Source organism: Spirosoma arboris, from assembly GCF_009754945.1.
Taxonomy (GTDB): Bacteria; Bacteroidota; Bacteroidia; order Cytophagales; family Spirosomataceae; genus Spirosoma; species Spirosoma arboris.
Genome location: NZ_WPIN01000001.1, coordinates 54322 through 111992, shown reverse-complemented (window position 1 = coordinate 111992; position 57671 = coordinate 54322). Strand labels below are relative to the sequence as shown.

42 protein-coding genes (2 of these 42 only partly in view) are annotated in these 57671 nt (G+C 47.5%); 14 read left to right on the top strand and 28 right to left on the bottom strand.

Translation table 11 applies throughout. The features are described 5' to 3' along the window. Window positions 1–348, bottom strand: partial view of a bestrophin-like domain gene (locus tag GO755_RS00535; protein ID WP_157582617.1) — the 5' end (the start) only. It extends 450 nt beyond the left edge of the window; only the first 348 of its 798 coding nucleotides appear in the window; the start codon lies at window positions 346–348; its stop codon lies beyond the left edge, outside the window. Between the two features lie 735 nt (window positions 349–1083). On the opposite strand from GO755_RS00535, the gene GO755_RS00530 reads away from it, so the two are divergent. The 3 genes from GO755_RS00530 (at window position 1084) to GO755_RS00520 (ending at window position 5060) form a co-directional block, all read left to right on the top strand. Continuing rightward, the gene (locus GO755_RS00530; RefSeq protein ID WP_157582616.1) at window positions 1084–3057 is read left to right on the top strand and encodes a sialate O-acetylesterase; all 1974 of its coding nucleotides are present in this window, start codon (window positions 1084–1086) and stop codon (window positions 3055–3057) included. A 215-nt stretch (window positions 3058–3272) separates the two neighbouring features. After that, window positions 3273–4091: an SDR family NAD(P)-dependent oxidoreductase gene (locus tag GO755_RS00525; RefSeq protein ID WP_157582615.1), complete on the top strand. Its 819-nt coding sequence runs from the start codon at window positions 3273–3275 to the stop codon at window positions 4089–4091. A gap of 78 nt (window positions 4092–4169) precedes the next feature. After that, window positions 4170–5060 carry a helix-turn-helix domain-containing protein gene (locus GO755_RS00520; protein ID WP_157582614.1) on the top strand — a complete coding sequence of 297 codons (891 nt, stop codon included), beginning with the start codon at window positions 4170–4172 and terminating at the stop codon, window positions 5058–5060. A 96-nt stretch (window positions 5061–5156) separates the two neighbouring features. Here the strand turns inward: GO755_RS00520 and GO755_RS00515 are convergent, their stop codons facing one another. From GO755_RS00515 to GO755_RS00500, 4 genes are all read right to left on the bottom strand, one after another. Continuing rightward, window positions 5157–5606 (bottom strand): RrF2 family transcriptional regulator, encoded by a 450-nt coding sequence (locus GO755_RS00515; RefSeq protein ID WP_157582613.1) that lies wholly within the window; start codon window positions 5604–5606, stop codon window positions 5157–5159. 160 nt (window positions 5607–5766) lie between these two features. Beyond that, on the bottom strand, window positions 5767–7236 hold the full coding sequence (locus tag GO755_RS00510) for a sulfatase family protein (RefSeq protein WP_157582612.1): 1470 nt from the start codon (window positions 7234–7236) through the stop codon (window positions 5767–5769). Between the two features lie 83 nt (window positions 7237–7319). Next, window positions 7320–8408 carry a pyridoxal phosphate-dependent aminotransferase gene (locus GO755_RS00505; protein ID WP_157582611.1) on the bottom strand — a complete coding sequence of 363 codons (1089 nt, stop codon included), beginning with the start codon at window positions 8406–8408 and terminating at the stop codon, window positions 7320–7322. A 54-nt stretch (window positions 8409–8462) separates the two neighbouring features. After that, the gene (locus GO755_RS00500; RefSeq protein WP_157582610.1) at window positions 8463–9854 is read right to left on the bottom strand and encodes a sulfatase family protein; all 1392 of its coding nucleotides are present in this window, start codon (window positions 9852–9854) and stop codon (window positions 8463–8465) included. 385 nt (window positions 9855–10239) lie between these two features. On the opposite strand from GO755_RS00500, the gene GO755_RS00495 reads away from it, so the two are divergent. After that, window positions 10240–10539: an ArsR/SmtB family transcription factor gene (locus tag GO755_RS00495; RefSeq protein WP_157582609.1), complete on the top strand. Its 300-nt coding sequence runs from the start codon at window positions 10240–10242 to the stop codon at window positions 10537–10539. A 14-nt stretch (window positions 10540–10553) separates the two neighbouring features. After that, the gene (locus GO755_RS00490) at window positions 10554–11660 is read left to right on the top strand and encodes an NADH:flavin oxidoreductase (RefSeq protein ID WP_157582608.1); all 1107 of its coding nucleotides are present in this window, start codon (window positions 10554–10556) and stop codon (window positions 11658–11660) included. Between the two features lie 240 nt (window positions 11661–11900). On the opposite strand, the gene GO755_RS00485 is transcribed toward GO755_RS00490, so the two are convergent. Continuing rightward, window positions 11901–14006: an outer membrane protein assembly factor BamB family protein gene (locus GO755_RS00485; protein ID WP_157583270.1), complete on the bottom strand. Its 2106-nt coding sequence runs from the start codon at window positions 14004–14006 to the stop codon at window positions 11901–11903. Between the two features lie 338 nt (window positions 14007–14344). Then, on the bottom strand, window positions 14345–15286 hold the full coding sequence (locus GO755_RS00480; protein ID WP_157582607.1) for an NAD(P)-dependent alcohol dehydrogenase: 942 nt from the start codon (window positions 15284–15286) through the stop codon (window positions 14345–14347). 300 nt (window positions 15287–15586) lie between these two features. On the opposite strand from GO755_RS00480, the gene GO755_RS00475 reads away from it, so the two are divergent. Further along, window positions 15587–16084: a cupin domain-containing protein gene (locus GO755_RS00475; RefSeq protein WP_157582606.1), complete on the top strand. Its 498-nt coding sequence runs from the start codon at window positions 15587–15589 to the stop codon at window positions 16082–16084. A gap of 8 nt (window positions 16085–16092) precedes the next feature. On the opposite strand, the gene GO755_RS00470 is transcribed toward GO755_RS00475, so the two are convergent. From GO755_RS00470 to GO755_RS00410, 13 genes are all read right to left on the bottom strand, one after another. Then, entirely contained in the window at window positions 16093–17073 is a 981-nt protein-coding gene (locus GO755_RS00470) for a helix-turn-helix transcriptional regulator (protein WP_157582605.1), read from the bottom strand. A gap of 142 nt (window positions 17074–17215) precedes the next feature. After that, complete coding sequence (locus GO755_RS00465) at window positions 17216–20695, bottom strand: VCBS repeat-containing protein (protein ID WP_157582604.1); 3480 nt, start codon at window positions 20693–20695, stop codon at window positions 17216–17218. Window positions 20696–20784: 89 nt separating this feature from the next. Then, window positions 20785–22323 (bottom strand): RagB/SusD family nutrient uptake outer membrane protein, encoded by a 1539-nt coding sequence (locus GO755_RS00460; RefSeq protein ID WP_157582603.1) that lies wholly within the window; start codon window positions 22321–22323, stop codon window positions 20785–20787. A gap of 33 nt (window positions 22324–22356) precedes the next feature. Continuing rightward, entirely contained in the window at window positions 22357–25491 is a 3135-nt protein-coding gene (locus tag GO755_RS00455; protein WP_157582602.1) for a SusC/RagA family TonB-linked outer membrane protein, read from the bottom strand. 901 nt (window positions 25492–26392) lie between these two features. Then, complete coding sequence (locus GO755_RS00450) at window positions 26393–27454, bottom strand: endo-1,4-beta-xylanase (protein WP_157582601.1); 1062 nt, start codon at window positions 27452–27454, stop codon at window positions 26393–26395. Window positions 27455–27634: 180 nt separating this feature from the next. Next, a complete protein-coding gene (locus GO755_RS00445; RefSeq protein ID WP_157582600.1) occupies window positions 27635–28672 on the bottom strand; it encodes a glycoside hydrolase family 43 protein in 1038 nt (345 codons plus the stop codon). Window positions 28673–28720: 48 nt separating this feature from the next. Next, window positions 28721–30658, bottom strand: coding sequence for an alpha/beta hydrolase-fold protein (locus GO755_RS00440; RefSeq protein WP_157582599.1), 1938 nt, complete (start codon window positions 30656–30658; stop codon window positions 28721–28723). Between the two features lie 96 nt (window positions 30659–30754). Beyond that, on the bottom strand, window positions 30755–31873 hold the full coding sequence (locus GO755_RS00435) for an alpha/beta hydrolase-fold protein (RefSeq protein WP_157582598.1): 1119 nt from the start codon (window positions 31871–31873) through the stop codon (window positions 30755–30757). Between the two features lie 155 nt (window positions 31874–32028). Beyond that, complete coding sequence (locus GO755_RS00430; RefSeq protein WP_157583268.1) at window positions 32029–33552, bottom strand: glycoside hydrolase family 43 protein; 1524 nt, start codon at window positions 33550–33552, stop codon at window positions 32029–32031. A gap of 108 nt (window positions 33553–33660) precedes the next feature. Further along, window positions 33661–35943, bottom strand: coding sequence for a glycoside hydrolase family 127 protein (locus GO755_RS00425; protein ID WP_157582597.1), 2283 nt, complete (start codon window positions 35941–35943; stop codon window positions 33661–33663). A gap of 159 nt (window positions 35944–36102) precedes the next feature. Continuing rightward, on the bottom strand, window positions 36103–37785 hold the full coding sequence (locus GO755_RS00420) for a glycoside hydrolase family 43 protein (RefSeq protein ID WP_227686818.1): 1683 nt from the start codon (window positions 37783–37785) through the stop codon (window positions 36103–36105). Window positions 37786–37818: 33 nt separating this feature from the next. Beyond that, window positions 37819–38118 carry a glycoside hydrolase N-terminal domain-containing protein gene (locus GO755_RS00415; RefSeq protein WP_394350992.1) on the bottom strand — a complete coding sequence of 100 codons (300 nt, stop codon included), beginning with the start codon at window positions 38116–38118 and terminating at the stop codon, window positions 37819–37821. A 60-nt stretch (window positions 38119–38178) separates the two neighbouring features. Next, a complete protein-coding gene (locus GO755_RS00410; RefSeq protein ID WP_157582596.1) occupies window positions 38179–42249 on the bottom strand; it encodes a hybrid sensor histidine kinase/response regulator transcription factor in 4071 nt (1356 codons plus the stop codon). Between the two features lie 485 nt (window positions 42250–42734). On the opposite strand from GO755_RS00410, the gene GO755_RS00405 reads away from it, so the two are divergent. From GO755_RS00405 to GO755_RS00385, 5 genes are all read left to right on the top strand, one after another. Further along, on the top strand, window positions 42735–43994 hold the full coding sequence (locus GO755_RS00405; protein ID WP_157582595.1) for an arsenic transporter: 1260 nt from the start codon (window positions 42735–42737) through the stop codon (window positions 43992–43994). Window positions 43995–44373: 379 nt separating this feature from the next. Next, entirely contained in the window at window positions 44374–45615 is a 1242-nt protein-coding gene (locus GO755_RS00400; protein ID WP_157582594.1) for an MFS transporter, read from the top strand. Window positions 45616–45664: 49 nt separating this feature from the next. Then, window positions 45665–46660, top strand: coding sequence for a hypothetical protein (locus GO755_RS00395; RefSeq protein WP_157582593.1), 996 nt, complete (start codon window positions 45665–45667; stop codon window positions 46658–46660). A 314-nt stretch (window positions 46661–46974) separates the two neighbouring features. After that, window positions 46975–47340 (top strand): hypothetical protein, encoded by a 366-nt coding sequence (locus tag GO755_RS00390; protein WP_157582592.1) that lies wholly within the window; start codon window positions 46975–46977, stop codon window positions 47338–47340. A gap of 131 nt (window positions 47341–47471) precedes the next feature. Continuing rightward, window positions 47472–47804 (top strand): hypothetical protein, encoded by a 333-nt coding sequence (locus tag GO755_RS00385; protein WP_157582591.1) that lies wholly within the window; start codon window positions 47472–47474, stop codon window positions 47802–47804. A gap of 76 nt (window positions 47805–47880) precedes the next feature. Here GO755_RS00385 and GO755_RS00380 read toward each other — a convergent pair whose 3' ends face one another. Further along, a complete protein-coding gene (locus tag GO755_RS00380) occupies window positions 47881–49401 on the bottom strand; it encodes a hypothetical protein (protein WP_227686817.1) in 1521 nt (506 codons plus the stop codon). Between the two features lie 277 nt (window positions 49402–49678). Between GO755_RS00380 and GO755_RS00375 the strand changes: the two genes are divergently transcribed. Together GO755_RS00375 and GO755_RS00370 are read left to right on the top strand one after the other, a co-directional pair. Next, the gene (locus GO755_RS00375; RefSeq protein WP_157582589.1) at window positions 49679–49858 is read left to right on the top strand and encodes a hypothetical protein; all 180 of its coding nucleotides are present in this window, start codon (window positions 49679–49681) and stop codon (window positions 49856–49858) included. Window positions 49859–49943: 85 nt separating this feature from the next. Further along, window positions 49944–51065, top strand: coding sequence for a hypothetical protein (locus GO755_RS00370; RefSeq protein ID WP_157582588.1), 1122 nt, complete (start codon window positions 49944–49946; stop codon window positions 51063–51065). A gap of 134 nt (window positions 51066–51199) precedes the next feature. On the opposite strand, the gene GO755_RS00365 is transcribed toward GO755_RS00370, so the two are convergent. Genes GO755_RS00365 through GO755_RS00345 form a run of 5 tightly spaced genes read right to left on the bottom strand, consistent with a single transcriptional unit; the run spans window position 51200 to window position 56279 of the window. After that, window positions 51200–52216 (bottom strand): hypothetical protein, encoded by a 1017-nt coding sequence (locus tag GO755_RS00365; RefSeq protein ID WP_157582587.1) that lies wholly within the window; start codon window positions 52214–52216, stop codon window positions 51200–51202. A gap of 56 nt (window positions 52217–52272) precedes the next feature. Beyond that, complete coding sequence (locus GO755_RS00360; protein ID WP_157582586.1) at window positions 52273–53760, bottom strand: MBOAT family O-acyltransferase; 1488 nt, start codon at window positions 53758–53760, stop codon at window positions 52273–52275. 12 nt (window positions 53761–53772) lie between these two features. Beyond that, window positions 53773–54849, bottom strand: coding sequence for a hypothetical protein (locus tag GO755_RS00355; protein WP_157582585.1), 1077 nt, complete (start codon window positions 54847–54849; stop codon window positions 53773–53775). 52 nt (window positions 54850–54901) lie between these two features. Next, complete coding sequence (locus tag GO755_RS00350) at window positions 54902–55414, bottom strand: YybH family protein (protein WP_157582584.1); 513 nt, start codon at window positions 55412–55414, stop codon at window positions 54902–54904. A gap of 28 nt (window positions 55415–55442) precedes the next feature. Beyond that, entirely contained in the window at window positions 55443–56279 is an 837-nt protein-coding gene (locus GO755_RS00345; protein WP_157582583.1) for a hypothetical protein, read from the bottom strand. 74 nt (window positions 56280–56353) lie between these two features. Here GO755_RS00345 and GO755_RS00340 point away from each other — a divergent pair, with 74 nt between their 5' ends. After that, a complete protein-coding gene (locus GO755_RS00340) occupies window positions 56354–56638 on the top strand; it encodes a hypothetical protein (protein ID WP_157582582.1) in 285 nt (94 codons plus the stop codon). Between the two features lie 387 nt (window positions 56639–57025). Here the strand turns inward: GO755_RS00340 and GO755_RS00335 are convergent, their stop codons facing one another. Both GO755_RS00335 and GO755_RS00330 read right to left on the bottom strand, forming a co-directional pair. Continuing rightward, on the bottom strand, window positions 57026–57520 hold the full coding sequence (locus GO755_RS00335) for a nuclear transport factor 2 family protein (RefSeq protein WP_157582581.1): 495 nt from the start codon (window positions 57518–57520) through the stop codon (window positions 57026–57028). Window positions 57521–57596: 76 nt separating this feature from the next. Beyond that, a protein-coding gene (locus GO755_RS00330) for an AraC family transcriptional regulator (protein WP_157582580.1) crosses the window boundary here: on the bottom strand, window positions 57597–57671 show its end. Its footprint extends 756 nt past the window's final position; 75 of the gene's 831 nt are visible here — the last part of the coding sequence; its start codon lies beyond the right edge, outside the window; its stop codon occupies window positions 57597–57599.

Below are 57671 nucleotides of genomic sequence, written 5' to 3'. Positions count from 1 at the left end.
CTGGACATAGTCCCGTAGATGCTGCTGCAAAAGCTGACGCTGGGGCATAGGGTACGCACTTACATCCTGATAGATGGCTGCGGTGATGCCTGCTTCATCATCAACTTCCCCGGATAACGTTTGAAAATTACTCCAGACGCCAGCAGCCACCAACCCCAGAGCAATACCGTAGATAACGCCCGAGGCTCCCAAAAAATAGCTTACCAAATCATTTTGCTGTTCGTGTTCATCGGCATGGCGTCGTACCCATTTTCGGCTCATCAGCAAACCCAGTGCAGCAAAGGCCATGGAGGTTCCGGTACAGAATAGAAAAAGCAGCCAATTGGGCAAGTTATAGATCCAGTCCATAGCATCGACGAAGAAGAGTAAAATTGGCCAAAGCTATTCAAGCGAATCTTATTTCGAGGTCTTACTCAGCGGATTGTAGGTTAAATAAGGATTAAACTGATTTCCTGAGTCAACGATCTACAGCCAGAAAACTGCTCCATCAGGGTAATAACTGATCAGTGCCCCATCATTGGTTTGCTCCAAATCTACCAAATCTACTTTTGCGTTTAAGTTGATCATACTCCATGTCAGGGTATAAGGTATCGGCTCATTTGCTACTGCGTGGTAATCAATTAGTTAATGTTCAATTTTTAGATTTAGTAGTAACATTTTATATTTAAATAGTATCATATTCAACAAATTTACCTTTCTTTGTTGTTAAAAAAGGCAAAACGTATCATGACAGTTGTCATTTTCCATCAAATAACCACCTATATCTTACCTAATCAAACTGATATAGTACCTGCCTTTCACAGCCCTATCCAATCATACTAATTACCTACCTCATCTGTCGCCAGATCCTTTGCCTATTTACTCTAAGTGCCTTACAACCCCTCGTTTTCGTTGGAATGCTTGCCCTCATTACTCTCAATGCACGTAATGAAGTGCCTCCTGCGATTTCATCTCTATGACAATCCATCCCGCCAAATCTTCTATTAACTAAGTCCCGATCAATGGGTCAAGAAACGCCCCCAGTATATATACGACTTACTGAGCGGAGTATTTCCCCATTAAACAGATTTCACTTAATACGTAATGATTAAAACAATTTATCAAGCATTCTTTTTGTGCATAGTACCCTATTTTCTCCAGGCTCAGTTTATCATTAACTCTCCCATGACCCGGTCGGTCATTCAACGAAATGCCGCCAATCGGGCTCAACTTACTATCGCCGGTAAAGCACCAGGAACAGCCGCAACGATCGAAGCCCGACTCATACCTATGGTGGTAGGACAAGGTACGCCTAGTGACTGGACGCTCGTGGCTACCGTCAACAATGATCAAACATTTAGAGGAACGCTACCAGCTTTGGGCGGTTGGTATCGGCTCGAGATACGAGCCAAATCTGCCACCACTGTGGTCGCCGATACCGCTGTTAACCGAGTCGGCGTTGGCGAGGTCTTCGTCATTGCAGGACAGTCCAATGCCCAGGGGGGAATCGCCACCGATGTCCCACCAGCCATCGACGACCGAGTCTCCTGCATCGACTTCTTCCAGCGTGACCAGATCGACACTCAGACATTCCCCTTCCTGTTCAGTCATGTCAGTGCAGGAGCCAGCATTGGACCATCCAATGCGCCCTATCTCTGGGGAATTTTGGGTGATAGTTTGACCAAACGACTCAATGTACCGATTCTGTTTCTGGGGGCCGCCCAGGGAGGCAGTAACAGTACCGAGTGGGCTAACAGCGCTGCGGCAGCACCCATCACCCTCCCCTATCAGCGAGTCAGTGCTACGCTCTTATACTACATTAGTCGGCTGGGTATGCGGGCGATCTTATGGCATCAGGGTGAAAGCGACAGCGGTATATCTGAACAGACGTACTTCAACAATGTCAACTCGCTCATCACAAAAAGTCGTCAGCAACTGAGCCATAGCCGTCTGGCCTGGCTGGTCTCGCGGGCCAGTTATATCTCAGGGGCAACCAATAGCCAGGTGATTTCGGCCCAGAACCGGTTAAGTCACGAGGTCGCCGATGTGTATGCGGGTCCGGCCACCGATGGGTTGATTGGTCCCGACAACCGCGTGGATGACATCCATTTTGGCGGTCAGGGTCTGGTGCGTGTGGCTAATTTATGGAATCAGAGTCTGACAGACTTGTTTTTCAGTCAGTCAATTCCGTTCACTCCTTCAGCCGACACGATTTGGACCGACGCAGGCTGGCAAGCAGTTACGAGCGGCACCGCGTTTAGCAGTCTGCAGCGGGTCGGGTATCGGTATGAATCGTCGTCGCACAATTTTTTCTTGTTAGTTGGATCAAGTTCACCCGTCGAAGGGCGGTTGGAGCGGTTGGATAGTGGTGATTTTACTGACACCTCCTGGTCTGTCCTTAGCCCGACCGCGAGTTCAGGTTATGCCAATCCTGGCTTCAGTGATTATGGGTATTTACGTTTTTATGCACCGGGGGGGGTATCACCAGGAAGGTATCGGTTATCTGTGCGCCCGGTTGGTGATAAAGGTACAGGCTATCAACTCGAAACGGTCTTACATGATTTCCGCAATACGCTCTTCATTGGCAATGAGCCGACCCCGCCCGTTCAGCAGGGCGACTTAGTCATCGGTTCTAACCTGGACTTACCTCAGGCTAACTTCGCAGCCCCAGGCAGTGTGGGTAATTTCGTGGTGAATGTGTTTGAGGTAGCTGGCCTGCCCACCTCCACGGGCAATGTGCAGCTCACCATTACCGTTCCCGTTGGCTATACCCTCGCCTTTGCCCCTACTCTCACTAGCATCAATGTGTCGGGCGGAGATCACAATCCCATAGTAGTGACAAATGGACAGTGGAAAGTGAGTCAGTCAGTGGGGGCACGTCAGTTGACGCTGACGATGAACCTGGGAGCCTTTATCCGTGGGGGGGGCAAATCGAGTTTAGGCTTCAACATCACCCGGACTAGTGCAAACTCGGGCAGTACATCCTTTATCTCTGTAAATGCGAAGGATGACTTGACGACGAGTTATGATGACAATCAGAGCAGTAATGTCTATGTACGCATCATCAGTGGGTTGTAATCGAATGGAACCAGGGCATAGTGGGTCGTTTTAATGAACCAGCCCGCTACCCTGAATTTCGAAGTAAAATCGGAAAAATAGAACATACACTGCCAGTTCATCTGTTGGCATTTTCAAATCTTCGAAATGTGTTAAGGAACCCGGATTTTGTGTCAAATACGCGCCAAAGGTCATCAATACCTTTGTAACGTATTAAAACACAGACTAAGACTACCATGTCAAAAATAATTTTAATAACCGGTGCCTCTCGTGGCTTTGGTAAACTCTGGGCAAAAGCACTATTAGAACGTGGCGATAAAGTTGCTGCAACCGCCAGAAATGTAGAGAACTTACATGATCTGATTGAAGAATATGGCGACGCGATCTTGCCAATCCAGCTAGATGTGAATGATCGGGACGCTTGTTTTGCAGCAGTAAACAAAACCAATGAACATTTTGGCCGCATAGATGTGCTGATCAATAATGCAGGCTTTGGTTTATTTGGCGCTATTGAAGAGACAACAGAACGGCAGGCACGGGCTCAAATGGAAACTAACTTTTTCGGTCTTCTTTGGGTTACACAGGCTGTGATTCCGGTCATGAGAGCGCAGAAAAGTGGGCACATTATTCAGGTGTCAAGTTTTCTGGGGTTGGTAACCCTTCCGGTTCTGGGAATTTATAATGCGTCGAAGTATGCAGTTAATGGGTTGAGTGAAACCCTTGCAAGTGAGGTTAAAAGCTTCGGCATCAAAGTAAGTTTGATCGAACCAAACGGATTTTCAACGGATTGGTCTGGTGCTTCGGCTGTCCAGACAGAAGCCAACGAAGTGTATACTCCAATTAAACAAGCATTTTTCGAAAGCGCAACGCCGGATACCTGGGGGAAACCTGAATCAACTACGAAAGCTGTATTAGCATTAATTGATTCTGAAAATCCTCCACTTCACTTCTTGTTAGGCAAAATAGCTTATCCTGGGGTGAAGCAGGTGTACAGTGAACGCATGGCCGAGTTTGAAGCATGGAAAGAAGTTTCTGCAGAAGCGCATGGTCATTAATCAACCTAAATAATGTAAACCCTGCAACACAATCTACAGCTTTATTGATGTAGATTGTGTTGCAGTTCTATGATGAAAATGAAACATTATAAAAATCTAAGCGAGCTTCACAGAGAAAACGGATTTCCGCCTAATGAAAATCCGTTATTCAGCATCTATCAGTGCACCGGAACCTGCTCAATGGGTGACCGGGAGTTTACAAGCGATTTTTATATGATCGGCTTCAAAAAGTTAAAATCAGGCGTAATCCTGTATGGTCGCACCAAATATGATCATGATTGTGGGTCGATGATGTTTATCAAACCCCGGCAGATCATTGAGATGAAAAATCTTAGTCTGGAAGAAGAAGGGTTTCTGATCTTTATTCATGAAGATTTTCTAAATGGGCATGCTCTGCATAATGACATAAAAAAATATCATTACTTCGATTATGAAACGAATGAAGCCCTGCATGTATCGCCAAAAGAAGAACTGATAATCTGGGAGTTATATCGAAAAATCGAAAACGAGTATAACAATAATCAGGATGAATACAGCCGGGAAATTATTTTGGCAAACGTTGACACGATGTTGAAATATTCACAGCGTTTTTACAGGAGACAGTTTATCAACCGCTCAGAAACCTCAGGAAAAACCGTTAGCAGATTTATTGAGGAAATGGATAGGTATGTCAGTAGCGGATTCCTGACAAGTAAAGGCCTTCCGTCAGTTCATTACATGGCCGAAAAGTTAAATATTTCATCAGGCTATTTAACCGATGTTTTAAAGCAAGAAAGTGGAAAAACAGCCCTTGAACATATCCATATTTATCTCATATCGGAAGCTAAAAATCAGCTCAAATCTGAAGACAAATCGGTTTCGGAAATCGCCTACACATTAGGATTTGAGAATTTATCCTATTTCTCAAGGCTCTTTAAAAAAGAGGTTGGGATCACACCTGTTTTGTTCAAAAAACAACTACTTAATTAACCCTATTCATCATTTTTGTCAACAGCCCTTAACAGCCGCCCCTTTAAATTCCTTTTTTGCAGCTGCTTCTACCTCGGTAGACTGACAAGCCTTTAGTTATACTTCCACCAAACGTGTCAGATTACTCTGACTTTGCGATTGCACCAGCATAGCGAGGGTTGTTTTCTCGTAAACGGCCAAATTAGCATCCCGAACTCGCAACATAATGGGCCGAATCTCGCAGGTTTCTTCATCGGTGCAGTCATCACAACGCACATAGAAATTTAGCGAAACGCAAGGTGTAGGCGCAATGGGCCCATCGATGACCCTGATCACCTGAGCTAGATTGACGCGGTCGGGTTCAACCCGCAACAGATACCCTCCCCCTTTCCCTTTCTGACTTTGCAAAATGCCGTGATTGCGCAGCTCGAGTAGAATGGCTTCCAGGAATTTTTTAGGGATATTTTCTTTGGCTGAAATATAAGAAATGAGCATTGGGCCATTCCCATATTCTTCGGTCAGCACTTTCAGCGCTTTAATAGCATATTTGGCTTTCTTTGAAATCATTTTATGTAGGCAGTTATGGTGTCATGCTTCTATTTATAGATCAAATATAAGCTACTTCTCGAACAAACTCTCCTATATCTATAGATAATATTACTACTCACATTTACCTACCTATTCCAATATGATAAACTCATGATTCTTAATTCCCTGATCTGGTTTGCTACTTATAGTACGGATTACCTACTGAATCGATGGTTGCCCAGGGGTAATGCCACGTATCCATATATACGTTACCAGCTAAAAAACGGTCATCGGCCTCCCGTAATTTCCGGGTCAATAAAGCCTCCAGTTGGCGCTGGGTTTGGGCCAGGTCAGGCTTATTTACTACGTTGGTTAACTGGAAGGGGTCCTGGATGTTATCGTATAAAAGCCAGGGGCCTTTCAAGTCGCGCACGTATGTATAGCGTGCCGTACGTACACCCCGATATTCGCGACCTCCCCGGCCATACCCCCATTGATGAAAGGGCACAATACAGGCAATCAGCGCAGCATCGTCGGGCTTGGGTGCGCGAGGGTGCCGAATCAGGGCGGCATAATCGCGCCCTTGAACACTAGATGGAATCGGTTGCTGACTCATCGATAAAACCGTTGGCATTACGTCCGTCAGGGTCATCGGTACATCAAGCGTGCGGCCTTTTCGTCCCAGCCCGGCGGGGTATTTAAGCAGAAACGGAATCCGAATAGATTCATCCCAAGGCTTCTGTTTATTCAGTTCCCCCTGCGAATACAGCATATCTCCGTGGTCGGACGTGAAAATAAAGATGGTATTTTCATCCAGATTAGCCCCTTTCAGAGCGGTTTGCAAGCGACCAATACAGTCATCCAGCGCATTTATATGGGCGTAATACCCACGTAGCGCCCGACGGGCATTGGTTGTATCGCTGGCTGGGACATTGGGACGTAACGCAATAGCTTTGTCAGCATATTTTTGCCGGTATTCTTTAGGGGCTGTCTGGTAGGGGTCATGGGGTGGTCCCCAGGCCAGCACCAGTAGAAAAGGCGAATCACGTTTGTGGGTCATAAAGGCGATAGCCGAATCTGTCTGACTGATGGCGTCATACTGCTGCCAGACAAACCGCGTATTGACTTCATTATAGTACGGAGAATCATTGTAGTTGTGCGTGCATTCCAATGCTCGCCAGTAGTCAAATCCCTGCCGACGTTCGGCCGGAATAGGAGCTACCCGCCCTGCTTCATAATTCTTCGTCAGGCCTCCATTGATGTGCCATTTGCCGATAAAGCCCGTCTGATAGCCATTTTGTTTGCAGACCTCAGCTAGCGTAATAGCTTCGTTTCGGAGTGGGCGATCGTTGTAAAATACGCCATGTGTATGGGCGTGCTGGCCCGTCAGCATACTAGCCCGACTGGGCGAACAGACAGGGACCGACGCGACGCAAAAACGAGCATTGATTGACTCGCCAGCCAGTTTGTCCAGATTGGGCGTAATGACGTCGTGATTTCCCGCGTAGCCAAACGCATCAGCTCGCCACTGATCAGCCATGACGATAACGATATTGGGTTTACGATTCGTCGCCGTAATTGACGTAGTGGATTGAGTCGGTGGTGCTGAATGCCAGAGTAGCCAGCCCGTCAAAAGGGTACTTGCCGCGCCGAAAGTGAAATAATTCATTCGCAAATCGTTGGTTAATAAATCGTATTGGGTGGATGTTTTTAAGGTTGCTAACGATTGGTAGTCGGAAACCTTATGGCTTTCTATTTTGACGCCCAAAGCTGCCGTACAACAGCCTGAGCTTTGACGTTTTCCTCAGGCAAACCAATGGTTATCCGAACCCAGGTGTTATAAGGCGCAAAAGCCCGACCAATCTGTATCCCCTGTTGGGTAAACCGGGCGGCTACTTCCTCATAGGGCTTCTGTAGATCGATGTAAACAAAATTGGCCTGCGAATTTGTATGAGAAATGCCCAACTTGTCCAGGACGGTATTCCATTTGGCTCGTTCGGCGGTGATCGCCTGATTGACTCGAGAAATAAATGTACTATCCCTAAAGGCAGCCAGTGTCGCTATAACTGACAGTCGATTTAAATCATGTACATTGCCCAAGCCCTGAGCCTGTAAGTAAGCGACTAATGGCTTGGACGCAACGGCGTACCCGATGGAAAGACCTGCCAGACCGTAGGCTTTTGCGAACGTTCGGAAGACCATCACATTATCCCCCTGTTTAAGGTTGGTGATGGCTGTTCGTCCGGTAAAATCGTCGGTAAATTCAAGATAGGCCTCATCAATAATGACCAGCGCTCGTTTAGACGCTTCGTGCAAAAACGCATGAAAAACCTGCTTATCGCTGACGGTACCCGATGGATTGTGGGGATTGACCAGAAAAATAGCCTGCGTTCGATCGTTGATCTGTCCGGCAATGGCTATTAGGTCATTTTCTTTCCGATCCGAAAGTGGAACGGCAACGACACGTCCTCCTACCCTGGCGGCTGCGTTAACCAAAACCGGATAGCCCGGAACAGAATAAATAAACTCCCCGCCTGGACCGCCCTTCAGGCCAAGATAAAGACCCAATTGATCAAGAATTTCTCCGGGAATAATCTGATCTGGATCGACACCCTCGCGTTTAGCAATAGCCGCCACCAGTTCTGCCCCTTCATTACCCGTATACCGTGCCAACTGCTTTAACTCCTTTTCAATCGCCTGATTCACACCCGCTGGAGGGCCGTATGGGTTTTCGTTAAGGGATAGCTGGACGATCGACTTTTGCCCAAGATTACTCGATGACTGTGCCCTTACTCCGGTAGCAAGGCCAAAGCATACCAGAAAAGCGATGAATTTATGCATACAATTACTGTGTTTGACAACGTGTTCGGAATTATCAAAAGGTTGCTTGTCCAGCTACTTTACAGGAATGATAGCATCGAGCAATGGAGGCACTGGCTTAATACCGGCCTTGTGTTTTTCGTAGGCCTTCTTTAAGTCGTCAATGACCTCTGGATGTTCATTTCCAACCTCAAACTTTTCTGAAGGGTCAGCTTCTAGATTATACAATAAGGGTGGATCATGGGGTACTGGCGCTTCGGCTGAGTAGGACGGATGGGTAATAAAATGCGCTTTCCAGGGACCTTTGCGAATGGCGTGCAGCCGATCCGAATCATAGAAATAAACGACGTCTGTTACGCTTGCTTTCTTTCCACTCAACAATTCCTGAATGTCGGCTCCGTCAAGGGTTCGATCGGTAGGCAATTCAGCGTTGGCCAGGTGTAGAATCGTTGGATAGAGGTCCATCGATGTAACAATGGCCGAGGATACTGTATTGGGTTGAACGAGGCCGGAACCCCAGGCAATAGCCGGTACGCGCATGCCGCCTTCGTAGGTAGATCCTTTGGCTTCATAAAGCAATCCGGCCGAGCCGCCCGTTCCCGGCGCAAGTGCTTTCATCTGCCAGGGACCGTTATCGCTCAGGAAAATAACAAGCGTGTTTTTGTCCAGTTTCTGCTCTCGAAGCGTAGCAAATATCTGGCCCACGCTCCAGTCCAGCTCTTCGACGACATCGCCATACAAACCGCGCTTACTCTTACCAGAAAAGTCACTCGATGCATACAAGGGTACGTGCGGAAATGGGCTGGCATAGTATAAAAAGAATGGCTTGGCTTTGTTCTTTTTTATGAAACCAACCACCTCAGTTGTGTAGCGTTTGGTCAGCAGTCGTTGGTCGGGTTCGGTTTCAATGACTTCGTTATTCCGGTACAAAGGCAGGGGCGGATTCTGATTGGTCATATTGGGCACAGATCCCACCTTGCCCATATCATTCGAATACGGAAGTCCGAAATAATAATCGAACCCATGTTGCAGGGGCAGATATTCAGGCTGGGAGCCCAGATGCCATTTGCCTACCAGTGCCGTCTGATACCCTTTAGTTTTCAAGGCCTCGGCAATGGTGATCTCGTTGTGGGGCAGACCATTCGCCGAATTGGTAAAGAAAACGCCACGCTTCCCAAAAATTCCACTTCGAACGGGCAATCGCCCCGTCAGTAAGGCAGCCCGGCTGGGTGTACACACGTTGGCTGCTACATAAAACTGGGTAAACCGGGTGCCTTCCAGCGCCATTTTGTCGAGGTTGGGCGTCCGTATCGTCGGGTGGCCGTAGCTGCCTAAATCGCCATAGCCCAAGTCATCGGCCAGAATGATAATGATATTCGGCGTTCGGTTCGTCTGCGCGTTTGCAAACGAGGTAAACAAACTAAAAAGGAGGCTAAAGCAAGCGAGTTTTTTTGCGTAGTGAATCATACAGTAGTTACAGTTTATTGTTCAGAATTTGGTGGGCTTCATTGTCTTTGCACGCCTGAATCTCTACCCGAAGCTTTGTTTTCAGGTCGGTAGTCAGGGTTTCGTAACTCATCCGACAAAAAAACAATAAATCCTATAGAGTTTATAGGAATTTCAAGTGCAGTCATATCACAAATGGTCACTTAAACTAAAGTGACAAAGAAATACTATACCTTCTAGTAAATCAACAGAATCTATAGGATAGAGAAAATATTACGATTAAAATCTCTCCGAAAAACGTCCAAATGATTTCAACTTAAGACAGCCTCCGAAACGTCTTGACAAGCATTCATTTTTTAAACACTACTCATTTCTACATATCGGGAAAAGTCGATATATTTGTCACATGGAGCAGGTTGATATCTTTAAAGCGCTGGCCAATCAGACACGGCTGCAAATGTTGGAATGGCTCAAAGAGCCCGAAATTAATTTTCCGGGCCAGAAAGAATATGGCTATGACCAGGGTATATGTGTCGGACAGCTACAGGCGAAGGCCAACCTGACCCAGTCAACAGTTTCCGAATATCTCTCAATTCTGCAACGTGCCGGATTTGTTAAGGCCACTCGCAAGGGACAATGGACCTATTACAAACGCGACGAAGCGGCCTTTGAGCGATTAAGTAAACTTATTTCTACTACGTTATAATACAACCTGAAAAGATGAGTACCCAGAGTTTGTTTAGTCCATTTCAGTTAAAAACACTGAATTTAAGGAACCGTATTGTCATGGCCCCGATGACGCGCTCGTTTTCACCAAATGGCATACCCACTGAAAAGGTAGCTGCCTATTATCAGAAACGAGCCGAAGGGCAAGTAGGTCTGATTTTATCGGAAGGAACTGTTATTGACCGCCCTTCGGCCTCCAATGATGCTAACGTACCGCATTTCTATGGTCAGGAAGCATTGGCTGGCTGGCAACATGTTATTGACGAAGTCCATGCTAAAGGTGGCCAAATGGGTCCGCAAATCTGGCATATGGGCATTATGGCTAACCATCGATCTGGGTGGGTGCCGCCAGTGCCATTTGAAGGGCCGTCGGGGCTCAATCGACCCGGCTTCACCAATGGCACGACCATGACCCAAAAAGACATTGACGACACGATTCTGGCCTACGGCAAAGCTGCTGCCGACGCTAAAAAAGCCGGTTTTGACTGTGTCGAACTTCACGGAGCGCATGGCTACCTGATCGACCAGTTTTTTTGGGATGCGACCAATTTACGTACTGACGTCTATGGCGGTAAAACCCTTGCCGAGCGTACGCGTTTTGCCACAGACGTGATTAAAGAAGTTAGAAAACAGGTAGGTGAGGATTTTGCTGTGATCATCAGGCTGTCTCAATTTAAACCCGCCGACTATACCTATAAGCTGGCTAAAACACCGCAGGAAATGGAGGCCTGGCTTCAGCCGTTAGTGAATGCAGGCGTCGATGTGCTTCACTGTTCACAACGTCGTTTCTGGGAACCCGAATTCGATGAGTCGGATCTTAACTTTGCTGGCTGGGCAAAAAAGCTGACCGGCAAAACTACAATCACGGTGGGTTCGGTGGGCCTTACGGGCGAGTTCTTCGCAGCTTTTGCGGGCGAAAGCTCACAACCTGCCTCCCTGGATGAACTTAACAGACGGATGGATCGGGGTGATTTTGACCTTGTTGCTGTCGGCAGGCCGATCCTGGCTGACCCCAATTGGGTAGCTAAAATAAAAACAGATCAGACTAGTGAATTGAGAGGTTTTAGCAAGGAAGCTCTTACCGAACTGATACTGGAATAAGTTTTTGATACATCGCAATTAGTTTATTCACAATCCATATAGAAAAAGCTCCAAACGGAGCTTTTTCTATTTAAAAATAGCCCTATAACAGACTATAAATCAGCAAACAATGTTATTAGGAAAGCCTTTAATACTCTTTCCTTCTATTCAATAATCGCTTAGGAAAACTTTGGAAAATTTTCAGGAAGATTCCTGGTTCTCATGAGACATTAGACAACCTCTCAACGCCGAAATACCTGATTACGGCAATGCAAACGCTACGTACCGGTCCCCCGACTTCGTTTTGAGTTTACCTCCCCCGCAGGCAATCACCACGTATTGCTTGCCATTGACGGCGTAGGTACTCGGCGAAGCATACCCGGCAGCTGGCAGTTTGGCGCGCCAGAGTTCACGACCCGTTTTGCGGTCGAAAGCCCGAATCAATTCGTCGCGGGAGGAAGCGATGAAGAGCAACCCGCCCGCCGTGACGGCCGGGGCACCATAGTTGTCGGTGCCAGTCGGGGGCAATCCCTTCGCCACCAGTTCGGGGTACTCACCCAGCGGGACTTGCCAACGGTGTTCGCCCGTATTCAGGTCGATCGCCGTCAGCGTGCCCCAGGGTGGGCGGCTCACAGGGTACCCGGCCCGGTCGTACCAGCGGGTAAACCCGGTGTGGTGGTAGGGCGACGTGTTAAGGCCTGCGGTGCTGGCGACGGACGTTGTTTTACCGAACAAAAAATCCACGATGGCCTTTCGCTCAGCCGCCTTCAGGTTTGTGAATGCAGGCATCATGCCCTGGCCTTTGGCCAAAACCTGCGCCACGGATGTCTCATTGCGTTTTTGAGAAATGCTGATCAGGGCCGGATAGGTCCCGTCGTGACTGCCTTCGCGGTTTTGCCCGTGGCAGTTGGCACAGTGGGCTTGGTAGAGTTGGCTACCGGTGCGGTCAACGGCCCCGGCTGTCAACGAACCGTTGGGGGTTGGAACTAGGCCCATGGTGACTGGAATTTGCTTGGAGGGAACGTACATAATGCCGGCTTCATCCACCGCTGCCCCGCCCCACTGTGCGCCACCGTCGGTGCCGGGAAAAAACACGGTCCGGTTGGGGCTTAGTGGAAGGGGAATGAACTGTGCACCCGATTGCCAGCGCCTGAGCTGGGCCAGAACCGTGTCACGGTCAGTTACAAAGCTGTTAATATCGCTTTCAGAAAACGATTGCCGAGTAAAAGGCGCGGGTTTGAGGGGAATCGGCTGGGTGGGCCAGGCTTTTTCCCCAGGAACGGTGGAAGCGGGCATGGGTCGTTCCTCAATCGGAAACAGGGGCTTACCCGTGACCCGATCGAAGACAAACAGGAAGCCCTGTTTGGATAAAACCGAAACGGCATCCACCTTTTTGCCACCATGAACGACGGTGAATAAATTGGGTGGAGCCGGAATATCGCGGTCCCAGATGTCGTGGTGGATCGTCTGGAAATGCCAGAGCCGCTTGCCCGTGGCCGCGTCGAGGGCTATAAGGCTATTGCCGAACAGGTTCTGGCCGGGCCGTGTACTCCCGTATAAATCGAATGCCGCAGTCCCCGTAGGTACATACACAATGCCGCGCTGCCGGTCGATGGCCATGCCCATCCAGTTGTTGGCTCCCCCGAAGTTACGGTAACCGTCTTTGGGCCAGGTGTCGGCCCCATACTCGCCGGGATGTGGAATGGTGTGAAACGTCCAGACGAGCCGACCCGTATGCAGGTCGTAGGCGCGCACATCACCCGGCAGGGCAGGTGCGATCTCCGACACCCGGTGGCCCATGATGAGCAGATTTTTATAGACCACGCCCGGCGTGTTGCTCACTACGTACTCGTCGGCTCCGGGACGAGCGAGGCCTTCTTTTAAGTTGATTTTTCCGCCTTTCCCAAAACTGGACACCGGTTTTCCCGTTCGGGCGTCGAGGGCGTAGAGCAGCGAGCCGTAGGCGAAGAAAATCCGGGCCTCCCGTCCATCAGTCCAGTAGGTAACGCCCCGGCTATTCATGGCGAAGGTATCATCGGTGAAGGCTGTTTTCCAAAGCTGCTTGCCCGTGGCCGCATCGAGCGCAAAGGCCTGGGACCCCGCCGAAACACCATACAGCACCCCGCCGATGATGAGCGGGTTACATTGAATCTGGGTGTTGTTTTTGAGCGTATCGACTCCGCCCGACGCATATTCCCAGGCGACCTGCAAGCCCGCCACGTTGCCAGTATTTAGCTGCGTGAGTGGTGAAAAATGGTTGCGATCTGCCCCTCCGTTGTATTCGGGCCAGTCGGTAGTGGCGGGTTTATCGGTGAGGCTGAGCAGACCAATGGTCAGGAGTAAGGCGGGGTAGGAGAACCGTTTCATGAGTAGGTTTTTAGGAACGTACAAATGAACGCAAAATGGTCGAAAGTTGCAGTGACCTCTGGGTTTATGTGACTCAGGGGCACCCAAAATCCTGTCGGCGTTACCTTGTAATAGCCCGCACTACATCCCGTTTTTCTGGTGGGTCGTGGTGTTTTCCACAGTTAATGGAAGGCCTTTACCGATTGGCTAACGAGTTTCTTAATCCGTCAATTACTTTTCGGGTTTCCTCAATGCGGGTTTTAAGTCCCTTTTTATAGTATCAGGCCCGAAATTCAGGATCATCATGGTGAGTTTCCAATTCTTTGTAGTCGTCAAGTGTTCAACCGCGAAGGCTGACATCAATTAAGAACAATCACCGACTTCCCAATAATACTGCCCTGACTGGCTTCCTGATAGGCTTCCCTGACGTTAGTGACCAGGTACGTCTTATCCAGCACGATCTGCAGACCTGCTTCAGCTAGTTTAGTTAACGTATTAAGCCCTTCAGCCGTAGATTTCAAGATCAGAACTTTGAGTTTTTTTCCGGAAAAAAGATTGTTAATGAACGAGTAAATGAGCGTCAACGGGGAAGGAAGCGTAGTGATAAAGACGGATCTTTTTTTCATTAGGGTCTTTGCATCGGCAAAGGAAAGCTTGGTGGATAGATCAATAACCGCGTCGAACTGTTGACCTAACAGCCTGATATCTTGCCTGGTGTAGTCGACTATGGTATCCGCACCCCATTGTTTTGCTGCTGCAACGCCTTTCGTACTAACAACCGCTGTCACTCTGGCACCGCGCTTTTTGGCAATCTGCACTGCAAATACGCCAATTCCACCAGTAGCACCGTTGATCAATATGTCCTGATTAGAACCAACCGCGGCCAACTGATCTATGATCTGCATGGCCGACAGTCCGGTTACGGGTAGAGCTGCTGCCTGCTCAAACGAGAGATTGGCCGGTTTTGGAGCAATATCAGTCTCTTTGACTGCAACATAATCTGCCAGGGCTCCACCTTTAAATACGTCTAGTAAGCCAACTATCGCATCCCCCGCCTTAAAGCGTGTAACAGTGCTGCCAGTTTGTTCGACAATACCCGAGAAATCGATGCCCACCGATTTAGGAAATTTAGATCCCGACATCAATTTCATTTCTCCACCATACACCTTCCAGTCCAGGGGATTAATGGAAATCGCTTTCACCCGGATCAGCAGTTGATCCTTCTGGATACCTGGCACCGCTTGCTCGGTTAACTCCAGCACGCTTTCGTCTCCAAACTGGTTATAAATTACTTTTCTCATGATTATGCGTGTTTTAGGTTGAACAAAAAGCCCGGTCATTGAAAAAGGCGTCGAGCTTTTTACACAGCAAAATTGGGCCTTATAACGAACTGTAAATAGCGCAAAAAGCCGAAAAAACAGTCGAATCCGACAAGTTCAAGTCAATCAGGATAAATACTTGTAAAGCGCTCTTATCTTATTCGTATATAGCTCTGTAAACTGTATGATTTAGTTTGTCCGATGGGACTGATTTACTGTCCCATCGGAATATTTTTCAACAGGGAGTCGACCGAGATTTGTGGCGTATTTAAATCAACTAATATGGAAAATCACAAAAAACCGTTTACAGTGGGCCCTGAAGAGGGAAAAAGCGTTTCCGTTGTGGGGGACACTTACCGAATCCTGATCGGCGGAAAAGACACTGCAGGAGCTTTCGCTACGATTGACATGCTTATCCCTCCCGGTGGTGGACCAGGACCGCATGCCCATGCCAATTTTGACGAATCTTTTTACGTGATCGAAGGCGAAATCGAGGTTAAATCCGAGTTTGGTAACTATATAGCGACCAAAGGATCGTTTATTACCATTCCGAAAGGGGGCGTAGTGCACGGCTTTACCAATAAGACGCAGCAAACTGCGCATTTGCTTTGCACGGTGGTACCTGCCGGTCTGGAAACGTTCTTCGAGGAGATTGGCCACCCTGTTGCAGTTGGCCAGTTCCTTCCTCCACCGCATTTTGATGAGGCAACTATTAAACAATTACAGGCTACTGCTGAAAAGTATGGTCAGCAAGTATTCCCTCCCGATTACTTGGGATAAATAGCATGTTACGAAGAGGAGTACCGCTTCGGGTTTAGACCATAATGTTTTTCAAAGAGTCGGCTGAAGTGACTCAGATTGGAAAAGCCCAGTTCATAGCCAACCTCAGCAACGGAATGCCTGCCCTGTTTCAACAGGAAGGCGGCTTCTTCCATTCGGGCTTGCTGGTAATAATTGTAGATCGTGGTGCCAAATGTTTGTTTGAAAAGCTGTTTTAGTTTGGTTTCGCTCATGGCAGCGACCTGAGCCAGTTCACGGATTACCGGAGGCAAACTCAGGTCGCTAATGATCTCATTCCGTACGTACAAGAGTCTTTCCGCATCGGCGCTGTTGATGGTTTGATAGGGAGCGTTTTCCCGTAAGGCCAATTTATGGAATACCAGATAGAGTAGCTCCTGCACCCTGATCTGCATGTAGAAGTGGCTCAAGGGATCATTCATGTCCACGGCGGCCAGGTTTTTAAGCAGCAGCTTGGTCTCGGCGGCCATGCTTTCGAAAAAAAGAAAGGAATTGCCGTTGCCGGTAATGGTTTGAAGTACCGAATTGGGGTTGCTGACAGCTAATAATTTGGCTAAACTAGGCGGCTTTATGGCGATAACCACGTAATGAATCGTTTGATGGGCGGGAAAACGAATGGTTGAGCTCAGATCGTTGGAGGTGACCTGGATAGCCGACTCATCGCGTTGCGAAAACAGAACCTGAGGGTGATCATTGTAAGCGATCTCAAGGGCTTGCTCATTGCTATAAAAAAAGACAGTGATCAGATCGTTTCCCTGGCCGGATGTTTTCCGGTTGATGATCAGATCTTCCTTGAGCAAGTACCTGTGTATCGTGATCTTGAAGTCCGACCCGAAATCTAGCTTGCGTATATGGCCCTGTCCTAGATGATCCGGTATCACCAGCAGGCCGTTCTGCACCGTTGCTTGTATGTACCGGGCAAAGTAAGTCAAAAAGTCAAAATCGGGTGTGGCAGTAAAACTGAATATCATGCCAATACGGGTGTAGGTTGCTAACTATTTAGCAATAATTCACAACCGTAATTTATACTTACAGATTTAGATTAGGAAATAAGTATACGTAGGTGAAACAAAGCAACTGTCAGCAATAGGGGCTAGTATGTATCTGAGTTGATTAGTTAACATGCTTTCGTCGTATACAGCGATTTAATCTTAATCCTTGCGAATTAATGGCGGTGATTAGATACGTTGTTTGATTCGGTCCGACAAGCAATTTAGATGATCGGGCGTCTCCTCGAATTAGTAACCCGCTTTCTATAGGGTTAAGCGGTTTCCAGTGACCATGGCCATCACCCAGCAACACAGCACCTACGGAGGCATCTTCGCGGCCCATGTTTACTTCGTTTGGATAAAAATTGCCAGTTAATACGACATCCAGTTGGCCGTCTTCGTTGAAATCATCAACGACAATACCGTACACCGGAGCGACTTGAGCGAGCCTTGGTAAGGCATGAAGCGCAAATTTACCCTGACCCAGATTTTCAATATAAGCACTTTCCAGATAGGTTGCCTGCACCTGGTAAGCCCCTTTCCGATCGTCATTAGAGAATAGTTCATCAAATGTAACAGCTGCGTAATCTGCAAATCGCTGGTATTTTCGTCGGAACTGAATAACCTGCTGATTCAGGGCATCGCGCGGTACGGCCGGATAACACACACCATTGATAAAGTAGCCCATAAGCGGATCCATGGTGCCGTCGTTATTAAAATCCTTCGCAAGTAGCGTAACGGGCTCCTTCCCGGAAGCTTGGTAGAGCGTATTCAAGCCTTCGTTTCCAGCAATATAGTCCAGATCACCATCGTGATCGAAATCGCCCTGCGCGATACAGTTCCACCACCCCGATGAATTGGGGATTTGGATTGGCAAGGTGGGTCCAAATGATCCCTTATTGTTTTTGTAAATGGTCAAGGGCATCCATTCACCTGCCAACATCAGATCGGCCCAGCCATCCTGGTCATAATCAGACCATAGTGCTGAGCAAACCAGACCAGCCTGCAACAGTTGGGGACATAGCTGCTCCGTAACATCAACAAAGCGGCTCCCCTGCGAAGTCCGATCATTTCGAAGCAAGTAACTCCGGGCCGGCAACGGATATTTTCCGGGTATTTGACGGCCACCGACAAACAAATCCTGATCGCCATCTTTATCAAAATCAGTAGCGACCACGCAGGAACCACTACCGGAAACATCGGGTAAAGTCCCTGCCGGCGACAGACTGAAATCCCCTTTCCCATTGTTGAGGTACAACTGATCCTGATAAAAGGCTCTCTCGGTCTCGGGGCGCTCATTACTTCCGTACACTACGTATAAATCCAGGTCAGTATCCCCGTCAGCATCAAAAAACAAGGCGCTTGTCGCTTCCTGATCGGTTCCTGCAGGAAACGGTCGTTTTGTAAATCCTCCTCCCGTTGTTTGCCAGAAAAGGCAGGCCGAACTTCCGCGGTAAGAACTTCCAAGAAAGCAATCGTCTAAACCGTCGCCGTTGACGTCGCCAACCGCTAGTGCAAAGCCCGAACGAGACAGCATTTTATGCATAGCTGCAGTCTGTTTGAAATCAACAAAGTCTGACTCAGTATGCACAAAATCGATGGAATAATCACTCGTTACATCCACAAATAACGGTTTAGTAAGATCAGGTAAATTGGGCTTATTAGCCGTCTTACTATGTGCATAAATGAGTGTAATACGCTGATCAGTAGGTACATTTCGCTGAACTTCCACGCGCCCATCAGGCCATCTGACGCGCAACGAATCAATTTTACGGTGGTTACCCAAGCCAAAATGCAATCTGGGTTCTATGGATGATAAATACCCGCGAACCATTGACTGTTCACCAAATTGCATCCCCCCCCCTGCCCATAGCGTTATCGTCGTTCCAACCCCCTGACGATTTAGTGAATCGCCTTGTAGGGCGATCGTTAAATAATGTTTTGTTGGTTCTTGCTCGCGAGTCTGATTTCGATACACATAGGCTTCCCCATCTACGTTATTAACGACTAAATCCAGGTCTCCATCGTTATCAAAATCAGCGTAGGCAGCTCCGTTTGCATACGACTCATCATGGAGCCCCCAATTCTGGGACACATCATCGAATGAACCATCTCCCTTATTTCGAAACGCATAATGAGCCAGTGGAATCTCAGGCACTTTATCGAGCAGCTCCAGGCGTTTTTTCGTATTGTACTCGGTCGTACCAAAGCCGGAGAAGTCTTCGGTAAAGGTGATAAAATCACGGTCGGTTACGTTTTTTCGGTACCCGTTTGTAATGTACATATCCTTCCAGCCATCATTATCAAAATCAGCCAGTAAGGTCGCCCAGCTCCAGTCCGTTTGCGCCACACCAGCCATCAAGCCAACTTCAGAAAATAAGGGGGATGGAGCATGGGGCTCGGGGCTCGGGGCAGACGGTCTAGCGTTTGAGATAGGTTGGCCAACGATTTTTGCTCCCTGTTCACTGCTCCCTGCCCCCTGCGAAACTACTCCCAGGTTCATCTGAAGACAGTTGCGCATGTACTGCATCTGATGCCCAAACTGGGGAGAAACGCTCATCTGCTTGCGGTCATAATCTTGCCCCCCCAGCATCATTTTGAGCCGGTTATTTTCTTTGGGAAGCATGTCCAGCTGCATCAGATCAGGCAGAGCATCGTTATTCAGATCAGCCGCATCGACGCCCATACCGTACATACTAGTGTGAGCCATTGCTTGCTTGATGACATTGGTAAAGTGGCCTTTCCCATCGTTTAGGTACAGGATATCACTACTGGCAAAATCATTGGAGCAGTATATATCGGGATAGCCATCTTTGTTCAAATCACTTATCACCACACCTAACCCCAGTTCATCATACGTAATCCCCGCTTCTTTCGACACATCGATAAAAACAGGGTGCCCCTGTGACCCAGCGCCTTCGTTTCGATATAGTTTACCCGTACTCGGATGTGATCCATCAGACACGACTGGACGAACGTGGGCAGGATTCTGAAAATCGGGAGCTGTGTTGAGAAGGAATACATCCAGATCACCATCGAGATCATAGTCAAAAAAAGCGGATTGGGTCGTGAAGGCAGGATCAGCCAAACCGTATTCGGCAGCCATTTCCTTAAAAACTGGCTTTCCTGATTTTAATCCCTGATTGACAAATAACAGATTCTCCGAATGCTTTAACGCTGGGTGGCTGGCAACGGAGATATACACATCAAGCCAACCGTCCTGATTAATGTCAATCATCGAAACACCTGAACACCAGCGATTAGTAGTTAGCCCGGCCGTTTGGGTAATGTCCTCAAACTGAAAGGCATCTGTCCCTTGCTTCCCCTGATTTAGATATAATTGACAACTAACCTGGTTGCCCGTAAAGATTAGATCGGTAAAGCCATCGTTGTTGACATCGCCTACGCCTACGCCCCCACCGTTGTAAAAGTTGGTGAACGTGAAACCATTCAACTGTTCGGAAGGGGTTAACGCATTGGTAAAGGTTACGTGCGTATGATCGCTGGAAAGTCGCTCAAACCGGGTCGGACTTGTCTGCTGACAAGCCATCAACAGGCTACTCAACAAACCGATCCAGATACTTCCTGTCCACAACCGTCTCATAGAAATTGGCTGTTAATTTCCGATAAAAGACCAATGACACCAGAAGCTCCGGTGCCATTGTCTGATAAAATCACCATTTACAAAACTACTTAATAACCAGGGTTCTGGCCTTTCAGGCCGATATTCGGGTTATTATCAATCTCCTGTTGGGGAATCGGTAACAGCTCGTGTTTGCCTTTCTGAAAATAAGCAATAGGTTCGGTTTTTAGTTTACCCAGCTTGCGCCAGCGCAAAATATCCCGGTTCCGAATTTCTTCCCCACTTAATTCAACCCGACGCTCGTGCACAATTGCAGCGAAAACCTGATCTTTCGTCGAAACGGGATAATTAGCCGTTGGATAAGCTGGCATAGCCACACTGGAACGGGCGCGGGTCATATTCAGGTACGTAACTGCACTTGCCAGATTACCCAATTCGTTTTCGCACTCGGCCATGGCCAGTAGTGTTTCGGCATAGCGCATAATCCGCTGATTGATGCCACCCGTGGTCGACACACCTGCTTTGTACATCAGCGTAAATTTTCGCCAGCTTACTTTCTGCGTCTTACCATCTACGGTTGAACTAAATCCATTTTGCAGATCATCCGTCAAGGTATTTTGATCCTTGTTAAACTTATCGCCCGTGGTATAGAACGATTTTGCATAGCGAGGGTCGAGTTTTGCATCGCCTTTGCTGGGCCGTTCAAACTCAGCCAGCAGGCTGTTCGACGGAATAATGTTCCGCCAGCCAATACCCGAATATTCCTGCGTCCGTACGGTTTCTTCACCTGCCGAAGCGCCATCGGCATCGCCATTCCAGTTGAAACTCCCACCCGATGGCAGGAAGTTCACTTCCCAAATTGACTCTTTATTAAATTCCGTCTCCTCGATGAAATTATCATTGTATTCATCGACTAGCGCATAATTACCCGAGCTTATTATTTTCTGAAGCTCAGTTTTCGCATTGGTATAGTCTCCCTGTTGCAAATACACCCGTGCCAGCAACATCTGAGCTGCTCCTTTGGTCGCACGTCCCTGATTGGCTGCATCGTAGGTAGCTGGCAACGCATCCTGAGCCGCTTTCAAATCAGCGATAATAAACGCATATACATCGGCTTCAGATGAACGGGGCAATGCGCCTGCTACCGACGTAACGTAATTTTTATAGAGTGGAACTCCACCCCACATACTGACCAGCTCGAAATAAGACCAGGCTCGCAGAAATTTGGCTTCGCCAACGGCTTGCGTAGACACAGCCGCCGTTAGAGTTTTGGCAGCTGCCGCCTTATCGATTACTACGTTGGCCCGATGGATGACCCGATAAGCTCCAGTCCAGACGGAGCCTACTACCGAATTTCCGGTATCATGTACCCCTGTGAGCAGTTGGTTCCGGGGCGTTTCGAGCTGTCCTCCGCCCGCCGACACATCATCAGAACGCATATCGTTGGTGAAGAACCACTCCCGAGCTACCAGGTTGGTAGATTGAAGAGCAGCATAAACTCCATTGATCGCACTCTTGATTTGCAGATCGGTCTGGAAATAACTATCCGTCGTAACAGCGTTTGGGTTGAGCTGATCCAGGTTTTTTTCATTACACCCAATGACCAGGCCCAAGAGCAAAACTCCGATTGAGATATAGTGCCTTTTCATAGAAAAAGTATGCATTAAGTTCGTTAAAATCAGTTAGAAAGTTATCTGAAGACCAGCTAGTAAGGTGCGCGCTTGTGGGTAGTTAGCGTAGTCGATACCACTTCTGAGCAGGGTGCCATTGCGGGAACCAATTTCCGGATCATAGCCCGTGTATTTCGTTAGGGTTAACAGGTTTTGGCTCGACACATACACTCGAACTTTGTTCACAACACCACTAGTCAAACTACCCAGGGCTTTAGTTGGAATCGAATAACCAATCGTTAGGTTTTTAACCCGCATGTAGGAGCCATCTTCAATAAATCGATCTGATGTCCGGCTGTTGTTGTTAGGATCACCACTGACGGCTCGGGGTATATCTGTATTCATGTTGGTTGGTGTCCAGGCATTTAGTACAGCCGTACCCGCGTTAAACAACCGAAGCATACCCTGCGTCACGACTTTCGTTCCGTTATAAATCTTGTTGCCGTAGGTTCCCTGCAAATACAGCGTGAAATCGAAGTTTTTGTACGTACCGGAGAAATTTGCACCGTAATTAAATTTCGGCAGGTAACTCCCCAGGTAGGTCCGATCATTGGCGTCGATTTTACCATCTCCGTTGAGGTCTTTGAAGCGAATGTCGCCAGCCGATGTGTTTTTGGCGGGATTATCCGCATCTCGGGTAGCGGCCCGGTTCTGAGCAGGAGCACTATACACCTCGTCGATTGACTTGAAAATACCATCCACCTGCCAGCCATAGAACGACTGGATAGGCTGACCCACTTCGGTTTTGGTAATATCAAAACCGCCATAATCAGCATTTAACCCCGCGTAAATCGACGCAGTAGGCGTAGCCAGACTCAGCACCCGATTGCGCGTGATACCTATATTGGCCGATACATTCCCTCGGAAATCACCTTTTGCGTAGTTGTAACCCGCCTGGAATTCATACCCCCAGTTTTTCATACTACCGATGTTGGCCACGGGCGCATTGCTATATCCGATCGAGTTCGGAATGGGAACACCCAGAATTAGGCCGTCGGTAAACCGGTTATAGACTTCAGCGGTAAACGTAACTTTGTTATTAAACAGGCCAAGATCAATCCCTCCATTGACCATGTCTGTAGTTTCCCATTTTAAATCCGTATTGCCTAATGAGTTAAAATAAGAGCCCAGACTGTTGGCAGACCCGAATGGATAAGCAGTAGCATCCGCCGATACCAGCGACTGCCAGGCGTAGTTGGCAATTCCGTTGAAACCAGTTTTACCGTAGCTGACCCGCAGTTTCAACTCAGATAGATTTCGGACTCCCTTCATAAAGCTTTCCTGATTGATCCGCCAACCCACCGAGGCTGATGGGAAGTTACCCCACTTATTACCTGGCGCGAAGAGTGACGATCCATCCCGACGAATTGAGGCACTTAACAAATACTTACCATCGTAATCGTAGTTGACACGACCAACATACGAGATCAGGTCCGTTTCTGCCCGAGTACTGGTAATGGCCGGGTTGCTGACCCCTTGAATCACATTTAAATCATTATTTGGACGAGTTCCTGATCCGGACAAGCCCGTTGAGAGTACTTTCTGCGTTTCAGCAACAGCCAGGACGCTCAGATTGTGTTTGCCAAACGACTTATCAAACGACAGCTGGTTGGTAATGGTCTGGGCAATATTGGTATTGTTTGTTTGCGAAACGGTAGCCGAACTCCGTTGTACATACCCATCGTTATAGATCGGATTGAAGGTGGGACTATTCGAAAAGCCTAAATCAACTCCATAATTGAATCGATATTTCAAAAAGCTGGTTAATCGAACGTCGGCGTAAACCGTGGCAAAGACTTTTAGAAACTTCGTTCGGGTTACGTCCATTGCTGGAGCGCGGAGTGGGTTCTCCGGATCGGAGCCGTCGGCAGCGGTAGGAGCACTGAATCCACCCACTTTAGTTGGGTCCATCGTCGGCCAATACGGCATCATCCGGATCGCGTGCATCAGTTGCGAACGATCTCCAGTGGTTTCACCGCGTTGATTGCTATAAGACCCTGTCAGCGTCTGTCCAACGGACAGGAATTTAGCGATCTGATGATCCGAGTTCAGACGCAAAGAACCTCGTTCGAAATCGGTTCCCCGCATAATACCATCCTGCTTGAAATAACTACCCGAAGCAAAGAATCGCGAAACGGCATTACCACCAGACAACGAAAGCTGATGCTGCGCAATCGGTGCATTTCGGAAAAGTTCATTCTGCCAATTGGTTTCGGTTTGGGCGAAAGTTTGGGTTGCACCATCATAGATAGGCGTATTCAGATTATTCAAGCGCGAAGGCAGAGCAATTCCGGCATTGGATGTCAACGCCTTGGCATATTGCACATACTGATCACGATTGAGCACATCAATTTTATGGCTAGCACTTTGAGTGCCGACATATGTATCAAGAGTTACTCGAATTTTACTGTCGCGGCCACCTTTCTTGGTGGTAATCAGAATAACCCCGTTAGCTGCCCGTGAGCCATAAATAGCGGCTGAACTGGCATCTTTCAGCACTTCCAATGATTCAATATCATTCGTATTGAAGCTATTTAGATCGCCAGTTGGTACGCCGTCAATTACATATAAAGGGCCTGATCCATAACTAATTGAGCCAATCCCCCGAATTTGCACGATGGGCGATGACCCTGGTCCGCCGTTGTTCACCACCGACACACCCGGAACGCGTCCTTGTAGTGCCGAAGCAACGTTTGGTACTGGGAGTGCGGTTATTTCTTTGGGTGTAACGGTCGATACGGCCCCTGTCAGGGAAGACCGCTTTTGAGTGCCATATCCCACCACTACCACTTCTTCAAGTGAACCAGCATCGGCCTCCAGCGATACGTTGATTGCTGACTGATTACCCACCGTGATTTCCTGCTTTTTATACCCTATATAACTGAAGACAAGTACAGAGTTACCGTTAGGCACATCAATTCGATAGGTACCCCGAGCATCACTGGCGGTTCCGCGAGTTGTGCCTTTAATCTGAATATTTACGCCCACCAGCGGACTTCCTTTTTCGTCCAATACAGTACCCGTCACGGGTTGATCGGCACCGTTTGCCCAGGCGGTTGTCATTAGGCAGTAAACGATCAGAAGCAGGTGGAGCCCAGGCCGTACGAGTTTTAACAGTAAACCATGAATTTGTAATTGATTTCGCATAATTTTAAGGGTTTGTTTTTTAGCAAAGGCAAAAAAATCCCTGCATCCGTTTTGGATGTTTTTTCTCGCCGAAAAAATTGGGGTATTAACCAGTCAGTAATGCGCCAACATTACTGACTTTTTTTATTCGAACTATTTTCGTCTATGCATAGATAAAGGAAGAAGGCTTAGTAGTTATAAGTTTGACAAATCAAGACAATACAAATAGGTATGTACTCTTTTTATCCATACTGCGGACATACATTTTACTCAACTCATTTTTGACTTAAAGCAGTACAGGCCTTGTTTTGGCTTTCAGTAAATTCTCCGCAACAATTTGTAGCCTTGCGTACTTTTTTAATTTGGCTAATTTGACCTGTAGACATTGAGGACAAATTTATATTGATATAATGCAAAGCATAGCAAAAGCATGTTACACGAATCATTGGCTATGTTACATTTTTAAAATTAATTTAATGTTCATTAAGCCGTAGAATCATAGTTAAACCTTTCGCGGACAAAATGCATGGTAATAAGGCTTTTAGTAAAACTTGAATTCATTCTGGATGTATACTTAGATCCCCTTTTTTAAGTTTCTAGACAGAATTAGGGAGCTTAGCTATACAAATAGTAACATGATAGTCATTTAAATTAAATACTGGTCTATTAAAAAGAGAGATTAAATCATTTTTTACTATTGGTTCACCGAACGTAACAATCTCTTTGAACATTGACTCCCAAGAAAATAAAGCTGTCTTTTCAGAATCAGGAAGTTACGCGACGAAACCATAGCCCAAATATTCGGTTCCCCCAACCGACACGTTATGCTGAGCCAGCAATAGCATGATTGCGATTCACACCTCTAGTTTTTTCATTGACAAGTTGGGATTGGAATAACTAATGGAGGTTCTTAAATACCATTTTAGAATTTCACGACGCTCTCATATGCCTTTTTGGGCTGTCCATTCTGATCGAACAGTAAGGGATAATCCTTACGGCCCGGAACGGGGAAATTGTCTAGCCACGAATAGCGGTCGGTTAGATTCCAGAATGTAACGCCGGTGATTTTGTCGCGGTGTTTGCGAAATACCTCGAATAGCATTTTGTAATGAGCCGCCTGTTTGTCGGCCATATCCGGTGTAAACTCACTCTTGTCCGTATCGCGCCGAGCCCGACGTTCGTGTTCTTTGGGATACACCGACACGTCAACCTCTGTAAACTGCACCTTGAGTCCCAGGCTGGCAAATTTGTTGATCGATTCCTCCAACTCCTGCGCGGTTGGCTCATAAATAGACCAGTGAGCCTGTAAGCCTACCCCGTTGATCGGCACTTTCTTATCCTTTAGACTCTTGAGCAACTGATAGATACGATTCCGCTTTGAGGCATTTTCAGTATTGTAATCGTTGTAAAACAGTTGGGCTGAGGGATCAGCTTCATGGGCGTATTGAAACGCCTTTTCGATATAGTCTTCGCCGATAATTTCGTAAAATTTCGATTTGCGGTAGATACCAGTTCCCGTGTCGGGGACGGCTTCATTTACTACGTCCCAGGCGTAAATCTTCCCTTTGTACCGACCCATGACATCTGTAATATGCTGTTTTAGTCGAGCTAGCAAAACCTCCCGACTAACGGTTTTACCGGTGGAATCAGTGAAGAACCAGCGCGGTGTCTGATTGTGCCAGCAAAGGGTATGTCCCCGTAATTTGATGTTGTTCTGCTGGGCAAAATCCGCGATGGCATCGGCGTCTTTCCAGTTGTAGCGGTTCTCTTCTGGATGAACTGGCCCCATTTTCATGGCATTTTCGGGCGTCATGCTGTTGAACTGAGCTTTAATCAATTCGGCATCTGGTCCGGGCTGCACCATGCGCGGGCTTACAGCCACCCCAATCGGGAAATAGGCCTTGTAATAATCTTTTAACCCTTTTTCGGGAGCTACGAAGGCAACCGTCAGGGCAATCAGGGTATATGAACTGAATTTATGCATGATTAAAAAAGGTTTAGTTTTTCTTCGGCAGGACTTATTAGATGGATAGGATTTATCATCGGATTTTGTCATCCCGACGCAGGAGGGATCTTCGGTAAGTACCCAAATAATTTCTTTTACCGAAGATCCCTCCTGCGTCGGGATGACAAAATCCGATGATAAATCCTGTCAAAATACGTCTTACTTATAGGCGTCGATCGGTTTAATCGTGCCGTCTGGATTATAGGTTAGCTCGGTCACTTTCACATTCCGCAGATGCGTCTTGCCCGAAAGTTGCACGTCATGATAGAACAGGTACCATTTGTTGCTTACCTGAACAATGGAGTGGTGATTCGTCCAGCCGAGAACGGGTTTGAGCACAATACCCTGATACGTAAAGGGGCCATATGGATTATCGCCGATGGCATAGCAAAGATTGTGCGTATCACCAGTAGAATACGAGAAGTAATACTTACCCTTGTATTTATGCAGCCAGGCTGCTTCGAAAAAGCGTTTGTCGTTTTCATTTTCCAAAAACGGTTTGCCGTTTTTGTCGAGAATCTGCACTTCTCGAACTGACTCAGCGAAGGATTTCATGTCGGCGCTTAACCGCGCCACGCGCGGCAGGTACGCCACTTCGTCTTTTTTCTTCAAAGCGCCCTTGGGGTCATAATTGTTACCGCTCCAGCGCTGCAACTGACCACCCCAGATGCCTCCAAAATAGAGATAGGCTTTGCCATCGGTATCCTGAAACACGGTTGGATCAATGCTGTAGCTCCCTTTTATGGGCTCCGGTTCTGGCTTGAAAGGCCCCGTTGGTTTTTTGCTGGTTGCTACGCCGATTCGAAAAACATCCTGCTTATCTTTCACCGGAAAATACAAGTAATACGTACCGTTTTTGAACGTAGCATCAGGTGCCCATAGCTGACGTCCCGCCCAGGGAATATCTTTAATATCGAGGGCTACACCGTTGTCTTTCACGGGGCCACCAATCTTATCCATCGACAGAACGTGGTAGTCACGCATGGCGAAATGCCCGCCTTCATCGTCTTCTTTAACATCCTTTACATCAACATCATGCGAAGGATAGATGTAAATTTTACCGTTGAATACATGCGCTGACGGGTCTGCCGTGTATATGTGCGATACCAGTGGCTTATCTTTCGGGGTTTTATTGGTTTGTGCGAAAGCGGTCAGCGAACACCCAATCAGTGCAAGAGCTGTGTAAATTCGTTTCATAAGAAGTTGATTCAAATACCGGTAAGCGGATAAGTTCTATAAGTCAGTTTACTTAAATAACAACGGCGCAAACAGGAACAGGTCGTGCCGCCAGACTGGCCAGGTATGGCCGCCAGCGTACTCGCTGTAGGTATATTTGACGCCCAGCTCATCAAATTTTTTCATCATGACCTGACAGTTCTGATAGGCAATATCTTCCTTCCCGCCCATCGAAATCCAGAGGTTTTTCAGGTTACCGTTGATGGTACTGGCATTGTCTTTCATGAAGGCATATTGAGGGTCTGACAGCTTGGGATTATTAGCAAACCAGCCCGAACTGAACACACCCAGCGACGAGAACAGATTGGTGTTCTTAATGCCTGCATAAAGCGTCTGCAAACCGCCCATCGACAAACCGGCGAGGGCCCGATTTTTGGCATCGGTGGCTACCCGGAAATTGCTTTCGACAAAAGGAATGGCCCCCAGCTTCAATTCATTCTCGAAGGAACGTAACACATTCTCGTTAAACCCGGCCAATCCACCCGCGTTGTTGACATTCCCATCGAGCATCGCGATCACCATCGGTTTGGCTTTGCCTTCCGCAATCAGGTTGTCGAGGATGAGGCTCGTTTTGCCCTGTGTGGCCCAGCCCCGCTGATCTTCGCCCCCACCGTGTAACAAATAAAGCACCGGGTATTTGTCGCTCGACTGATCATATCCCGGTGGGGTATATACGTACATCTCGCGCCAGGAATTCGAGGATTTCGACAGGTAGCGTTTAATACGGATGTCGCCATGCGGTACGTCCTTCATCGCGTAGTAGGCACCGTCTTTGTCCGGTATTTCGATGCCGCTGGCCATACGGCTCATACCGTAAAAGCTTTCGCTGGCCGGGTCTGCAACGGGTAACCCGTCAACGAGCAGGGAGTAATAGTGAAAACCCCGGCTAATGGAATCGGTCGTTATTGTCCAGAATCCGGCCGTATCTTTCACCATGTCGTATTTTTTACCCAGATCGATCTGTACTTTCTGAGCTTCAGGCGATTTCACCCGAAAGACAACCCGATTATCGGGTAAAATCTGCGGGTATTTAGCATTCCGTATGTTCGTGGACGCTGGTGAGCCTAAGAGCGTATATTTGGTTAAGGATGATCCATCGACAGGCTTGAATAGAAACTGGGAGAACATATACAGTCCATTTTTCCAGACTTTGAAATCGTGGACACCCGGCTCAACGTAGTAAATATGAGGAACATCGTTCTGGTAGAGATAATCGTGGGTTCGTTTACTAAAGCTGATCAGGCCATCATTATCGCCACACGAAATCCAGAGCAGTTTCAGTTTCTTTTTGGCATCTTCCGGGTTCGGAACCAGCTCCTGCGGAGCTTTCGTATTGGGAGCCGATGAAAACCCACCGACCCACGCAAACTTGTCCAGATTGCCCAATCCAAAATTCAGCGACTGACCGCCCCCCATCGACAAACCCGCAATGGCACGATGTTCCCGGTCTGTCAGCGTCGAATACTTTTTCTCGATGAACGGAATCAGATCGTTGAGCAAATCTTTCTCGAACGTAGCAAAAGCCTCTACTTTGTCTTTGTCGAAAATATTACCCACGGCCCGGTCGTCTTTCATAGCCCGCCCGTTGGGCATAACCACGATCATGGGCTCGAGTTTTTTCTCGGTGTACAGATTGTCCAGAATAACCTGCGGAGTGCCGCCCCGAAGCCATTCTTTTTCATCTCCGCCAATGCCGTGTAACAGATACAGAACGGGATACTTTTTCTTTTTGGAATAACCCGGTGGCGTATAGACCAATGCTTTGCGGGTAGTACCCACGGTTTTGGATTCGTACTGAACCGAATCCAGTTTACCCGTAGCAATGCCTGTGCGTACTTGGTCGAAGCCTTTGGGTGCTTCTTTCTCGATTGTTTGCGAATAAGTCGTTGCCCCCATCAGTAGGGCAATGGCTAGGGAAATCCCTTTCAGTAATAAGCTATGTTTCATGGTTTAAGGGAATGTTTTTTTATTTTCGACAGGATTAACAGGATTTTCAAGATTCTTTTAAATCCAATGAATCACGTTAATCCTGTCAGAAAAGGCCTACTTAAATAGCAAGGGAGCAAGCTCATGCAGGCTGCGACGCCAGGTCAGGAATTCGTGGGCCGTTTTGTCGGAAACATACGATACGGCATTGTAACCAGCGGCTTTCAGGTCGGTGGTGGCTTTGGTTACACCATCGGGTCGTTCTTTACTACCACAGCTAATGAAAACGAGCTTTGGCTTGGCTTTGCCGTTAAGGTCTTCCGGCGCGTAGACGCCACCACTCAGCAGACCGTAGTACCCAAAAATATCTGGCTTATTGAGGGTAATCATTTTGGTTTCCATACCCCCCATCGATAGGCCCGCCATCGCCCGATTGTCGCGGTTGGTCAGCGTACGGAAATTAGCATCCACGTAGGGAATTAATTCGTCGACCAGTACCGCCTGAAATGGATCGATTTTAAACTCTCTTATCTTACCAAATTTCACCTCGTTGGTCATGCCGTAGGTCATCACAATGATAAAGGGCTTGATTTTGCCTTCGGCGATCAGGTTGTCCATGATCAGGTTGGCGTGCCCCTGATTGCTCCAGGCCGTTTCGTCCTCGCCCCATCCATGTTGCAGGTACAGCACCGGGTATTTTTTCGATTTGTCTTTGTCGTAACTCGGTGGGGTGTATACAAAAGCCCGGCGTGCCGTATTGGTGCTTTTGGAAGGGAAAAGAATCTGCTGTACGTTACCGTGTGGCACCTCCTTCAAGGCATAAAAATCCTGATCGTGAGCGGGAATCTCAATGCCACTCTCCCACCGAACGGAACCGTAATAATTCAACGCGCCTGGGTCATTGAACTTTCCGCCGTCTATCGTTACGTTGTAGTAATGGAATCCTTCGTCCAATGGCCCCGCCGTGGTACCGTTCCAGAGTCCGTCTTCCCCCTTGGTGAGAATGGTGCCACCTTTACCGCCCAGTCCCAGGCTTACCCGGACACTATCAGCCTTAGGAGCCTTGATCTTGAATCGGGCGTACCCCTGGGAGTTCACCTGCGGGTATTCCTGCCCTGGCTGGTTCAACGTAGAGGGTTTGAAGTCCTCCACGACTGCCGGTTGGCTTGCCTGCGAAAGGCAAGTTGCACTTGTCAATGTGGCTGCGAATAGTACAGCTAACAATTTAGTAGTCATCGGTTTATTGGGTTTGGGGGTTATATAGCTAAAGGGGTATTTGATATGCTTTGTTAAAGCGGTTTTCCATTCTGATTATCAGTGTATTTTCGACAATTCATTTATAACCAATAGCTTACATAGTTTAACAAGAAACATTTAGCTTATTTACCTTCTTATCTCCCAACAACCTGACCAGTAATTCGGAAATAATCGAAGTCAGCATAGCCACCCGTTTGCTGAGTCGCGTAATTGAACAGACCGAACCGATAGCCCATAAAATGGGGAATAGTATAGGGCATCTTCAGCGGCTCTCCGATACGAGTCCAGGTTTTACCATCCAGGCTGTAAAAGAAATTCGCCGTGTCTTTTCGGTCTTTGAAGTCGCACTCGGCTTTCAGATAAGCCGTTTTCTGGCCGAGCGGCACCCGTTTCACCTCAACGGGTTTGCCCGAACCGGCGCTGACCATGACGATGAAATGTTGCCCGTTCTCTCGCTTCACACCCACCAGACCATAATTCTTCTGCAACAGGCTCAATCCCGCAAAGTCGCCCTCCTTTAGGTTCGATACGTCCAGCGCGGTCGAACCCGATGATTCTGGGCCAATGGTGCGTTGGGTAAGCGTGTTACGAGCCAGCACAAATGACGTATCAATTCGTCCGGTTTTCAGCCGTAAAAAGCCTTTCCGGTCGCTAACCGACCAGAGCGTATTATCGGGATTATGGTTCCACTGCCACACCAATGGTACCGCAGAATCTCCTTTCTTACGGGTAAATTCGTCGGAAGCGACAATACCGGGAATCAGGCCTTTGCTGGCGGGCAAGTCGAGGGTTTCTGGAACTTTGCCGTTGACGCCCAATACCGGCCAGCTCCCTTCCCAGGTCACCGGCACCAGATATGGAATACGACCCACGCCACCAAAATCGCGGAAGAGATAGGCGTACCATTTCCCATCGGGTGTATCGATCAGACCACCTTGCGCTACGCCCAAATCCTGAAGTCCAATTCGCCCTTCCCACGGCCCTGTTAGCTTATCGGCGCGGTGAATGACCACCGTTCGCATGCCACCTTTTGGCCAGGTGATGTTGAACAGGTAATACTTGCCATTTACTTTAAAAAGCTGTGATCCTTCGGCGGGTAATCCCCCACCCGTACCGGATGGCAAACTGGCGTTTTCAATCAGTATTTGCTCTGTAGTGCCGGGCTTTACGCCGGAAGCATCGGCGTTGAGTTCGATCAGTCGGAGTTTACCCGCGCCGTAAATCAAGTAAACCCGACCGTCGTCGTCAAAAAACAGGCTATGATCGTGGTAAGCAGGAGTAAATGACGCTGCTTTCCAGGGGTCTTTTTCAATGTCCTTGGTGGTATAGATATAGGTTTTGCCAGTAGTTTGGGCAAAAGTGGTCACGTAATATGTACCCTTGTGGTAGCGAAGACTACTGGCCCATGAACCACGTCCGTAGGTGCTTTTCCCGCTGGTCAGATTCAGCGCATCGACACTGGCCAGCGTATCGTAGGCATAGCCAACCATCTCCCAGTTAACCAGGTCGTTCGATTTCATGATTGGCAAGCCCGGACTCATGTGCATGGTGGTGCTGCTCATGTAATACGTATTCCCCACCCGAATCATGGCCATATCGGGTACGTCAGCGAAGATGATCGGGTTGTGAGCGGTTTGTGCCACAGCCATGAATTGCATCAGCAGCAGAATAAGTCCCAGTAACCCATACCGACGACCTAATAGTGTTGATTGGACACATTTATAGCAAATCTTTATGTTGCCGAACACGCTGGAAAGGTTCATGGATTAGTGTGTTAAAATTCTGATCTGATTAAAGCGAGGTGTATTCACTCCAGAGGCAGCCATGATTTTTAGCTTAACTACCTCGTCGTCATTCACTTTAAGCCGGATTGTTTTCCCATCGACAGAAAGAATCTCGGCTGGTTTATCATTGATTACAAAGCTCACCTGCTCCGGCTTGATATCATCTATAGCACTGATATCAAGAAACTTACCCGCCCGATTTCGGTTCTGTAACTCATACGAAATGAATGAACGGGTACGTCTCCAAAACCGCTCATCATCGTAACCCGATTCACTTTTTTCGCCTTTGTAGGCATGATCGACTTCGGGTTGCTGTTCACCACAATTGATCTTGTCAGCGGTTTTCGCTTCAATAGCCAAGGCTTCTGTTTCCTGTTGCTTTAGCCGGGCTTTCTGTTCGCTATAAGCCGCCGGTGTAAACGTCTGAAAATACATCTGATAGCGGGCATCATGTATTTCATAAAACGGTTGCAGCGTCAACGAATCCAGTCGGAATTTCAGCCCTTCGATAGGCTTAATTTTTGAACGATACGTATCCTCATTGCCGATAAGCGCGTAGGCGTTGTCGAGGGGATACAGTTTTCCCTTTGTTTCATGCCCCATCCGGCTATCGTCGGCAAAAAGTCCGGTCAGATCAGTAGTCGATGTTTTGGCAGCCAGGACAATGGGGCCGTGCACGAAAGCAGCCCAGTTAGAGCCATCGGGCAGGTACTCCAATTGAGTAGCCGTCGTGAAACGAACGGTTAGTTTATCGCCGGTTTGCCATTTTCGGTTGATGGTTGCGTAGGTTGATGGCTCTCCAATTACGTTTTGTGGCTTACCATTGACCAGAATGACAAAATTCCCAGCCCATTTCGGATAGCGAATGTGTACCGAAAAGACCTGCGGCTTTTTTAACGTCAGGGCCAGTTCCGTTTCATTTTTGTAGGGGAAACCCGTGGTTTGGTTGAGCTGCATTCCCTTTTCTTTCCAATCCAGCGTAGAGGGGATAAACAGATTGACAAACAGGTCTTTGTCTGAATGGCTATAAATCAGTTCACCGTATTTGGTGTGATTTTCCAGACCCGATCCTACGCAGCACCACATGCTGGTTTCGGGCTGAGAATATACGCGGTAATGATTTGGACGAATCGGGGTGAAATAAACGAACCCGCCTTTCTCGGGATGCTGCGTCGACAGAATATGGTTGTAGAGCGTCCGTTCATAGAAGTCCAGGTAGCCTGGGTCAGCTTTATCCAGAAACAACGCTTTACTCAGGCGGAGCATGTTAAATGAATTGCAGGTTTCAGGCCCCTGATTCGACCTGAGCATCCGGCTGAAGTCGTTTGTCGGATTGAAATGCTCACGCACGCTGTTGCCACCAAACGCTACACTACGTTTCTGCGAGACATTCTGCCAGAAATACTGAGCCGCATCCGACCAGTCAGTGTTGCCCGTGAGCATGGCTATTTTTTCGTAGCCAATCACTTTCGGAATCTGCGTATTGGCATGAAGTCCTGTCAGCTTATCCTGTTTTTCCAGCAGTGGATTCAGCAGCGCACGATGCGACAGTTTCTGCGCGGTTTCAAGGTATTTTTTGTTTTTGGTCAGGATGTATAAATCAGCAAAGGTTTCGTTGATGCCGCCGTGCTCGGTACGTAGCACTTGCTGAATCTGGTCGTCGGAGAGGGGCTTAATGAGGTCGATAAACCAGTCGCCCAGACCAATCAGTACGTGTTTAGCCTGCTGGTTTCCAGCGTATTCGTAGGCATCTCGTAAACCCGCAAAAAGCTTGTGGATGTTGTACAGCGGTACCCACGTATTGTTCAGACCAAAACTGCTCCCGTCGATATCGCCTTTGTGAATACGCTCCCAAAAGAGTTTCCCCTGCGGAATGCCCCCTACGTAGCCATTCCCGTTTTTGACCTGACAACGAGCCAGTTCCGAGATCATATAATCCAGGCGCTTTTTGAGTTCGGCATTACCCGTAGAGGCATACATCATGGCCAATGCCGACAGATAATGCCCACCAATGTGCCCGTCTAAACCCGAACTTTCCCAGTTCCCGTAACGCTCGGCTTTCAAGGGTAACCCCGCATCGATCAGGTAGGGTGCCAGAAGCTTATCAGGATTTAGGGCCAGTATATAGTTCAGGTCAACGTCCTGCGCATTTTTGAATGCCCCCTTTGTCAGTCTCACTTCCTGTAAGGAAAATGACTGCATCTGCGCCAGCGCCGAAATGCTGAACGACAAGAGAATGGCGATATGTATTAAGTTGGTTTTCAATGAGAAACCTAGTTAAACTCTTGAGTATTTTTTGGCATCCATCGTTTTTGTCATCCCGACGATAGGAGGGATCTTCGGTATTGGCTATTTTATTGACTCATCCGAAGATCCCTCCTGCCGCACCGGCGGACCGGTCGGGATGACAAAAAAATCAACTATTCACCTCCTCAACATAGGGTCATCACCTGCGTATTTGAGGAACTGGAACGACGCTAAATTGGTCGTTGCTTCTCCCGACGACGTAGCATACAGGCCATACACACAACCAATAAACCCACCCGATACTTTGGTGCTGAGAAATTTACCATCAACTTTATCTTTTAAAAGGCTCCAGTTTTCGGCATCGGTTGATGTATAGAAACTATACGTATCGCCCTGCGATGCGATACGTAAACCTACTTTACCCGCTTTAGCATTGAGTGGCACTTCGGTCAGCAATTCCAGCTCCTTTGATTGTGGCTTGCTTTGGTAGAGTTGCAGCACGTCTTTATCCTGCGCTTTTGCTTTACACAGGAAATAGAAATGGCTTTCATCCTGTAGAATCACTAAGCCTGCTTTTTCTTTATCCGATTTTGGTGTAAACGTCAGCTCCGTTTCGGCAATGCTATTGAGGTGCTGCTGGCGTTTTCCGATGAACGAAGGATTGCCCATTTCCATGATCGTTTCAGGCTTCAGTTTCAGCGTCAGTCCATCCTTCTTCGAGAGAGAATATGAATCTTTATCATGGGTACGCATGAACAAAAGCGCCGGATCAAGTGCTTTGTCGAAGGTCATCGTGTAGGCGAAATTGCCCGATTGCGGCAGCGCTCCCTTCTGTTTAATTTCCTTATAATTAACAGGATAATTGTACGAAATAGCCTTCTCACCATGCTCGATCATTGGCCAGTCGTCTTTCCATGTCAAGGGTGCAATAAAGGTTTCACGGCCTGTATTGTAATAATCGCCTTCGTAGGGTCTGACGGCCAGAAAAATCGAATACCACTTTCCGTCCGGGCCTTCCACAAATTGCGCGTGCCCCGCCGACGTAATCGCATTTTTTCGATCGGCAGGCAACTCACGCTGTGTCAGGATCGGATTGCCTTCAAACGGTACGTAAGGCCCCCAAACATCTTTGCTACGTAATACAACTTCGGAGTGATTGACCGACGTGCCGCCCTCAGCCGCGTAGAGGTAATACCAGCCGTTCCGCTTCAAAATGTGCGGTCCTTCAATCCAGACCGGCTTTTTGGAGAGATCCACCCCACCGTTGACGAGTTGCTTTTCTTCACCCACAACTTTCAGATTCACTGGGTCAAATTCATACATCCGGATCGTCCGATGGCCAGAATACAGCGGCTTACGGTCGGGGGCTTCGCTGTTGTAGATGATGTACGCTTTGTCGGTACTTTCATCAAAATAAATGGAAGGGTCGATGCCGCGCACCTGCGGAATTTTAACGGGGTTGCTCCAGGGGCCAGCGGGATTTTTAGCTGTAACGACAAAGTTACCGTCGTGGTCGATGTCGGTGCAGGTAACGTAGAATGTGCCTTTGTTATAGCTGATGCCCGGTGCAAATAACCCACGGGTCAGGCGTTCGCCCATGAAATCCATTTGTTCGGGATGGTCGATAACATTGCCGATTTGCTTCCAGTTTTTGAGGTCTTTGCTGTGCATAATCGGAAGACCGGGAAAATAGGAGAAGGTCGAATTGACCAGGTAATAATCCGGACCGACCTTCACAATGCTGGGGTCAGGATAAAAACCGGTCAGAATTGGATTGACCAACGTAGTCTGAGCGGAAGTAGAAAAATTCATTACCAGGCTCAGGGTAGCAAAAAGTGCCGGGAAAAGGCGATTTTTCATAAGGGTTTGTGCTAATTACTTCTTATTCAGTTTTTATCGTCTGTTTTTGCCATCAAAAATCAACCGCCGGATTTCGGGCAAAGCGGCCAGTGCATCGGGGCTGTCGTTCTGGTTCGGGCTACCACTCCAGACCGTATGTTCATTGAGTTGAATGGTTTCCTTCGCTACGTTTCCATACACCATAGCCCCTAGCCGGCCATTTCCGATGGGTAGGGCATTTTCCCAGATTTGACCGGAAGGTTTGTTATACCAGAGCTTTAACGTCGGCTTGTTTTGCGAAAAACAAACCGTTAGCGAAAAGGTCAAGAGAAAAAGGCAAAGCAGAAGTCGCATTAGCTTAGGTGAATCGTAAAGCACTAAATGAGGTAAGTATAAACTATCATTAGGGGCTTCCTATGAACTAACCGGTAATCCTTCGCTCCTGGTCTTTACTACACAATGCGCTGAGTATCCGGTTGGTGATACGCCAAATTGCTCCTTAAACGCGACTGAAAAATTGTTTACGTTCAGGTAGCCTACAGCAAAGGACACCTCTGAAACACTTAATCCTTTAATGGTTAGCAGTTCCGCGGCCTGTTTCAGTCGAATAGTTCGTATAAGATCTCTGGTCGTTAAATTGGTCAGTTCTTTCAGTTTACGATGCAGATGCACCCGACTGATGCCTATCTCACCAGCAATCATTTCAACACTTAACTCGGGATTGGCCAGGTTCTGATTGATGATCAGATGGACTTTTTCCAGCAACTTTTCCTCGGAGGCCTTAATACTGATCTTTGAAATGAACTCCTCCTGATAGTGTTGCTCATGTTCGTTATTCTTCAAGATCTGTCTGTTTCTGATCAGACCATTAACCGTTTTCAGTAAGATGTCCATGTTGAAGGGTTTGGTGATGTAGGCGTCCGCGCCCAGCTCGAGCCCCTGAACATTACTCGACTCCTCGGTTTTGGCTGTTAATAGCACAATTGGTATATGATTGATCAAGGGATTGGCTCTCATTTTACGGCAAAGCGCCATCCCATCCATTACGGGCATCATGACATCACTGATGACCAGGTCTGGTTTTTCCTTCAATATTCCCTTGTAGGCTTCTTCACCATTGGCATAGGCAAACACACTATACTCGCCGGATAATTCGTCAATTAGGTAGTTACATATCTCGCTATCATCGTCAGCAATTACCACGCGTTTCGATTTCCTTTTCAACCTTGCTGCCCCCGATTGTTCATCAGCTTTTGGTTCAGGTAAGCATTGGATGCCCGGTGCGAAAGGTACTATAACTGGAGATTCAGCGGCAACGATCTCTTCGACAGGTAGGGTTATGGAAAAACAGCAGCCGATGGGCTCTTTATTTTCGACCTGAATAGTCCCACCGTGTAGTTGTACCAGTTGTTTAACCAAATGAAGGCCAATGCCCGTGCCAGATTGGTTATAATCGCGGTGGTCGGCCGATTGGTAAAAGCAGTCAAATATTCGTTCTGTCTCAGCTTCATTAATGCATTGACCCGAATCTTCGATCGCAATGACCAAATCCCGTTGATTTCGGTTCGGTTTCAGGGTTAGAGCCACCCGAATTGTTCCATCGACAGGAGTAAATTTGAATGCATTCGATAGGATATTAATAAGCACTTTATCAAAATTCAGTGGGTCAATTCTGGAAAAAACCCGATCCGTTGGGAAATCCATAACAAAGTGAATCTGTTTGGCATGGATTTGCTCTTCGAATAGCTGACAGATTTCGCTCGTAAAGTGAACCATATCAACACGGTCCAATTGTAAGGCCATCTGCCCTTTTTCAATCTTGCGGATATCCATTAACTGGTTCACCAGATCCAGTATACGTTTTGTATTCCGCCCCATAATGTCGTACAAGTGCCTCCGCTCATTATCCTGATCATGGCTAATTAGTTTTTGCAGCGGACTGACAACCAGCGTCAACGGAGTTCGTATCTCATGGGCAATGTTGATAAAAAACTGGAGTTTGGCTTCATTAAGCTCTTCCAGTCGTTGATGGGCCAGTCTTTCTTCATTAATCCGTCGCCGGTTGCGGATCGTCCGATACACTAGCCCCGACAGGATCAGGATCAATAAGCCATAAACAACTTTCGCCCAGGTCGATACATACCAGGCCGGGTGTATAACGATCGTTACCTGATGCTGGTCAGAAATAGCTTTATTGGCTTTGGCCTTTAACCGAAACACATAGGTTCCAGGCGCTAAGTTATCGAATGTCAATCGGTTAGAACCTAAGCGCAGTTCTACCCAATCGTTGTCATTGATGGAATACAAGTAGGAAACTCGTTCGGCATCAATAAAATCCATTGTCGAAAATCCCAGTGTGAATGAGTTATCCTGATGGGACAAGTGAAATTCGCTGGCACTATTGACGGTCGTATCAACGACTTGATACCCACCTGATGTTGTCCCTTTTCGTACCGGTTTACCGTGGATATAGAGGTCAACAATCTGTACTGACAGTCGTTTGTTCGCAATGCGTATCTCATCGGGTTTAAAATAGGTAATTCCATTTACCCCGCCGAAATAAAGTGCTTCATTATCAACCTCTATGGATGCTCCCTGGCTAAATTGATTACCCTGCAGTCCGTCGGCAGAATAGAAATTGACAAACGTATTGGTTTCCAGGTCCATTCTTGACAAACCCCGGTTGGTACTGAGCCATAAGTGACCATCATTATCACCTTGGATGGCGGAGATCATACTGCTGGGTAAGCCATTGTCTATATCAAACGACGTAATCTCCCTGGTTGAACGGGTAAGCCTTTTCAACCCTTGAGATGTCCCCAGCCACAAATTGCCCTTCGTATCGTCAAACAGGGAATAGATGACTATACCCCTCAGGAGATTGTTACTACCAAAGGTGGAGACAAAATTTTCCGTATCCAGATCCAGGCAGGCCAGGCCATCGAATGTCCCAATAAATAACTTATTGTCTTTGGAGACGAGCAGACAGTTGATCCAGTTATTCGGGATTTGATTATAGGTAGATTGGTACAGTTTACTGGGTAGCGCGTCAAAGCTTTTGACGTTTTCAGAGGAAAGATCCAGGCAGAATAAACCAGAACCCATCGTAGCCACCCAAAGTCTGTGTCTGGAATCTTCTTTGATACTAAAAACCCGCTGAACGTTATCGCCATTTTTATCAACAAGCTTACTTATATAGCTGCTCTTGCCTGTTTTTCGGTCAAATTGTACCAGACCACTTAAATAGGAACCAAGCCAGAGATTTTTCCTTGAATCCTCAAAAATGGTCATAATATTGGCGGGTACAGACCCACCCTCAGTATTCGGCTGGTAGTGTACACTGGTGGTAGAGCCCGGCGAAAGCGCATATAAGCCGTCATTATCGGTACCTACCCAAATCGTTTTTTGAGTATCCTGAAATAAAGCCATGACGGTACTTGAGCCGATCGTATTACTGCTAACCGATTTGTAACCTATGTAGCCGAACCGATTGGGATTACCCGAAATTAGTAATAGCCCCTTCTGAAAAATTCCGATCCATATATTACCAGCCTTATCTTCCTGAACGGAATGCACCTTGGATTTCGAAAGATCGAAGCTGGTCACATTCGAAGTCAAATCCAGAATCTGGTTGGTAATCGGATCAAAATACTTCAACCCTTTCCCACTAGTGGCCATCAGGATCTGATTGTTCTGATTGACCACTAACTCCTCGATTGGAAGATCTGTACGGCCATGATACGGGATGGCAATAAAAGTCTGACTGGCAGGGTCATACTGGTAAAGCCCGCTGCTCATATTGCCGACAAACAGGCGGCCATATCGATCCTGACAGATACTCTTAACCACATTATTCTGTACTTTTTTGGAGACAAAAAAGGATCTGACCGAATGCCCGTCAAATCGATAGAGCCCTTTGTCTTCTGTGGATACCCACAAGTGCTGCTCCGTATCCTCAAAAACCCTGACAATCAAATCAGTATGGACATCCAAATGTATTTTTTGCCCCCAAAGCTTACCTTCTTTTCTGATAAGTTTAAAGAGGCCACGACCAGATGTACCGACTAGAATATCTCCATTTTTTCGTTCGCAGATGCTTACTACCCGCGTACTTACAATAGTTCCGTCATCCAGTTTGAGGGGTATTCGGTGGAAGGAGTCACTTGCTGGGTCGTAATACTGTAAGCCATCGATTGAACCTACATACATTCTGCCAGCTTTATCCTCGGACAACGTCTGAAGTTGATTATTTAAAATCCCCGTGTCGTTTTTTTTATCGTGCCTGTACACCGTGAATGTTATTCCGTCAAACCGGTTTAAGCCGTCTTCGGTAGCAATCCACAAGAAACCACTTCGATCCTGATGGATATCACTAACCACACTACCTGATAGACCGTTTTCGACCGTAAACAACTTCCCGGACTGGGCTAGCGTGGTTATTGGGGACCACAGCCAAAAAATAAGTAATACGATTCTGAGAGGCATCTATTGTACTTTTTGATTTGCTACCTATACATCTACACCGAGATAAAGGCTTAGCTACGAAGATAGCTTTAGTAAGGTAACTATTGTATCCTACATGGTAAGGTCAGTTTAGGCCTAAAACACCTCTAAGGGCAACTCGACTCACTTTCGTTTTCCAAAAATTCGCTGTAACATTTTGCCATCGTCAGGAATCATATAATAACAATTGAGGACAAAAGTATATTGACATAATCCAAAACGTACATAAAGCATGTTACATGTTTAATTGCCCATGTTACATTTTATAAATTAATTCAGTTGAAGAGCTACGTTTAGTGGTGTAGGGTATTCTGAGCGATGTTTTTACGGGATCTCTTCCATGATTATGCAGGGTTTCAATCTTTGCTTAAGAGCGAAGATTGAAACCATTACTAGCTCCATTGGTTAATCTGTTCTACCCGGCCATGCCTATGGGGACCTGCATCATTTGATTACTTACCGTTTATATGCCTCATAGTATTGTCTGGATTATTATTGTTTTGTCGATTGGCGGGGTCATTATTCGTCCTTTTAAAATACCTGAATTCATCTGGGCGGTTAGCGGGGCTACCCTACTGCTTATCCTTGGCCTGATTACTCCTACTGAAAGCTTGTCGGGCATTACCAAAGGAACAGACGTATATCTGTTCCTGACCGGCATGATGCTTCTGGCCGAAACGGCCCGGGAAGAAAAACTTTTTGACTGGCTGGCAGCCCATGCCACTCGGCTTTCCAACGGATCAGCCAGCCGACTTTTCGGGCTAATTTATCTGGTGGGCATGGTAGTCACTACGTTTTTGTCCAATGATGCTACGGCCGTTGTGCTTACCCCAGCCGTAGCAGCTGCCGTCAAAACGGCGAAGGTCAAAAATCCATTGCCCTATTTGTTTATCTGTGCCTTCATCGCCAATGCCGCTTCTTTTGTACTGCCTATTTCCAACCCGGCTAATCTGGTTATTTACGGCACGCACATGCCTCCTTTATTAGTCTGGTTAGGCCACTATACATTGCCCTCTGTTGTATCAGTTGTTGCTACCTACGCGATCCTGCGCTTCACCCTGCGCAATAGGTTACGGGAGTCCGTTGCGCAGGACATCTCCATTCCGATCCTGTCGCCGGGTGGGCGTTTAGCTATCATCGGTATTGCCGTAACTGCGCTTATTCTGTTGGGGGCATCAGCGCTTGATAAACCGTTGGGTCTGCCCACGGCCATAACCGGTTGTCTTACCTCTGCGCTGGTGCTGATCCGGGCCAGAAAAAATCCCTGGGGGATCATTAAAGACGTATCGTGGGCTGTACTGCCTCTGGTAGCGGGACTATTTGTACTGGTGGAAGCTCTGGCAAAAACAGGTGTTATTCAGGAGCTGACTACGCTGTTACGTACCAATACAGACCAGTCAGTATCGGAAACGACTTGGTTGAGTGGTGTTGGCGTAGCAATTGCCTGTAACCTGGTTAATAACCTACCTGCTGGACTAATTGCAGGCACAGTCGTACAGGCTGGGCAGGTTCCCGAAGTGATCAAAAGTGCGATCCTCATCGGTGTTGATTTGGGACCTAATTTGTCAGTTACGGGTTCGCTGGCTACGATACTATGGCTGGTTGCACTACGCCGAGAAGGCCAGTCAGTCAGCGCGTGGGAATTTCTCAAACTGGGTGCCCTGGTAATGACGATACCATTGCTTTGTACTCTGGGCACGGTCTGGCTCTACTACCGATACGTTTGATATAACACCTTAAGATAGAGCTTAAGATAAATTAATTTCTTCCTCAGCCCGTACTTAGACAGGGGTCGTAGGTTTGCCTTCATAAGTAATCAAGTCGCACTCATAAAACGCAACCATTCGATTTTATGCTCACGGTTACAATGAGTCATTCATGGTGCCAGAATGACTCATTGTAACCGTGAGCATAATAGGCAACATTTTTAGGTACTTTTCTCTACAATACTATTGAGTAATTACCGAAATAGCCATGAAGTTATTTACTGAAAATCAGGGCGTGGTATATTATTAAGTCCATCCACCTAACCTGGTACGAAATTTACGCAGCCTAAATGATGAAGTCGCACCATTAGTTTACTCAACGCAAGTGCCCCATTAAAAAATGCTTAACGTATCGCCTGCAACAGCTACCCGACAACCCAGCAAAACCAGCCTGCGGGCGCTGGACACCGCCAATTTCTTTTTAGCCGATGTTCGGGACGGGCTTGGCCCCTATCTGGCTATTTATTTATTAACAACGTTACATTGGCAGGCGCAGGACATCGGTATCGCCATGTCGGTAATGGGAATTGCCACCGTAGTTGCCCAGACACCGGCGGGTGCTCTGGTCGACCAAACCCGACGGAAGCGTGTCTACTCGATTGTTGCCTCACTCCTGATAGCCCTGGCCGCCATCATCACGATTACCGTGCCGACTTACCCGGTAATCATGGGAGGGCAAGCCATTATGGGCGTAGCAGCCGCCTGGTTTGCCCCTGCTGTTGCTGCTATTACGCTGGGATTGGTTGGGCCCAAAGCCCTGGATAAGCGCGTTGGCCGTAACGAAACCTTTAATCATGCCGGCAACGTATTTGCAGCCCTGCTGGCCGGATTGCTGGGTTATTATGTCAGTACAAAGGGGATTTTCCTGCTGTTGGCCGCTATGTCTATTCTAAGTAGTTTGTCAGTCTGGCGCATTCAGGAAAAAGACATTGATCATCAACTGGCCCGAGGTTGTACGGAAGAAGAAGAGCAAGCTAGTGACGGTAAATCCTCTGGCTGGCGAACTGTGCTCGGCAATCGGTCGATTCTGTTTTTTGCGCTGGCCTGTGTGCTTTTCCATTTTGCCAATGCTGCAATGCTCCCCTTACTCGGTCAGCGACTGGCTCAGGGGATTAATGCGGGCGCATCGTCGGCCTACATGTCGGCCTGTATTATTGTGGCGCAGCTCGTCATGATTCCCGTTAGTTATCTGACCGGCAAACTGGCTCCACAGGGACGTAAACGCTTGCTGCTCATTGGCTTTGCTGTATTACCCATTCGAGGGCTGCTCTACACGCTGACCAGTGATCCAATATTGCTGGTTGCCATTCAGATTCTGGACGGCGTTGGCGCAGGGATTTTTGGGGTTTTGTCGATCCTGATTGTTTCGGATCTGACACGTGGCTCCGGGTTGTTCAATACCATACAGGGGGCCATTGCCACAGCGGTTGGATTGGGAGCTTCGCTTAGTAATGCATTTGCCGGTGCCTTGCTGCAACGTACGAGCTACCATTTCGCTTTTCTAACCCTGGCTGCGCTCGCTGTCGTTGCTCTGGGCGTATTATGGTTTTTTGTCCCGGAAACGAGTTCTCAGAAAACCTAAAGTCTACCTGGCAATGGGTAATTTCTCTTTCTACAACTGAATTGACTATATGAACAACCATCGACTTTATCCTATATTCTGTTGCCTGATAAGTCTGTTTTTTGGTGCTACACTTACCGGCTGTCTGACCTCCCGACAGACGGCATCCACCCTGTCAAAAGTTGCCACTGATAATTGTGTCATCGATTCCAGTGGTACGTCGGGCTATGTCTTTCACCCCATTGACCTACAAGTGGGTTCAACGGACGATTCGCTGCTTCGGTATCGTTACGGCGAGCGCGGCCTTCGGATGGCGCAGGCCGTAGGACTCACACCATTGCTAGTGCGTATAACGCGACTGGAGCAGCAAAATCCCGATCAGCCAGCCTCGAACGAGTACCTAACAATCCGGCAAAAAATGACGGACCAACTTCAACTGGCTAGCTTCGATATTGCTACGGCGGTTGCCCTGGTCGACTGTGATAGTAAACGGGCTGCGTTGACGGCGACGTTACTAACCCGGCAGGAGAACAGCCGGGAAAAGCGCATGACCATAAGTGCCATCACCACCGGTGCATTAACCGCCCTGATGGTTGGGTTTCTTAAATTGGGCGATCATGAAGATGCGGGCGAGTGGACTGGCATTGGTGGTGGGCTGGCCGAAGCCAGTTTAGGCATTACATCATTGCTACAAAAACCACCCAAAGCCGACTATCGTCACCTGCGCAATCCACTACGGGATATATGGACGCACCCGACCATATCGACCGTTTTTCCTCCGTTGGTTTGGTATTATCTCAACAAGCCCAAATCGGCGGGTACCCCCTCGCTGATCGATGGATTACGGAGTCGATGGGACATTCTGGTCTCGCTCAATGCAGATGCCAGACGAACCCGGAAGCACAAACGTAAGGAGATTAATTATTTTGGGGATGGCGATCTCTATACGGCCGAAGACTTAACTGTCCGCTCGACAATGCTGGGACAATTGGCCACTGAGCTTCAGTTGATGAACAATGACCTGACCATTCTACTTAACGAGATTGTGCGGCCACTCAAAAAGTAGTAGCCGAACTGAAACTAGTTTTTAGGCGTAAACGCCGTTTGGGAGTTTACATATTCATGATGATGTATTATCCTTCTTACTGGATAAAGGTCAGGCTATACCATTCGGTCATCAGGCTACTATTGGTAATGGCAACGTTTACCTGTAAGCGTTAGTGAATTAGCCCTTAGTCTACCTTTGATCCAAAGGAATAAACATCAGGCTCACAGCTGTTTATCGCACATACTATTTATGCTATTTTTTTGCCATTTCGTATCATAAAAACGCACGTTGGCAAGATTTTGGCTTCTTTTTTAGGTGTTAAACCCACCGTCATGTACTTACCTAAAAACATCTATCTACTACAAGAATACATTAAGACATTCATTGCAACCCAAGTTGTCTTTCCCGGTATTCTGCCCCGGCAATGGGGGAGCCAGTTCAGCCAGTTGGAGCTAAATGCTATCCATGCTGGACTGAAATTCGTCGTCAAAAAAGCCCATCCTCTTCAGGATAGGTCCATGATTTTAGCCTTTGAGCAAATCCAGGAATCAGAGTCGCTGAGTTTGCACTGGTTCCTCTGCGACTACTGGCGCGAATTGGTAATCATCTTAAAGCTCTACCCCAATTTAGGAGATGGCTACCTAGCCCAATGGAATTCATACCCATCAGGTCGTGAAACGATCTCTGAATGTATTTAACGTCCCTTCCTTCCAATTAAGGCGACCGCATATTGGTTCGCAGCTACTACCTTGGTTTGATTCAAAACCTTGGCTAGTAGTTGGTTGTTACTACAAAACAATAGGTTAACATCCACTAATATATCAACGATATGAAAACCTCTACTGCTCAACTCATCCAACGCAAAACCACGCGCCTGCAACAAATATCGTCCCAGCAAGGAGTGGCCAAGCTGATAGGCACTTATGCTCAAATCGAATTGCTGGTCTGCGATCTATTACAGAATGAACCCTGTCAATCGACCTATTGGCAGAGCTGGCGGAGTCAGAAATCAATAATCACAAAGCGATGGCAGCAAGCGCGTTTTTTCGTTGATAAACGGCCTGATCCCGCGACCAAAACAGACTATTCGCTGGAGTATCTAATTTCCTTTGAGCGCTTAAAGGAGGCTATTTGTGGAGCTGTCGTCCATCTGCCTTTGTAATCGCCAGACCGTTCCGTTTGGCATGCATACTTTCCCGTACTCGATGGATAAAGCTGATCAGCGTAAACGCTGCAGCTCACTTCCGTTTCAGGAGCTGATGAAGCAAATTTTCCAGTTCAGCCTGCTTGTTCTTGATGGCTTGTAGTTCCTGTTGTTGCTGTTGCAACTGCTGTTGCTTTTGCTGATCGGCTTTCTCCAGTTGTATACTATATAGGGTCAACTCCTCTACTTTTTCCAGTAGGGTGGCATTCATTTTCACCAAATCGACGCCATCTCTGACTACTTCATTAGATGAGGGTACACCCGGCAAATGCTGATTGGCATCAATGTACTTCTTTACTTCAGCCAATGATTGCAGGTTGTAGCCTGGAGCAAATACTTTGTCGCTCCACTCAGAAGAGTTATTGATGCGAAGTTGATAGCGGGCCTTGACCACATCGCCTTTTTCGTTGACGGCCAGGAACTGGTCGGTAGATTGAGTCGAAGGGCTGGAGGTGGTTAGATTGGTTAAGCGTAAGCCGCTGGCATCAGCAGACTCACTAACGACTTCTAGCCGGGCAGTAGGCGCAGAAGTCCCAATACCAACCTTGGCGTTATTGCCCAGAATGACAGCATTGCTGATAGCAACTCTGGAGCCCGAGCCGATGGCCGTGGCATTGTGAAGACCATCTCCGGCCTGACTATTGTAGCCCATTAAAACATTATCATCGCCTGTTGTGATGGCTGTGCCGGAGTTGGGGCCGATGATGATGTTGTTTGAGCCGGTGGTATTGTTATAGCCAGCTAGATATCCTATGAAGGTATTGTTAGCTCCATACGTGTTAGCATTTCCTGCGGAATAGCCTAAAAACGTATTATTTGGCCCTGCTGTGTTATGATAACCCGCATTAGACCCAACAAATGTATTTTTCTCTCCACTGCTATTGACCCAGCCTGCAATACTGCCAATAAACGTGTTATCCTTCCCCGAAGTATTAATAAAACCTGCACTATAGCCCACAAACGTGTTCTGATTTCCATCCAAATTTGATGTGCCAGTCTTATAACCAAAAAATGTATTACCACTTCCTGTTGTGTTTTCATAACCAGAAAAGGCTCCTACAAAGGCATTACTAAATCCCGCAGTATTTTTAATTCCGGCTTTTGATCCAACGAATAGATTTTCGGATGCGGTGTTATTAAGGCCTGCCGAATCACCAATCATTACATTATTATGGCCCGTTTGATTACTAAAGCCTGTATACGGACCAATTAAAATATTACTGTAGCCGGATGTATTAGAGAGCCCAGTTGCATATCCACTGAATACATTCGAGTTACCTATTGTGTTGAAAGCCCCTGCATTAAAGCCCATAAACACATTGAAATAGCCTGAATTGTTTGCATAACCTGCACCATTACCCATAAACAAATTAGACCCACCACTTCTGTTAGAATAACCAGTCTGAGATCCGACAAAGACATTATAGCTTCCTGAAGTATTTGAACTACCAGCACTGTAGCCTGAAAATACATTATGAACTCCAGTCATTGTGGCGTTGCCAGCTTTAGGGCCAATAAGAGTATTATTAGTACTTGGCAAGTCTGAATTGGGCATGTTAGCTACATAATTACTAGGACCTTGAGCCCTCAATGTATAACTCAGTAAAAGGGCTAATAAATAGAAGAGTTGTTTCATTATTCCAAAAAACACTTTTATAGTTTTAGTTTTTGTGGCTAATGTAGCAGAATTCGCCCTATTGGCTGTTTTAGCATATAATTTAAAGCAGGCATATTTCCATTCAATACGAACGCTTTTTGCACACTTGGACAGTATACCCAATTTTAGTTAGATTGCCCTTGTTAACCTTTCTGCACTAAATATCCTACCTAACATGAAAGTACTTTTACTCTTTGCCTGTTTTGATGCCTGTCAATTTCCTCTGCTCAGTTGCCTGACCGATCCAATGGACATGAACTATACTCATGCGGAAGGAATGCAATCATTAATCAGCAAGACTATTAACCCGCCTATTGACGAAAGAAAGATGCGGAGCTACCAATCGAAGAAATGATGTATCCAACGTCTATACCCAGTACTCTGTGCACTGACCGTTGAAAGCACTGAAGGCCTTGGAATCGACTACTCCATACCTCCCAATGAAATTTCTACTCGTGTTTTTGCTCCTCATGCTAGCGATTCAGGTTGGAGGCTCCGCCCAAGGCGCTCTTTTGCCTGATTCGACACGACACGATGCCCTCTTCAGCAGCGACACGGTGCTTCCCTTTACGCTCACAGCCTCTTTTACGCATATATTGAAAGACCGGGGCGACACCACAATGGCGCACCCGGCTCAACTTAATTATCAGAGCATCCAAGGCCAACCCGTGACCCTATCGGTTAAACTCCAGGTACGTGGCAACTTTCGGAAGCTATGGAACAACTGTTCGTTTCCGCCCCTGTACCTGAATGTACCCAGAAAGAAAGCGAGTCAGACCGTGTTTGCCAACCACAACAAGCTGAAGTTGGTTACCCACTGTGAAGACGAGGAGTACGTCGTACGGGAGTACTTGGTGTATCGACTTTATAACCTGCTGACAGACTATAGCTTTCGGGCACGACTATGCAGGGTGACTTATGTGGACTCTGCAGGCACCCGCCCTATTGAAACCCGCTGGGGTGTGCTATTGGAAGACGAATCCAATCTGGTGAAACGCAACGGTGGGATGCCTAATAAACTCCGACAAATTAGTATGGCCAACATGGATTCCCTGCATATGGCCACACTGGCGGTGTTTGAATACCTGATTGGCAACACCGACTGGTCGGTACCCTACCGGCATAACATCCGGTTGCTGACGGCTCCTACGCTAAGGAATCCCGTGCCGGTGCCCTACGATTTCGACCAAGCAGGTATCGTCGAGGCCTTTTACGCTCAGCCCTCCGAGCACATTGGCATTGCCTCGGTGCGGGAACGGGTCTACCGCGGTATTGCCTATCCATCAGCGTTGTTTCATCGGGTCTTTGACCGGTTCAACCAACTGAAGCCCCAAATTTACGACCTGTATGCGAACGATCCTCGCCTGGAGTCAGCCTATATAAAACGCACGCTAAAGTACCTTGATGAATTTTATGCAGTCATCAACAACTCGGTTAAAGTTTTTCTGGGCCGTGCTCAGCGCAACGAGGTTCCTAAAACGCCAAAGTCACTTTCTGCAGTGCAAAAAAAGAGCAATGCCAAGAGTACTATTTCTAAGCCTGCCACCAAAAATCTATTGTAAAAGAAGGAAGTTAACTTTAACCATCGCCCCCTCCTGTAGTACTGGACAAAAACTGGAAATGGCAGTTGGAGGATAACCCTGCTCGGCGCAAAGTCGATTTCGATGATGCTCACTGGGAAACTTTAGCAGCAGGGTTACTTCAGTTTCGACACTTTCCAAACCAAAGGGCCCTGAGTGTTGGTAAGCTGCGTCACCTGACCATCGGCTCCTTTGGCAAATGTGAGATTCCAGATCATTGTTTTAACAAACAGCGCCGTATCAGCCGTGGCGCCTAGCGCCCATTTTGGTTGATTGGGTAATTTCAGAAAAAGTTTATCCCCTTCCCGACTGACAGTCAAGTGCCAGGATTTGTCGCCGTAATTACCTAGTAGAGGTGTTGCCTGCGCTTCGCTGAGCTTGATTTCAACCGGCTTTTCTACGAACGGAGCAAACCGATTGTACCAGAACTGATGCCAGGCGGGTGAACCAAAAGTCAGCGTGATGGTCGTTTGTAAGGCAACGATGATCCCCATACCAATTAACGAAATCTGATGGATGCGCCGGAGCGTAATCCAGTCATAGAAGAACAGGGCGATCACCAGTGTATCCAGATAAATGAATCGGACATAAAAGGCAGAATACAAGCCCGGTAACCATGACGTTCGGTCGATACCAGCCCCCATTAACGCAATAGTTGCCAGCAATAACAAACGCTTGTGGGCGGCTACGTTTTTACGAACCAGCATCCCCCAGGTAAAAAATAAGCCGAACAGGTTCATGCTGTACAATTCAACCAGCAGAATGTCCCACAATTCGCTTTCCACAGGAAGATATAAGGATAGTCGCGCACGGGTGCTGGTAATCCCAGCAACCAGATAGACGAGTATGCCCAGCACAAAACCGATTTGTCCTAGTTTTCGATGGTATTTTAGATTACCTCTTGCCGCCAATACACTCTGGGCTAGAAACATGGCCAGCCAACTGGTCATAATGGCCCCATGCACATGCACAAACCAATGAAACTTTAATGACCCGCTGGACATACCTTGATAGCTAGGTGTAAACCCAACTATCGAAATGATGAAAAATAGGATCGCCATACCGACGAAGAAATAGCGCCCTCTATGAATGGGTCGAATGGCAGCCACTGATTCAACCGGAGAAGGTGTCATAGAAAGAGGATTTTTCAGTTGGACAAGCGATCAAGTAGGGGCAAAACACCAAAGCTCTAAAACTGGAAGTAGATAAATGAGCCGCTACTTTTCTGTGTCAGAATCACCAGAATCAGCAGGCTCGACCAACCCAGACCCAATCCCCACCAGGGTAGGCGTTTTGAAAGAGACAGCAACGAACTATCCCGCATCAGCCAATGGCAGGCAATGATGCCAATCGTAATGCTACTGACTGTCAGGATGGCCAGATTGGTGAGCATGGGAGCGCCGTTAGGAATGACTCTAAACATCGACAGCAACAGCAACATAGCACCACCAAACGTAGGAGCCCGGAAAAAGACCCACGTAATGTTCACCAGAAACAGCGTCAGTATCGCCAGTCCAAACTGACTCAGCAGACTGGAAAAATGCATAGGTGGAATGACGGATGATTGACTGACCACAGATCCATCGGCGGCTCTCTCCGCTCTAATTGCCCGACGACGGGCGGCTGTTTCACGCCAGAATCGCTCAATGCAGAGGAATAATCCGTGTAACGCTCCCCAGACAACAAACGTCCAGGATGCCCCATGCCAGAGTCCACCAAGGAGCATCGTAATCATGAGGTTGATGTATGTTCTGACAGTTCCATGCCGATTGCCACCCAATGGAATGTAGAGATAATCGCGAAGCCAGGTGGAGAGGGTAATATGCCAGCGACGCCAGAAATCCGAAAATCCAATAGCGGCATACGGGTAACGAAAATTATCGGGCAATTCAAATCCCAGGCAAAGTGACACGCCAATGGCACAGGTTGAATAGCCCGCGAAGTCGCAGAAAATTTGTCCCGAAAAGGCCAGAACGCCCATCCAGGCATCAAGTGTTTGAACCGGAAACGGCAAGCCAAAAATCAAATCAGCGTGTTCGGACAGCAACCCATCGGCAATGGTTACTTTCATGAATAAGCCTAGTGAAAGCAGAAATAGTCCCCAGCTCAGTTGCTCGGTTGTAGCCCGACGGGGCGTTTTAAATTGTGGAATCAGGTCTTCCGGTCGTACGATTGGACCGGCTACCAAGTGCGGAAAATACGTAACGAACAGCGCGAAGTTCAGAAACGAGGGTTCAGGTGCAAACTTTCGTCGGTACACATCCAGCGTGTAGGAGAGCGTAACGAAGGTATAGAACGAGATCCCAACCGGCAGAATAATATCGGGTTTGACGGCGTGAAACACGATGCCCATTGTCGACAAAAGTGCCGTAAAGTTTTCCAGCAGAAATCCGCCGTATTTGAAATAGCTGAGCATGCCCAAGTTCAGCACCAGGCTGACCGTCAGCAGAAGTTTCCGTTTCCGGGGACGTTGTTCAATGGCTATCAGCTTCGCCATGTAAAAGTCAACAACCGTCGATAGCCACAGCAACAGGATGAACGGCGGATTCCAGAGAGCGTAGAATAGATAGCTGGCCAGCAGCAGATTCACCTTCTTCACCGTCCACGAAAAAGGCAGGTTGTGCAGCACCAGAATGACCGCGAAAAAGACGACAAAGGTGTAGGAATTGAAGACCATTGTTTGAGTTAGTCAAAGCGTGGAGGAAGAGGTTTTCGAAAGTGATGCGGGTGAATTCCGTTGGAGCGACCAGCCCATTTTCTGCTCAATAATCGGGATCAGATCCTGCGTGAATCGGGCTGCGTCTTTGGGTGCCAGGTGCGACCATTCCGGACAAGTGAAGCGGGTGAGTGCGGGGTAATCAGAAAAGTAAATCCCCGGTGTTTGGGTATAGGCAAGCAGTCGATCCCAGTATTGGGCACGGGGATATGTTTGCTTTTCACCCGCATATATTGGCCCGTCGGAGGGGGTTCGAATAAATAACACCTGACCACCACGCGCCCGAATCTGCTCGACGGATCGCTTGGTTTGCGCTAGAATGTCTACAAGTGGTGGCCCCGCTATGGCCCCTTTAGGAACATGCCCCTCAATTTCCAGCCATTCCCGTTTTACTGTATTTTGAATGGACGTATCGGCAATAAATGCATCGGACATCTTTGTTTGCCGGTCAAATCCATTGATTGCAAATTCATACGGAAATCTTGGCCCGCCCCAGGTACCCGGTCGGGGTGGAATTGGCAGTAAATGGAGGAGTGAACTCAACGTCAGATTCAGGTCGTCGAGGAACAGGAAATTCGCTTCCAGAACGCGATTGATCTGAAAGCTGATCTGCTGCGAAAGCGACCAGTTCGGATAAGCCGCTACTCGCTTATCGGCTTCTTTTTCTGGAAAAGCGCCAGTTGGCGTAAAAAACAACCCCTCCGTTACGTCGATAAGCAAGATTCCCTTGAAATTCGGGTCATTTCCTAAATCAGTCAGCACAGGCCGGGGAGACGTACCGACGAGGGATAGTTGAATCGGTTTTTCGCCGGTGATACGTTGCCATGTTGCCAAACTCAGGTCGAATTTGATCCGGGAGGAACCAATCAAGACGGGTCTGGCCGGACTACTCAGGTAAATCTGTTTGCGGGTATAAGCCCACAGACTCTCGTCATCGTTATAGGCCAGAACGTAGTCTTTTTGTCGCCAGTAGACTTCCCATCCGGTCACGAATGTCAGGACGAGGACCAGCGTTAGGCAAGCTGCTTTTGCATAGTTTATTGTTTTCATAAAAACGAGGAAGTAAACTTATGGGTGATTGATTTTATGCCTTTATGAGCAACTACTTCACTTCTACCAGTTTTCCATCGGGATAGTCTTGCCAGGTCATAGCGGCAATTTTCCATCGGGGTGCCGAACCATTGTCTGCCTTTTTTTCAAGTACGGAAAACTGACAGGCATTGACTTTCTGACCACCAGGGAGTTCGGCGATTAAGGTAAACGTAACCCAGGCCGAATTTCCGTTGATGTGCGTCTTATACTGGGTGAATGTGTTTTTAGTTGGTGGTTCATTGGCAAGCTCTTTTAAGCGATGCCCTATCATTTTTACCATATTATCGTACCCATGAGCCACAATCATCTCACCACCGCCGGGCGCAACCTGATAATATAAATTCGGGGATTGGACAAAAAGGCTTCCAAAAGCCTTGATGTTGCGTTTGTCGAAAGCTAACTGCATACCGTCGAGAACCTGCCGAATAGCAGCTTCATCACCCGACGTTTGCGCGAATGAACGGGTTGTAAACACTATCAGCGTAGCGACTGATAGAAATAGCGATAGAAGGCTGACTTTCATGGGTTTATTGATGTAGAATTTCGTCTTACTATTTGTATTCTGCCGGAGCAATGATGATTCGATAGCCCCCCTGCGTACCCGGCTGAATAAAGGCTACGCCAATCCCTTCCGATAGTTTCCGTTTTGCCTGACTGGCGCCCTGTTCTGCTTTAGGTAAGTACCCGTTTGCAATGGCATATTTTACGATGGGAATCGCTTTTTCTTTGGCTCGCTGCTGGGTAATCCCTTTTGCCTCCTCGTCCCAAACTTTGATGGCAAACAAGGCATTGGTATTGTCTAGAACCAGTGCTAGTTCGTTGACATTGACGGCCTTTCCTTCTATCTGCCATTTCTGTTCGTTTTCCAGCGTTATTTCTTTTCCGCTGTATGTAGAAATATAGTTTGAGGTTGGCCGGGACTGGGAAAGGGCAGGAAACTTAGGGATAATGCCATAGACCAGCGTGGTTTGCTTATCCTTAAACGCGATATCGATCATCGCCGAAGGCATCATTCCCTTGCTAACATCTGCCTTAAATTTATACGTGTAAACCCAGATGGTCTGCCCGGTCTGATATGTTCGAAAGCCTCTCATAAACTCCATTATTTCCTGGCCAAATCCCAATCCTTTCGCCACGGAATCGATCTTTTTGGCTACTTGGGAAAACTGTTCCAGTGGAGTGGCCTTCTGGGCCTCTGGGTCGAAAAGATCCCATGCCTGTTTATAATCTCCGTTAAAAACAGCCGCTATGAACGTACGGGCAACCTGATCTTGTGGGTCGGCCTTAGGTTGAGCGTTCGCCGTTACGTTCAGAAAAAAGAGTAGCAGTATCCATCTGTAGATGGTGACGCTTTTTATCAGACAACTGCGTTTATGCTGCGTTTTCATGGCAAGAATGAATAAGTAATCCGTGACCGTTCTATCGAAATGGATAACAACGCATTAGTAGACCATTAGTCGTAATGATGGCTTGCGTTGGAAACTTCCATCTTGGATTATTTAATGATTACCAGTTGTTTATCGGCATATACCTGACTCGTCAGGGCGGCAATTTTCCATTGGCCTCCCTGTTTTTCCAGAACTATCAGATCGCGGCCCAGCCCCTTCTCTTTCTTACTGTTCTCTCAGTGGCCCGTTTATTCCACCCAGGCCAGTTTCTCCCTGACCTGAGTATGCCGATCAGTGCTCGGGAGTGGCTCTTCGGGCTTGGCCGGAAAGTCCTGCGGATCATTATTCATGTGATGTAAAGGGTGTGGATAGAATTAGTAAAAGAAGTAAGGACGTTTTCATGATTGGTGTAAATAGCAAATACCGCTAACAGTCTCAAACGTAGCGAGTTGACCGGCGAACAGAAAGTAAGGCAGGGTGAGTGGTATAGAATTTCGTGTGAGTAGTCGAAATTCTGCTTGGAAGCTGTGAACGGTCAGACAAGTGATTCACTCAGAAAATAAACCACTCACGCAAAAGAGTAGGTGCTTCACGCTATGAAAGAAGAATAATAGATCTGTTTATCAGCATCTTGTCTATGGCTCCAGAGGAATTGTTCAGAGAGTCTTTGACTAGTAGGGGTTTATGAAGATAGTTCTGATCATACGTTGTCGTTGCCCGTATCATGGGCAACGACAACGTATGATCTACTTTACAGTTATTAACTTCCCTTTCGCATAATCCTGCACAATGATGGCCGAAATTTTCCACTGGCCTCCTTGTTTTTCGAGGACAAAAAACTCACGGGAATTTGTCTTTTCTCCACCCATATCCATTTCGCCGTTTGCGCTGACCCAGGCCGTACTCCCATTGACCTGAACACGGGGGTCCAACTGGGCATATTTCGCTTTGGAAGGCTCGGGGTGCGCTTTCACATAACCGCTCACCATGTGCGTCATGGCATCCCAGCCGTGGGCCAGAATCAACTGACCAGAAGTCTCATAAACCTGGTAATATAAAGCCGGCGATTTGATAAAATAGTTGTAAAACGTATTTAATTCCCGCTTGTCAAACGCAGCCTTTGAATCCATAATAACTTGTCGGATAGCTGTTTGCTCGTTCTTCGATGCGGAGGGTTGGTTTTGGCCATTGGCGATGTTGAACAGCAATGCTGCACATCCCAGAAAAATCAGTTTTTTCATGATTAGTCGTTTTTGTTTGGCCAAAACTACCTAGCCGACCTGCCAGTATAGGGGTAAAAAAACGACAATCGTTCCGTTAAAAACTGTGGGAGCTGTATGGACGTATCAGTGAACGGGTTTCTTCTTCCAGGAGCAAGGTAGGCGTAACGCC

Bases quoted from the DNA above. Each gene is read 5' to 3' on its own strand.
- GO755_RS00530 (WP_157582616.1), top strand. From the start codon at position 1,084: ATGATTAAAACAATTTATCAAGCATTCTTTTTGTGCATAGTACCCTAT.
- GO755_RS00525 (WP_157582615.1), top strand. From the start codon at position 3,273: ATGTCAAAAATAATTTTAATAACCGGTGCCTCTCGTGGCTTTGGTAAA.
- GO755_RS00520 (WP_157582614.1), top strand. From the start codon at position 4,170: ATGAAACATTATAAAAATCTAAGCGAGCTTCACAGAGAAAACGGATTT.
- GO755_RS00515 (WP_157582613.1), bottom strand. From the start codon at position 5,606: ATGATTTCAAAGAAAGCCAAATATGCTATTAAAGCGCTGAAAGTGCTG.
- GO755_RS00510 (WP_157582612.1), bottom strand. From the start codon at position 7,236: ATGAATTATTTCACTTTCGGCGCGGCAAGTACCCTTTTGACGGGCTGG.
- GO755_RS00505 (WP_157582611.1), bottom strand. From the start codon at position 8,408: ATGCATAAATTCATCGCTTTTCTGGTATGCTTTGGCCTTGCTACCGGA.
- GO755_RS00500 (WP_157582610.1), bottom strand. From the start codon at position 9,854: ATGATTCACTACGCAAAAAAACTCGCTTGCTTTAGCCTCCTTTTTAGT.
- GO755_RS00495 (WP_157582609.1), top strand. From the start codon at position 10,240: ATGGAGCAGGTTGATATCTTTAAAGCGCTGGCCAATCAGACACGGCTG.
- GO755_RS00490 (WP_157582608.1), top strand. From the start codon at position 10,554: ATGAGTACCCAGAGTTTGTTTAGTCCATTTCAGTTAAAAACACTGAAT.
- GO755_RS00485 (WP_157583270.1), bottom strand. From the start codon at position 14,006: ATGAAACGGTTCTCCTACCCCGCCTTACTCCTGACCATTGGTCTGCTC.
- GO755_RS00480 (WP_157582607.1), bottom strand. From the start codon at position 15,286: ATGAGAAAAGTAATTTATAACCAGTTTGGAGACGAAAGCGTGCTGGAG.
- GO755_RS00475 (WP_157582606.1), top strand. From the start codon at position 15,587: ATGGAAAATCACAAAAAACCGTTTACAGTGGGCCCTGAAGAGGGAAAA.
- GO755_RS00470 (WP_157582605.1), bottom strand. From the start codon at position 17,073: ATGATATTCAGTTTTACTGCCACACCCGATTTTGACTTTTTGACTTAC.
- GO755_RS00465 (WP_157582604.1), bottom strand. From the start codon at position 20,695: ATGAGACGGTTGTGGACAGGAAGTATCTGGATCGGTTTGTTGAGTAGC.
- GO755_RS00460 (WP_157582603.1), bottom strand. From the start codon at position 22,323: ATGAAAAGGCACTATATCTCAATCGGAGTTTTGCTCTTGGGCCTGGTC.
- GO755_RS00455 (WP_157582602.1), bottom strand. From the start codon at position 25,491: ATGCGAAATCAATTACAAATTCATGGTTTACTGTTAAAACTCGTACGG.
- GO755_RS00450 (WP_157582601.1), bottom strand. From the start codon at position 27,454: ATGCATAAATTCAGTTCATATACCCTGATTGCCCTGACGGTTGCCTTC.
- GO755_RS00445 (WP_157582600.1), bottom strand. From the start codon at position 28,672: ATGAAACGAATTTACACAGCTCTTGCACTGATTGGGTGTTCGCTGACC.
- GO755_RS00440 (WP_157582599.1), bottom strand. From the start codon at position 30,658: ATGAAACATAGCTTATTACTGAAAGGGATTTCCCTAGCCATTGCCCTA.
- GO755_RS00435 (WP_157582598.1), bottom strand. From the start codon at position 31,873: ATGACTACTAAATTGTTAGCTGTACTATTCGCAGCCACATTGACAAGT.
- GO755_RS00430 (WP_157583268.1), bottom strand. From the start codon at position 33,552: ATGCAATTCATGGCTGTGGCACAAACCGCTCACAACCCGATCATCTTC.
- GO755_RS00420 (WP_227686818.1), bottom strand. From the start codon at position 37,785: ATGAAAAATCGCCTTTTCCCGGCACTTTTTGCTACCCTGAGCCTGGTA.
- GO755_RS00415 (WP_394350992.1), bottom strand. From the start codon at position 38,118: ATGCGACTTCTGCTTTGCCTTTTTCTCTTGACCTTTTCGCTAACGGTT.
- GO755_RS00410 (WP_157582596.1), bottom strand. From the start codon at position 42,249: ATGCCTCTCAGAATCGTATTACTTATTTTTTGGCTGTGGTCCCCAATA.
- GO755_RS00405 (WP_157582595.1), top strand. From the start codon at position 42,735: ATGCCTCATAGTATTGTCTGGATTATTATTGTTTTGTCGATTGGCGGG.
- GO755_RS00400 (WP_157582594.1), top strand. From the start codon at position 44,374: ATGCTTAACGTATCGCCTGCAACAGCTACCCGACAACCCAGCAAAACC.
- GO755_RS00395 (WP_157582593.1), top strand. From the start codon at position 45,665: ATGAACAACCATCGACTTTATCCTATATTCTGTTGCCTGATAAGTCTG.
- GO755_RS00390 (WP_157582592.1), top strand. From the start codon at position 46,975: ATGTACTTACCTAAAAACATCTATCTACTACAAGAATACATTAAGACA.
- GO755_RS00385 (WP_157582591.1), top strand. From the start codon at position 47,472: ATGAAAACCTCTACTGCTCAACTCATCCAACGCAAAACCACGCGCCTG.
- GO755_RS00380 (WP_227686817.1), bottom strand. From the start codon at position 49,401: ATGCCCAATTCAGACTTGCCAAGTACTAATAATACTCTTATTGGCCCT.
- GO755_RS00375 (WP_157582589.1), top strand. From the start codon at position 49,679: ATGAAAGTACTTTTACTCTTTGCCTGTTTTGATGCCTGTCAATTTCCT.
- GO755_RS00370 (WP_157582588.1), top strand. From the start codon at position 49,944: ATGAAATTTCTACTCGTGTTTTTGCTCCTCATGCTAGCGATTCAGGTT.
- GO755_RS00365 (WP_157582587.1), bottom strand. From the start codon at position 52,216: ATGACACCTTCTCCGGTTGAATCAGTGGCTGCCATTCGACCCATTCAT.
- GO755_RS00360 (WP_157582586.1), bottom strand. From the start codon at position 53,760: ATGGTCTTCAATTCCTACACCTTTGTCGTCTTTTTCGCGGTCATTCTG.
- GO755_RS00355 (WP_157582585.1), bottom strand. From the start codon at position 54,849: ATGAAAACAATAAACTATGCAAAAGCAGCTTGCCTAACGCTGGTCCTC.
- GO755_RS00350 (WP_157582584.1), bottom strand. From the start codon at position 55,414: ATGAAAGTCAGCCTTCTATCGCTATTTCTATCAGTCGCTACGCTGATA.
- GO755_RS00345 (WP_157582583.1), bottom strand. From the start codon at position 56,279: ATGAAAACGCAGCATAAACGCAGTTGTCTGATAAAAAGCGTCACCATC.
- GO755_RS00340 (WP_157582582.1), top strand. From the start codon at position 56,354: ATGATGGCTTGCGTTGGAAACTTCCATCTTGGATTATTTAATGATTAC.
- GO755_RS00335 (WP_157582581.1), bottom strand. From the start codon at position 57,520: ATGAAAAAACTGATTTTTCTGGGATGTGCAGCATTGCTGTTCAACATC.